The sequence below is a fragment of the Aeromonas sp. R3-1 genome (assembly GCF_040908345.1).
GTDB lineage: Bacteria > Pseudomonadota > Gammaproteobacteria > Enterobacterales > Aeromonadaceae > Aeromonas > Aeromonas veronii.
This window is the reverse complement of the sequence record NZ_JBFODN010000169.1, coordinates 1-47749: the sequence shown is the minus strand read 5'-3', so window position 1 is coordinate 47749 and position 47749 is coordinate 1. Positions and strand designations below refer to the sequence as shown.

Sequence of the window (47749 nt, the reverse complement as noted above, 5' to 3'; positions counted from 1 at the left end):
AATTCACTTTTTGTTAGTGTTTTAATCTGAGTTCATTGTGGTTTATCGGGATTTAATTCTCAAAAAGCGAGACTGAAACATATCACTGCCATTGCGGGGTTTAGCCAGCGAGATTGGGAATGGAATCTGGATCGCAGAATGAAACAAAACTGATATTGGTGGTTTTTGTGAAATATAAAACCAAAATTTGATCTACTGTCATTTTTTTATTTTGGCTAATCAGGTGTTTTCAGAATTACGTGAAAAATCGTACCATTTCTCGCCGACCGATTGTGATGTTTCACTATCATTTTGCCGCTTTGCCAGCGTATCACGCTGTTCAAGAGCGCCTTGACCAGCGGATCACACCGGCCATCACCCGGGGCAACTTCCCTGAAAAAGCAGGTGGCCATCGGGCCGCCTGCTTGTCTGGTGTGATGATATCGCTATCCGTTTAGTGGGCCAGAATGTTGCCCCAGGCGAGATCCGGATCTCCCATCACGATAAAGTCAGGGTTCTCCAGCGATTCGGTTTCGTTGTAACTGAGTGGCTGCAACGCCAGGCTGAGGATGCGGCCACCGGCTGCCTCGACGATGCACTGGGCGGCGGCGGTGTCCCACTCGCCGGTGGGGCCGAGCCGCACGTAGCAATCGGCCGCACCTTCCGCCACCAGACAGGATTTGAGGGAGCTGGAACCAAGCGGGATCAGCTCGTAGTTGATGGCCGGGTTGAGACGGCGGGTGAGGTTTTCCAGCTTCTGGCGGCGGCTGATGGCGACCACCAGCGAGTCGGGCTGGTCATGCTCATGATGCATGGCGCTGATGGGCAGTACCTCGCCATTCACCTCCTTGAAGGCGCCGTAGCCGCGCACCGCCCAGTAGAGCACGTTGGACTCGGGGGCGTAGATGACCCCGAGCACCGGCACATTGTCCCGCACCAGGGCGATCAGGGTGGCGAAGTCGCCGCTGCCCGCGATAAATTCGCCAGTGCCATCGAGAGGATCCACCAGCCAGTACTGCCGCCAGTTGGATCGCTGGCTGAAGGGGATGTCGGCCGCCTCTTCGGTCAGCACCGGCACATGGGGGGTGAGCGCCGACAGCGCCTGTTTGAGGTAGGCATCGGCAGCAAGATCGGCACTGGTGACCGGGGTCGCATCCTCCTTCAGCTGACGCTCGAACTGACCGCCATGATAGATGTCGTGAAGGATCCTTCCGGCTTCGCGGGCAATCTCCTTGACCCCCGGCACCCAGGCCAACAACTCCTGCATCTCGTTATCCTCTGTCTGTTAACTGCCCGTCTGCGGGCTACTCTGCCTGCTCCGCCAGCCACTTTTGGGCCAGGAGCAGGGCACTGATGCTGCGCGACTCGGTGAAGTCGGGCCGCGCCAGCAATTCGTCGATCCGGTTCAGTGGCCAGGGGATCACCTCGAGCGGTTCGGGTTCATCGCCGATCCGCTGCTCGGGGAAGAGATCCCGTGCCAGTAAAATGTCCATCCGACTGGAGAAGTAACCGGGGGCCAGCGACACCTGCTTGAGCAGGGTCAGGCTGTTGGCGCCAAAGCCCGCTTCCTCCATCAGCTCCCGGTTGCCCGCCTCGAAGGCATCTTCACCGGGGTCGATCAGCCCCTTGGGAAAGCCCAGCTCGTAGGAGTGGGTGCCCGCGGCATATTCGCGCACCAGCAGCAGGGTGTGGGCATCGAACAGTGGTACAACCATGACGGCGCCCCGGTTGCCACCGCGCATCCGCTCGTAGACCCGCTCTTCGCCGTTGGAGAATTTGAGGTGGAGGGACTCCACTCTGAACAGCCGACTCTCGGCCACGATCTCGGCCTTGAGGATCTCCGGCTTGCTCTTGGGGTGATCCAGTTGGTCGGCTGAGATGTGCTCGGGTTTGCTCTTGTGGGGGGCGCTCATCGGACGCTGGCTGCTCGTTAAAAAATCGTGCTTCAAGAGTAAACGACTCTCACACCGAACACCACGGGCCAGGGAGGGCAAAGGGGGAGGAAAAATCCGTTATACTGCCGCCCCGTTTTCCGAGATCCGCGATCAAGAGGCCCTATGCCACACTCCTGCTCCACCACCTTGCCCTGGCACCAGATAGATACCGTCTTGCTCGATATGGATGGCACCCTGATCGATCTGCATTTTGACAACCACCTCTGGCAGCAGCTGGTGCCGGAGCGTTACGCCGAGCGGCTCGGGCTGCCGCTGGATGAAGCCAAAGCGCAGATCGACGTCCACTATCACGCCGTCAACGGCACCCTCAACTGGTACTGCGTGGATTACTGGAGCGAGACCCTGGGGCTCGACATTCGTGCCCTCAAGCAGGAGCTACTGGCGAAGATCCAGTGGCGACCCCATGCCATCCCCTTTCTGGCCGAGTTGCGTGCCGCGGGCAAGCAGCTGGTGCTTTTCACCAACGCCCACCCTGCCAGTCTGTCGGTGAAGGATGCGCAACTCGGTCTTGCCGACCATCTGGATCTGATGGTGAGTACCCACGAGCTGGGCTGGTCGAAGGAGAGCCAGCACTGCTGGCAGGCGCTGGCCGAGCGGCTGGCGTTCGATCCGGCCCGCACCCTGTTTGTGGATGACAGCGAGCGGATCCTGCGGGCTGCCGCCGACTATGGCATCGGCTACCAGCTGGCGATCCAGAATCCGGATAGCTGCAAGCCGGAGCAGAGCATCACCGCTTTTCCGGCGATCCGCGATTATGCGGAGTTGCTGCCGCTGGCAATCTGAATTTGCTGAAACGAGAGAGTGCTGCATCATGCAGCCCTCTTTCTTTGATTTGAATTTTGGTTATCTGACGCCTGATGGCGAAAAATCACAGCTCCCGAAACGGGCGCCGTTTCTCTTCCTCGATGACGATCGCCTCCAGATTGGCGATCCGCTCCTGTAGCTCTCTTATGATCATATCCTGCTTGCCGAGGCGATCGGTGATGCGGGCATCCCCCATCTGGTAGCGAGCCCGTTTGCCGAGATATCCGAACAATACGCTGATAAATACGATCAGGACTATGCCTGTCCACATGGTCATGTCACGACTCCTTGTCGTCTATAGACGGCGAAAACGCTGATGAGGTCTGCTCTGTTTTCGCACAGCCGTCGGGCGGCCGCAATGGGGCCCATTGTCCCTTTGTGACGCAGACAGCTATTGCTGCCAGAGTGGCCGACCGACCCAGAGCGCCCACAGGGTGAGGTGTAGCAGCACGATAAACCAGAAGACCAGCCGGTAGCTGCGCTTCTGGGTCTTGTGGCGCAGCCACTGGCGGGCAACCAGCGCCCCCGGCCAACCACCGCACAGCTCCAGCAGATGCAAACGGGATTCGGGAATGCGCCACTCACCCCGTACCGCCTGCCGCTTGTCCCAGGCGTAGGCGGCCACCGTGAGCAGGCTCATGGTGAGCAACACGGCCAGCGGCCACCACTGCTGCTCGCCGAGGCCGAGCCAGAGGGCGGCGCCCAGTGGCAGCAGTGCCAGCGCCATCATTGGGCCAGCTCCCAGCAGCGCTCCTCATCCTGCTTGAGGGTGCGGATCACCCTGGCCGGATTGCCCACCGCCACCGAATCGGCCGGGATGTCGCGGGTGACCACGGCGCCCGCGCCAATGATGGAGCGCGGCCCTATGGTGACGCCGGGGCAGATGATGGCGCCACCGCCGATCCAGCAGTCATCGCCGATCCGTACCGGCTTGTTGTAGGCGGTCCAGTTGCGTCGTTCCAGATAGTTCATGGTGTGGGTGGCGGTGTAGATCTGCACGTTGGGGGCCAGCAGCACATGGCTGCCGATATGCACTTCACCCAGATCGAGAATGGTGACGTTGAAGTTGAAGAAGGTCTTCTCGCCGATGTAGATGTTGCGGCCAAACTCGCAGGTAAACGGCGTGCTGATCCAGCAGGAGTCGGGGCAGTGGCCGAACAGCTCGCGGCAAATCTGCTGGCGCAGAGGGCCATCGCCTGCAGGTGAACCATTAAGCTGGGCCAGCAGCGCCTGACCGCGGATCCGGTCGTTCGCTATCTCCTCGCTCTGGCCATCCAGCGCCCCGCCTGCCAGTACCTTGTCCCAGTCGCTCGCCATTGCTACCTCCTCATGCTGCAAGAGGGGGCAGTATACGTGACAAGCGCGAGAGGCGTCAGTCTGTCACTTCTGGCAGGTGATCCCCGTCATCCTGCTGGCCAGACGAGGGGCAGGATCAACAGGGCCGAGACGAAGTAGGGGAGCAGCACCCGCAGCCCTAGACTGCGACCGCCGATGCCGAGGGCCAGCAACCCCTTCACCAGCGAGTTGACCAGCCCGGCTAGCAGGATGCCGCGGGCCGCCACCTCCAGCGCCAGCTCCTTGTGGGAGAGCTGGGAGAGCGACAAGGTGATGGCATCCACGTCGGTGATCCCCGACACCAGCGCCAGCAGATAGACCCCGGAGTTGCCCACCTTGTCTTGCAGCAGCGTTGCCATAAAGCCGATCAACGCCAGCAGCAGGCCGAACTTGATGGCAGTGGCCAGATCGAGCGGGTTGCTGGTTTCCGGCTGTACCGGGCCGTCAGTCAGCTCCTCGCGCTGACGCCAGAACCAGAAGGCAAAGCCGTAGACTGTAGTGGCCAGCAGCAACAGGGGGGCGATGAGGCGCATCGCCAGTTCGCTGTGAATCAGCAGCACCAGTACCAGCAGCCGCAGCCACATGGTGGCCCCTGCCAGCAGGATGCCGGTAGCCAGCAGTCGCTCCAGCCCGCCCTGCTCCTTGTTGAGACGGGCGAACTGAAGGGTAAGGGCGGTGGAGGAGGCCAATCCCGCCAGTATGCTGGTGAGCACCAGCCCGGCGCGGGTGCCGAGCAGGCGTACCGCGAAGTGGCCACAAAACGAGATGCCGGCGATCACCACCACCATCAGCCAGATCTTGAAGGGGTTAAAGGCATCGAGGGGCCCCATCTCCTCGTTGGGCAGCACCGGCAGCAGCACCAGCGAGATGAGCAGAAAGCGCAGGGTGGCGTGAAACTCGGTCTCGCTGAGAAACAGCATCCCCTGCTGGATCTTGCCCTTGAGCCCCATCAGCAGGGCCGCCAGCACTGCGCAGGCCACCGCCTCGCTCGGGCTCAGCAGTACCGACATCAGCCCCAGCAGATAGGTGAGCAGCATGGCTACCGAGCTGGTGAGACCGAACTCCCCTTGCCAGCGCTGGGCCAGCCAGACCGAGAGGCCGCAACCGGTCACCACCGCCAGCAGACCGAGCAGCGGCAGCCAGGGGCCCAGGGTCGGCAGCAGCAAACCGCACACCCCGCCGAGCAGGCCGATGAGGCCGTAGGTACGCATTCCGGCGATGCGCTGGTTATCCCCCAGCTGGCGCACCTGCCAGCCCCGCTCCAGTCCGATAATCAGGCCGATGGCCAGCGAGACCAGGGCTCCGTTGACCGGTTCTGCATTGATCCACATGGCGGCTTCCTTTCGCATCGTTGCAGCCTGATCCCATGATGGCACAGCGAGCAAGGGGGCAGAGGGGCATGGCTCACAGAGTCTGCGTCCGGCTCCCGATGCGAGTGGCCGATATGAGTAATAGAGATGGATCGCGAGCACTGCGCAAGAGTCGTACAGGCTATCGGGGAGGAGTCATGGGCTGCTAGCCCGTCATCGACGTCCAGTTTGAATGGCAAGAGAAGACAAGAAAGGGAGCCAATGGCTCCCCGTTTTATTGATGGCGTCATGACCCGCTGAGGATCACTTCAGCTCAATCCAGGCTTCTTGCCAGTGGGATCCGATACCCGGCTCGAACTGGGTGGCGGTGGTGGCCCACTGCACGCAGTAGCCGCTATAGGGGAAGGGCTTGCACTGATAGACCTTGCCATTTTTCGGCTGCTGCACCTTGGTTCCGGCGGTGTAGGACTTGATGTTGTTCGGGAAGACGAAGTCATATTCGCCGCTGCTCTGATCCTTGAACATCAGATCCATGGTCTGCTGGATGGTCTCGCCGCCCGCTTTCGGGGTGGCCTTGATCACCAGCTGGTGGTGACCTGCCTTGAGCCCTTCCAGCGCCATGGTGAAGGTGTGGCTGCTGTCCTTGATGTCGGCACTGCTTTCACCCTTGGCCACGCCGCCGTGGTCATAGAGGGTGTTGGAGACGGTCAGATCGCCCTGTGCGGTGACGGTGAAATCGAGGGTTGCCTTGCCGTTGTCCAGCACATAGTCGCTGGCCAGACCGCTGACGCTGATACTGTCCACCACCGGCGGTTGCTGCTGTTGCAGGTCAATCTCGACTCGCTTCAACTCGCTGTTTCGCTTCAGATAAATGGGGTTCATGCCATAGACCGGATTGAACTGGCCATCGGCTCCTTGCTGACCGGCGCGGATCAGGCTCTGTTCGGCAGTGGTGATGGTCAGCACGGTTTGCAGATCGGGGCGCTCGCCATTGGCATCGAATACCCGGGTCATCGCCTTGTCGCCTGCCGTGAGGTCGATGGAGGGGTAGATGGTGCCTGCCTGGCTCCACTCCAGCGGCGGCTGGCTGCTATCTTTGAACTTGGCATCGATGATGTTGTAGAAGCTGTTGCTGGTGTCGCCCACTTCCCACACGCCGAGGATCACTTGATAACCGGTGCGCTCCGGCAGGATACAGTTATGGGTCACCTGCTTGGGCGGCTGCACCATGTTGCCGTCGATGACGCAGAAGGGATTAAGGTCAAACGAGGCGCGGGTGAGCGGCTGGTTGGGGTTCCAGTCCTGCTTGGTGAGGTAGTAGCGCCAGTTGCGGGTGACGTGGTTGGCGGTGAATGTCCAGCTGATGGCGAAGGGGCCGGGCTGTACTTCACGTTTGGTCCAGCGGTCGCTGGTCTGGATGTTCAGCTCGCTCCAGCGCGTGCTGCCCGCTGAGGCGATTTGACCATCCTGCGGGCCGCTCTGCGGGAAGCCGGAAGGGCCCTCCACGCTCTGGGGTTCCCACTACACGCCGCCACACTGGCTGTTGCCGCCGGTTTTGCACAGATAGTTGCGGCTCTCTGGCTGGCTGATGTAGCCATGAGCCAGGGCGCTGCCGCTGGCCAGCAGGGCCAGCATCGCCGCGATGTGATTGAGTTGGATTTTTGCTGCCATACATTCCTCTGTTCGACAGATGTGGGCAGTCAGTTGGCCTGGGGATTCCCCGATACACACTTGCGTGTGGCAACCCCGCTATCCTGGACAAAACGTCTGTAGACCGGAGGCTTTGCGTCCCGACCTTTCGGTCAGTTTGCCAAATGACTAGATGATTAGTGATGGGCCAAATGTTCAGCCATCAGCATTGTGCACTGCATCGATTAATTATTTGAAGTTAAATGTTTAAATGCACCGTTCAACGGCACATTGCTCATTCTAACTGACTGTTTTTAAATTGTTCTCTTATCTGTGAATGGCGTCGAATGCCGTTGAATATGCCGATAAGATGCATGCTGATTGCGTGTTGGCGGCGTAAAAAAACCTGCCAGCTTGGCTGGCAGGTCGGGTGACAAGGCGACACAGGTTGACGCCATCAATGACGGGCGTGCTGCTCGCCGGAGGGGGGAGATTGGGGCGCCATCATCGGCGCCGCGGCGGACTCCTTGCCCAGTTTGAACACCGCAAGTCGCTCATCCAGGCTGCGGGAGAGACCGGCCAGCAGCTCGCTCTCCTGCGCCAGTTGCGAGGCGGACTGGGACATCTCCAGCGCCGAGTCGTTGATGCCGCTGACATTGCGGTTCATATCCTCGGCCACCATGCTCTGCTGCTCGGCGGCGGTAGCGATCTGGGTCGCCATATCGCTCACATGCTGGATGTGGTTGACGATCAGGGTGAGATCCTGCCCCGCCTGCTGGGACTGGTTGACGCTGCTCTCTGCCAGTTTGCGGCTGGTATCCATGGCGTTGGCGGCGGTGACGGCCCGTTGCTGCAGCTGGGCAATGGTGCTCTGGATCTCCTCGGTGGATTGGCGAGTCCGGCTGGCCAGTTGGCGCACCTCGTCGGCCACCACGGCAAAACCGCGGCCCTGCTCACCGGCACGGGCTGCTTCGATGGCGGCGTTGAGGGCCAGCAGGTTGGTCTGCTCCGAAATGGCGCTGATGACGGCGGTCACTTCGCTGATCTGCATCACTCCCTCTTTGAGCTGGTTGACCTGCTGGGTGGCCTGCTCCACCTCGGTGGCCAGCGCCTTGATACCGTGCACGCTTGCATGAACGTCACGGTTGCCGAGGCCCGCTTCACCGGTCGCTTCCTGGGTATCCCGCGCGGTATTTTCGGCATGCCCGGCCACATCGGAGATGGTGGCGCTCATCTCGTTCATGGCGGTAGCGAGCTGGGCCAGCTGATCCCGCTGGCTGGTGACCGCCTGATTGGTCTGCTCGGCAGAGGCGGCGATGCGCAGGGCTGCATCCGCCACGTTGCGGGCCCCCTGGCTGGCCTCCAGCAGGGCGTGACGGATGGCATCGAGACTCTGGTTGGTGCAGCGGGCGACCACTCCCAGCTCATCCTTGCCCTGTACCGGGATGCTCACCACCAGATCCCCCTTGGCGACCCGCTGCATGGCGTGGTTGATCTGGCTGAGGGGGGAGACGATGGAGTGGGTAATACGCCAGCCCAGCAGCCCCATCAGCAGGATCACGATGGCGGTGGCGGTACCCATCTTCATGTACTGGGCCCAGATGGTCTGCTGAATATCTTGCAGCAGCATGCCGGAACCGAGGATCCAGCCCCAGGGCTGATAGCCGGAGACCATGGAGAGCTTGTCGGCTGTTTCACCCGACGGGCCGACCCACACATATTGCAGAGTGCCCTGTTTGCCCCCTTTGGCGATATCCACCATCTGATACCAGAACTGCCCGGCGGTGGCGGCGCCCCCTTCACCCATCTTCTGGCCGACCAGTTCGGGACGGATGGGGTGAACCACCATGGTGCGGTTCTCGTCAATGACGAACAGGTAGTTGTTGCCATCAAAGCGGGTGTTGGTCAGCAGCTTGCGCGCTTCCTGCTGGGCCTGCTCTGCTGGCAGGGTGCTGGCCAGAAACTGGATCTGGCTCATGGCCTGCTCCAGTACCGCATTGAGCCGCGCCTCTCGCTCGCTCATCAGATTGCGCTGGAGCGCGTTGGCCGAGATAAGCAGCAGCGAGACAAAACCGACAAATGCCAGTGCGAGCAGCAAAATCAATTTGCGGCTCACGGTAATATCACCGAGCTTGAACATGACTAAACCCTCATTTCCCTGTTGATTTTATGTGGCTCTGTACCGCGGCAGCCAGTTCGTAAGAGTTAACAACTCATTTACTTTCAGTCTCTTGCCGAGCTTTCTCAAATGAGCGTTTTAACATCAGTATAGTCAGCAGACAGCAACCCCCACTTTTTGGTAGCGTGTTGATGCGCATCCCAGCGCAATTTTTGCCAAAGAGTGTGAATGGTTTGGCATTTCTTCAAAAAAAGGAGTGGGCCCCGCTGCGGGTGACCCCATAACAAGAGGGAATTTATGAGTTCCATTGCCAGGAATTACTTCAACCAGCTCAACGCCGACTACCTGCAGGTGCACAGGCGCAAGGAGGATCTCTTCTGGTCCACCTATATGGGCACCAGCGATGATCAGGCCGGTTTCACCGCGGCCGAGCAGGCCTACAAGGCCTTTTGTGCCAATCCGGCCCGTCTGCCCGAATTGCGGGAGATGCTGGTGCAGGCCGACGAGGATGACCTCAAGCGCGGTCTGCAAGGCTGGATCGCCTTCTTCGAGTGCAATGTGATTGAAGATCCCGCCGCTGCAACCCTGATGGATGAGCTGGTAGCCGCCGAGGCGGCGCTGTTCGCCCGCCGCAAGGGGCTGAAACTGACCCTGCTGGATGAGCAGGGCCAGCAGGTCGCAGGCAGCCTGCCCGCCGCCAGTACCTCCCTTGCCGCCAGCCCGAGCGAGGCGGTGCGCCAGAGCGCGCTCGCCATGTTCCACACCCTGGAGCGGTGGGTGGTCGGCAACGGTTTTCTCGAGGTGGTGGCGATCCGCAACCGCTTTGCCCGCGCCATGGGCTATCGCGACTACTTCGACTACAAGGTGCGCAAGAACGAGCAGATGAGCCCGGAGCAGCTGTTCGCCATCCTCGACGACTTTATTGCCCGCACCGACGCCCGGTTGCAGCAGAGCCTGGCCGAGCTGAAGGCCGCCAAGGGTGAGGCGGCCCTGCTGCCTCACAACCTGCGTTACAGCGTGAGCGGCGACGTGACCCGTCAGCTCGACCCCTATGTGCCCTTCTCGCGGGCGCTACGAGATTGGGTCGAGAGCTTCCGCCGGCTCGGCATCCAGTATCGCGGGGCGATCCTGACCCTGGATTTGCTGACACGGGAGGGGAAGTATGAGAACGGCTTCTGCCACGGCCCGGTACCGAGCTTCTTCCAACAGGGGGAGTGGGTGGCGGCGGTGGTCAACTTCACCAGCCTGGCCGATCCGGCGCAGGTGGGCAGCGGCTGGAGTGGCCTCAATACCCTGTTCCACGAGGGGGGCCACGCCGCGCACTTTGCCAATGTCACCGGCAACGCCCCCTGCTTCTCACAGGAGTTTCCGCCCACCTCCATGGCCTATGCCGAGACCCAGTCGATGTTCTGCGACAGCCTGCTGGACGATGCCGATTGGCTCAAACGCTACGCCAGAAATGCGGTGGGAGAGGCTGTTCCCGACGCCCTCATCAAGGAGATGATCGCCGCCCGTCAACCGTTTCGTGCCTTCAACGAGCGCCAGATCGCGCTGGTGGCCTACTTCGAGCGGGAGCTCTACGCCATGGATGAGGCTGAACGTACTCCCGAGGCTGTGCTGGCTCTGGCCCGCAAGTGGGAGCGCAAGATCCTCGGTGTCGAGAGCCCGCGTCCGTTGCTGGCCATTCCGCACCTCCTTAATCAGGAGTCGGCCTGCGCCTATCACGGCTACCTGCTGGCGCTGATGGCGGTGGAGCAGACCCGCGCCTTTTTCCTCAAACGTGATGGCTACCTCACCGACAACCCGCGTATCGGGCCGGATCTGGCCGCCCACTACTGGGGGCCGGGCAACGGCATGACTCATGATGAGACCTTGCGCAGCCTGACTGGTGAAGGCTTCAGTGCCGTGCCGCTGGCCGAGGCATGCAACCTGAGCGCCGCCGAAGCGTGGCAACAGGCGCAAGCCTGCATGGCCGCCGCCCAGCAGCGCCCCGCGGCGGGTGAGGGAGGTCCGCTCGACGCCCATATCCGGGTGGTACACGGCGCCGAGCTTATCGCCGACAACAGCGAGTCGGAAACCCGCATGCTGACCGATTTCGAAGCGTGGATCCTGAGCCACAGCGCACGAGCCTCAGTTGCGTAAGCTGGAATGCTCCCGGTTCTTGAGCCGGGGGCACTCTTGGCGTGGCTCTGATGTATGCTCGCGGTGATGGCTGGTACAGCTGTAGATATGTTGACGACACAGACTGTCGCATGATGGTTTTGGTATGCAGATTTCAGATTAAATATGTATTCATATGAATAGGGTTGTGAAGAGTAGGCCATAAGCTCATGGAACCTTATCGCCTCACATATTTGTTTATTTTGTTAATAGTGTTTTTTGTACACACCTTTGTGCATAAAGATTGATCTATTCATCTGTTTGAGAACTATTCCCATTTTTCTGGGTTGACTAAATTGTCCACAGCTGCAGAATCGCCCTCCTTGCCACCCCCGATGTGAGTCGGGTTCGGAAAGTTTCAGATCTCTTCCCCTCGAGATGGCTGGGCCGCACATGAAAATGGCGTCAGCTCTCAACTCTTTGCTGCGCGTTCGCCAGCTTCATGTTATCAGTCGATAACGTTGACACTGCTGCAGTGCTGTCCGTGTAGGGCAATTCGTATTTCGTTACATTGCCTGAGCCTGCCGGCGCATGACAACAGGTTGGTTCGTTTTATTGGCTTAGTATCTATTTGTCAGTGAATGGAAAGAGGTTATTCCCCCATGATGAGCACGAGTGAACACCCTGGTCAGATTGCGCTGCTGGGAGGCTCGGTGGATCGTGCAGCCTTGCCACTTCTCGACCTGTCCCGCTGGGATCCATTGCAGCAGCCGGTATTACTGCTCAACCTGCCGGCAGATGAGCAGGACAGTGTGTTGCAGGCTGTGCGGTGTGACCCGATACGTTATTTGCAGCCGGTATTTTGTGTTGTTAAGAGCTCTCTCTCCCCCATGTTGTCCGACGGTCTTCTGACTCAGCTGGATGAACGGGCCTCTGACATGCTTGAACGGTTGGCGTTATTGACCCCTCGCGATCATCCGGATGAAATGGAGAAGCTGGCCTGGTACAGCTGGCCGAGGGCTCATTTCCGTTTGTTACCTCGCTGGCAGGCAGGTTGTCGCCAGGGCTACAGCTACCCGCTGCTGGATTGTCTGCTGGGGGCCGATGCAACTGCATCCTTGCCGCAACTGGTCTCCGAGCGGCTGTTGCAGATTGAACAACTGGTCGATCGACTACGCCTGTGCAGCAGTTGCAGCTCTGCTCATCTCAATTTTGTCGACGTATGTCCAGAATGTTCCCATATCGCCATCCAGGCCAAGCCTGCGGTGCACTGTTTCACCTGCGGTCATGTGGACGATCAGGATGTCTTCATGCAACAGGGTTTGCTGCGTTGTCCCAAGTGTGTGACAACCCTGCGTCATATAGGGGTCGACTACGACAGACCATTGGAAAAGTACCGCTGTCTCTCTTGCCATGCCCGTTTCATGGAGGCGGCAGTACAGGCGCGATGTCATGAGTGTGGGCGGGCTCACAAACCCGATGATCTGTTGGTGTCTCCCATCTATGAGTACCGCATCGGCAAATTGGCTCGCCATATTGCTCGCGAGGGTACTCAGCAGTTGCATCTGCCCCTGACTTGGGGGGCTCCGATGGCGATGGATCACTTCCCCTGGCTGCTGCAATGGAGCAACCGGCTGCTGCAGCGCCACGGCGGCAACCATACCCTTTTGGCTATCCAGATCGAGCAGCTCGCCGAGCTGCGCGCCGAATTGGGCCTGTTGAAGACTCAGCAGAGATTGGGGGCCTTGCTGGCTCGTCTGCAGGCACTGTTTCGGGATACCGATGTGGTTTGCCAGTATGCCGATGATCGACTGCTGTTGTTGCTGCCGCACACCAATGTGGAGGATTGGCAGATCTTGCAGGGGCGGATCTTGGCGCTCAACAATGTCGAGGGGCTGGATGCCTTGACGCTGAATGTGCAGGTAGAGCCGCTCCCTACCACGCTGGGTGAAGATACCGCCCTCTGGTTGAGCCGCTGGCTGGACGGGAGCCTTCAGGATGCCTGAGTGGATGAGTACGGTTCGGTACATCCTGACCGAGATCCTGGGCAGCCTGCAGTTTTCGCCCAGGATGATCCTGCTGCTGCTGCCCATGTTGCTGCTGATGGAGGTGCCCCTGATGGCGCTGACCCTGACTGGGATCCTCAAGTGGTTTGCCCGTCAGCTGCCAAAAAAGTCTGATTTACCCCTGTCACATCGTTGTCCCAAGGTCTCCTGCATCATCACCTGTTACGGTGAGGGGGAGGCGATCCGCTCGACCATTCTGACCCTCAAGGAACAGCTCTATCGCGGCCATCTGGAGATCATTGCGGTGATCGATGGTGCCAAGGCCAATGCCCATACCTATCAGGCGGCCCTAAACTGTATCGCCGAGTTTGAGGGATGTGAGAGACGTACCCTGGTGCTACTGCCCAAGTGGCAGCGTGGCGGGCGGGTATCGACCCTCAATGCTGGCTTGTCGGCGGCAACCGGCGAGATAGTCATGAATGCAGACGGGGACACTTCCTTCGACAACAACATGATCGATGAGATTGTCGCCTGCTTCGATGACCCGAACGTGCCCGCCGTTGGTGGGGCGTTGCGGGTGCGCAACCTGCGCGATGGTTTGCTGACCCGTATGCAGGGGATCGAGTACATGATCTCCATGCAGGGGGGTAAGACGGGTCTGAGCGAATGGAACCTGATCAACAATATTTCGGGGGCATTCGGGGCTTTTCGCCGCGATTTCCTGCGCCAGATTGGAGGGTGGGATACCCACACAGCAGAAGATCTGGATTTAACGGTGCGGATCAAGCACTACCTCAAACGCCATCCCAATCTGAAGATCGGCTTTGCCCCCAGAGCCATTGGTCACACGGACGCCCCTGCAGATTTGGTGACCCTGGCAAACCAGCGTCTGCGCTGGGATGGGGATTTGCTGTTTCTCTACCTGCGCAAACACAAGTTATCGCTGACTCCGCGCATCTTGGGATGGAAGACCTTTTTGTTCACTCTGATCTACGGTGTGGCACAAAACGTGGTGTTGCCGCTGTTGGTCATGGGGTACAGCTGGTGGCTGGTGTTAAGTTATCCTGGTCCGTTCGTTACGGCCTTGATGCTGTGCCTCTACCAGGTCTATCTGCTTCTTACTCTGGTCAACTTTATGGTGTTTCTGCTTGCCATTTCCGAGCGGCCTAAAGCGGATATGCGTATGTTGCCATGGTTGTTGTTGTATCCGCTCTATACCCTGCTGATGCGTCTATGGTGTGCCGTGGCACTGCTCAACGAAATTTTCCGTCGCGGTCATGAGGAGAGCAGTATGGCTCCCTGGTGGGTATTAAAACGAGGAAACAAATTCTGATGAAAGTCACATTCAATCCCCCCAAGAAACAGGACGCTACCTCTGATCAAGGGATTCGGGTGCTCTATGCCCCCGCCAAGCGCATCGCATTTCGAGCCCGCTGGTATCTGATCCTGCTGCTGGCATTCAGCCCCGTCATCATACTGCTCTGGTATCTGGGACGAGAGTGGTGGCTGACCCAGGCGCCTGCCATCATCACTACGGAACCTCAACTTGTGGTGGCCAATGGAGATGGCTTCATTCGCAACATTTATATGTCTCCCGGTCAAGCCGTCTCGCAAGGGGATGCCCTGATGCGATTCGAGTCGCCGACGCTACGGGCCAATATAGAGGGGCGTAAAGCACGTCTAAAAGCGATCGAGCTGGACAAGAGCGCTGCCGAACAGGCGATATTGAGTAACCTGGATGAGCAGATTCGTATCGCAGAGCGGGGGGCTAATGAGCAGGAGGGGATCTATCAGGAGTACGCGGGGTATAGGAAGGAGAAACTGGTTTCCAGTGCCGAGTATGCCAGTGCCTTGCTGAGCTGGACCCAGTCTCGTATCGATTTGCAGAAGGCAAGATCTGAAAAAATGCAGCAAGAGTTGCAGATCAAAGAAGATCACCTGACAGGGCCACTGGCCAGTGCGCGCCACCAGTTGGAGCAGGAGCTAACCGAGATGCAAGCTATCACTAGGCAGCAGCAGCCCCTTTCCCCAGCTACCGGCAAGGTCTCAGATGTGCTGGTGCAGGAGGGGGATTGGGTCTTCTCGGGGGCCCCCCTCGCGTTGATCGCTAAGCGGGAAGACCCGTTGGTCATTGCCTACGTATTGCCAAAATACCTCTCCTCGATGAAGCCGGGTCATAAGGCTATCGTCAAGTTGCCCAGTGGTGAGCGTTTGGCGGCCAGGGTTGCCAGACCTGTGGAGCTTGCAGACAAGCTGCCAGCCCAGCTTGCAGCACCGTTTGAAGGGGAGAAAGCAACCCTCAAGGTCGCACTCTCGCTGGATGAAAAATTACCCCCGAACCTGCAAGTGGAAGGGTTGCCGGTGACCGTATTGTTTGATTGATGTCTATGGCGTTGTGATCCTGAATCGCAACGCCTTCATTTGGATTTCGGCCATAAAAGGTGGCTGATGTATTGACGCCCGCAATTGCCCCCCCCTTTTTCATTCATCAATGACTTTATTTCCGCAATTTTCACAGATGGTGTGGCGTTCAAAGCGATCCATGTTTGCCAGAAAGGGGCCGGCGGCCCAGCCGGTAATGACGTCTTTGATAAACGCTTTGCGCTTTTGCTCCGGTGTCAGCTGCTGGCCAAAGGATTTGTCGACCAGCACCACGACATGGGTGGTCTCGCGCTGACAACTCGGGCAGTAGCGTTGTTCGGTGGATGAAAGCAAGGGGGATCTCCTTGTCCGGAAGAGTGGGCAGCAGGTTTTCCGCCGCAGATATGTAACGTCCCCATTTGATTCCTTTTTCTGGCAGATCGTCAATCACAGCGGAGGTGGATTGTGCGCCATCTCCTGTGAAGAGGGGCGAGCCCACAAGGGTGATCACGAGGGGCCGGTCGGCCCCCTCTTTTGTTTCCGTTTGTCACACATTGCCACACAAGCTTCCCCCTCTGGCAAAGTCTTGTGACCGGACGGGTGTGCAATGGTGCCATGAGCAGGGAGATGAGGCCCTGCCGCGATGGAACCAGGGAGCATGTTATGACGAACAAATGGATGTGGTGGCTGTTGCCACTGTTGGCGGTCGGGGTCTGGTGGCTCGGTTATGCGGGGGATGCCAACGGGGTGTGGCCCTGGCGCCATGAGATGTTGTTACTGACCGGCCTGCTGGGGATGACCTATATGGCGATTTCGCTGTTGCTGGCGTTGCGCCTGCCGCAGCTGGAGCTCTGGTGTGGCGGTCTGGATCGGATGTTGCGATTGCACCGTCAGATGGCCATCGGCGGTGCATTGGCGCTGATCGCCCACTGGCTGGTGGTGGAGGCGCCCAAGTGGGCGGTCTCGACAGGTTGGCTGAGTCGTCCCGTTCGGCGTGGGGCCAGCGGTGCCGGGGCTGGCACAGGCAATGACATCTCGCTCCATGCCCTTGGCAATACCCTGGGTGAGTGGAGTTTCTATCTGCTAATCGCGCTGGTGGTAGTGAGCTTGTTGGCGCTGGTGAGTTATGGCCGTTTTCGGCTGATCCACCGGCTGGCGCCAATCATCTATTTGGCGGGGTGGGGACACGGGCTCTGTCTGTTGCCTCAGATTGGGGCCATGACTCCGGTGGGGGTATCGATCTGGTTGATCGGTGGGCTGGGAGCTATCGGGGCCCTCTACTCCCTGCTGGGACTAGTGGGAGCGCGGGATCGCCATCCGGGCCGGGTCATTGCGGTGCGGGCGTTGGCGGATCACACCTGCGAGCTGACCATGCAGCTGGAGCGGCCGCTCGCCCATTACCGCCCGGGTCAGTTTGCCTTCTTTGAATTTGATGCCAAGGAGGGGCCGCACCCCTTTACCCTGGTGCGGGTGTCAGCGGATCGGCGCCAGCTGGTGATCGCGGTGCGGGCGCTCGGGGATCATACCCGTCAGCTGGTGGCAGAGGCGCGCGTCGGGGATGGGGTGGTGGTGACCGGGCCCTATGGCGCCTTTGTTGCGCCACAAGGGGGAGGTAGAGCCCTCTGGCTGGGGGCCGGGATCGGTATCACGCCGTTTGTGGCCTGGTTGGAGGGGCTGACTGCCCGTGGCGAGCGGGGCGAGGGGAGCGCCCTGATCCAGTGCGCGCCGGATCTGGCGGGGGCCGTTTACCATCGGCGGTTGGTGGAGCTCTGTCATCGCACCGGAGTGCGCTATCAGCTGCATCTGGACAAGGCGGCCGGGCGACTGGATCTGGCTCGCATCGCGCAGGATGCGCCCGAGCAGGTGTGGTTTTGCGGGCCGGAGGGGATGGCAGATGCCCTGACCCGGCTGTTGCCGGACGGGCATCTGCATCGCGAGCTGTTTCGCTTTCGTTGAGCGCAGTTATTTGGTGCTGGCTGGCAACTGCTTGAGGGCGGCTTGTACCGCCGCCTCCAGCTGCGGGTCGCGTCCAGCCACCATGTCAGCCGGAGTGAGGGGCACCTGCTGGTCCGGGATCAGCTCCTGATTTTCGTAGAAGGTGCCGTCCGGTTTGCGCAGCCCCAGGGTCGGAATGCCGTAGGAGAGTCCCGGGATCAGCCGGGAGTCGTGGCTGTAGACCATGGTGCCGGTGCCGGGCACCGGATCGCCGACGATGGGGCCGACCTTCAGGGCACGGTAGTACTCGGGGAAGGCGGAGCCTTCCGAGTAGCTGGCGGCGTTCACCAGCACCACCGAGGGCTTGGTCCACTGGCGAGTGGCGGCGTCGGTTTCCCCCTTGCCCTGACGGGGCCAACTGCTGGCCATTCCCTTGGTGCTGCCGCTGCCGGTCAGAAACTCCACCAGGGTATTGGCGAGATAGCCGCCGCTGTTGAAGCGGACATCGACGATCAGCGCCTCGCGATTGCGCTGTCTGCCGAGGGCATCCGCCACCACCGCATCGTAGACCTCGCTATTCATTGCCGGCAGATAGACGTAGCCGACCCGTCCTCCGCTCAGCCTGGCCACCAGCTCCCGCCGTTTCTCAATCCAGCGATCCTGTTGCAGCTGGTACTCCTGCTGTTTGTCGATGGCGGTGAGCACCACCTCGTCAGTTTGCTTGTTGCCCTCCTGCTGGAAGGTGAGGGCAAGCCGGGCGCCAGCCTGATGGTTGAGGGCCCGATCCAGCTCGGTCAGATTGGCAATCGGGACACCGTTGATGGCGAGCAGGCGGGCGCCCGGGGCGATATCGCTCTCCTGATCCAGCGGGCCGCCAGAGAGCAGGGCGGTGAGCATCACCCCTTGCTCGCCATCCTGCCAGTAGCCGCCGAGGCTGGCGGTCTCGTCCGCCATGCGCGGGAAGGGGGCAGGGCCGCTGCCCCAGGTGTGGGAGACATTGAGCTCGCCAGCCAGCTCCGCCAACAGGTTGCCAAAGTCCCGCGGGTTGCCGATGCCCGGCAGCAGGTGGCGGTAAGCGGCGACATAGCTCTCCCAATCTACCCCGTTCATATCGTCCAGATAGAACTCGTCCCGGGTGAGCCGGGCGATCTGATCGAAGGCGGCGGTCATGCGTTCTTGCCAGCGGCTGGTGGGCTGCAAGGCGAAGGGGGCGCTGGTGGCCTCGCCGGAGTCGAGGTGGATCCGGGTGATCTCCCCATCCCGCACCAGGGTAGCCAGGGTGCCCTGCTGGTTGAGGCTTGCCAGCGCTGGGCCGGGCTGCTCGCCAAACAGTTCGCTGGTTTTGCCCTTGCGCAGATCTTGGCTGTAGCCCTTGATCTCGCTCTCGCTGTTGACCCCCATCTCCTCCACCAGATAGATCAGCTGGTCGCCGATGATGCGGCTGGCGAGCAGGGAGCCGGTGGGTTGCAGCAGCAGCGCTTCGCGATGGTTGAGACGATCGCTCTCAAAGCCGTATCCCCCTTTCGGCGGCTCCAGCTCGGCAATGGCATCGGCTCTGGCGGCGCGGCTGCTGTAAATGCCGAGCAGGTTGGTGACGAGGGGCTCGCCATCGGGCCCCAGTGCGCCAAACCGGGTCGATTGCCAGTAGAGAATGGCGCCATCCTGACTCCAGCCAGGTTGCCCATCCTGATAGCCGTTGAGGCTGACATTGACCGGTTTGGCCTTGGGGTTGGCCGTGTCGATCACCGCGATCTCCTGCTCTGCCGCATCGGGGCGGAAGGTGAGCGCCAGATGGCGGGAGTCGGGGGCAAAGGCGAGATGCACCTCGTGGCGCGAGGGGTTGAAGCTGGCAGGCACCAGCTCCCGCTGCTTGTTACTCGTCAGATCGAGCAGATGAATGGCCTGACCATCGACCACGAAGGCGAGCTGTTTGCCGTCGGGGGAGAGCACCGGACGGCTGATCCCCTTGTCGGGAATCGCCAGCAGCAGACTCTCGGTCAAAGTGCCGGGATCGCTGAACAGCAGATCAGGGTCCCCCTTGCGTAGGCGATAGAGGGCGGCGTGCCCCTGCTGCTCCGACAGATAGATGAGGGCGCGCCCCTGCTCGGCAAAGAGAGGGCTGGATTGCTCGCTCGGGTCACGAGTCAGCTGGCGCACCCGCTCCCGCTCGGGGTCAACGGCAAACAGGTTGCCCTCGCTCACCAGGATCAGCTCGTCCGCCTCTTCGCTGACCAGCGCTTCGTCGGCCAGGGTCAGGGCCTCGCTCGCCTCATCCGGCGTGCTCGCCACTTGCGGGCTGAGGGTCAGCTTGCGTGGCTCGCTGCTACCGGCATCGAGGCGATAGAGCTCGCCCAGCCATGACCAGACCAGATCGCCATTGCGAGAGGCGCTGAGCCCCCGCACCGGATGGCCCTGATAGTGGGTCAGCTGTTGCTCCTTGCCGCTGGCGAGATCCCGGCGCCAGACGTTGAAATCACCGCTACGCTCGCTCAGGTAAAAGAGGGTATCTCCCTTGTCGCTCCAGACCGGATCGGTGGCCGCCACCCGATCTTCGGTCAGCTGCTTGTGCTGCTTGCCATCAAACAGCCAGAGGCGGGGCACCGCGAACGAGTGCTGATGCTTGCGAAAGGGTTGATCCGCCGCGGGCATCTGATAGGCGAGCCGCTCCCCGTGGGGGCGGGCCAGGGTCGCAGGCAGCGGCAGATCGGCCTGCAAGGTGCCGCCGGTGATCGGGGTCCAGTAGAGCTCGCCCCATTGGTAGCCTTCCGCGACAAAATGGTCGGCATCGGGTGCCCCCAGGCGCTGGCTGCTCAGCAGCAGTCGTTTGCCATCGGCGCTGAAGGCTTGCGGCAGATCGGTGCGCGAATCGCGAGTGAGGCGCACCATCTCGCCGCCGTTGGCGGGTACCACGAACACATCTTCGTTGCCGTAGAGATTGGCGGCAAAGGCGAGTTGTTTGCCATCCGGCGACCAGATTGGCCGCTGGCTCAGGTAGTCGCTGCCGGTGAGCGCCGTAGCGGGGCCACCCTCGGCACTGGCGACAAAAATGCGCCCCTGCCAGGTGAAAGCAAGCCGCTTGCCATCGGGGGAGAGGGCGGGCTCGCGCAGCCAGAGTGCATCGGCGGCGACACTGGCGGGCAGCCAGAGCAGGAGTGGCGAGAACAGCAGGGTGGCGAGGCGGCACGAAGAGCGCATGGCATGATCCTGTCGGGGAGTGGAGTGTTATCTTCGCCGATCATTGCCCCGGGTGCCAGCGCGATAATTTTTTGTATCTTGTTGTTTTAACTGTTAATTACCAATGCAAAATGACGGCGTTCAAGGAAGATGGCCTGGCTGCTGCAAGATATGTTTTGCCGGGCATATTGAGTATTGATGGCGATCCAATATCATGGCGCTCGCTCGCCGCTCGGCGGGCATCGTTCAGATGATCTGGTAACAAGAAAAGCCCGCACCAGAGGCTTGTCGAGGGATGGAATGAGAGCCGTATTACTGTGTTTGTTGGGGCTTTGGCCCGCATTGAGTTTTGCCTTGACCGAAAAAGCCGATTTGGTGGTGGTCAAGAAGTCGACCTATAGCCTGACCCTGATGAAGGATGGCAAAGAACTGAAGCGCTACTGGATTGCTCTGGGCCCGGCGCCCAAGGGGCACAAGCAGCAGGAAGGGGATCAGCGTACGCCGGAAGGGCGCTACACCCTCGACTACAAGAAGACCAATTCCGGCTACTACAAAGCCATCCATATCAACTATCCGAACCTGGATGACATCAAGCGCGCCAATGAGCTGGGTGTTCGCCCGGGTGGTATGATCATGATCCACGGCCAGCGCAACAGCATTGGCAACCGCAGGGTTCAGCCTTCCAACTGGACCAATGGCTGCATCGCCATGCTCAACCACGAGCTGGATGAAGTGTGGGACGCGATTGATCCGGGTACGCCCATCGTCATCGAGCCCTGATCCCCTTGTGCACGCCCGCGACTCCGCGGGCGTTTTATTTCCCGCCAGTGATGACGTGACAGCGCTTGCTGTCCCGTGCTAGTTTTTTCGGCTCGCTTTGGCTGTGACAAGGAAGATCACATGATGTCAGTAACGAGCGTGCCCGAGCGAACGGGGATGCTCTGGTGGCGTGCCACACTGGATATGCTCCCGCTCTCCATTTCGGTGATCCCCTGGGGGATCCTGTGTGGCGCTTTGGCGTTGCAGGCAGGGCTGAGTCCGCTTCAGGCTCAGCTGATGTCGTTGCTGGTCTACGCCGGAGCCGCCCAGCTCTCGGCCACGACCCTGTTCGGGGCGGGCACACCCCTGCTACCCATCATGGGCTCCACCATGGTGATCACTTCCCAGCATCTGCTATACGGCTTCACCTTCCGCCGTGACGTATTGCCGCTCTCCCTGCGCTGGCGGGCCAGCCTTGCTTTTTTCCTGACTGATGAGATGTTCGCTGTGGCGCTGAAAGACCGGGAGCGCAGCGGCCACTTTGATCCGGCCTACGCGCTCATCGCGGGATTCGTCTTCTATCTGTTCTGGAATCTGGCGACCCTGCTCGGCATCGCGGCCGGCCAGTACATCGATGGACTGGACAGCATGGGGCTGGATTTTGCCATCGCGGCTACCTTCATCGCCATGACCATTCCCGCCATGAAAAACCTGCCCATGGTGGCGGCCACTTTGGTGAGCGGCGGCACAGCGTTGCTTACCAAGCCGCTGCTGGCGGAGATCCACATCATCGTCTCGGCTCTGGCTGGCATGGTGGTGGGCTATGTGTTGCACCGGATGAGGAGGTAGCGTGAGCTGGCTGATGATTGGCCTGCTGGCCCTGATCACCTTTTTCAACCGCTTCGCCTTCTTTTCTCGGTTGACCCGATATCAGCCGGGTGCCGAGATGGGGGCGTTTCTCGGCTTCTCGGCCCAGTCGGTGCTGACTGCAATCTGGTTGCCCATCGTCTTTAGCTACGAGCCGGGGATAGGTCTTGACTGGGATCCTGACTACCTGACTGCCACCCTGTGGGTAATGCTCTTGACCCTGTTGCGGCTGCCGACTCTGGTTGTGGTGGTGGGTGGAATGGGGGGCTTCTTTCTGCTGCGCTGGCTGGGAGGCATAGCCGAGCTCTTGCCTTGGTGAAGCGCAAGCCGTGATCTTGTGTAATGGATGTCATTATTCGACATCCGTCATGTCATGAATGTCACTTCAAAAAAAGCCTGCAAATGGTGAGGATATGGGCTCTGTCCGTGAAGGAGTGTCCCATGTCTTTGATCGAAACCTGTCAGCGTATCGTGCGCGATCCCCATCTCTCCGCCGCCCAGAAGAGCCAGGTGCTGGCGCTGGCCGCCGAGAATGCGTTGCCCTACCCCGACCTGCCTGCCGCAGTCGCCGAGGCGATGGAGCAGGGATTTATCTGCGACATGTTCGAAGGGCACGCCCCCTACAAGCCACGTTATGTGCTGCCGGACTATGAAAAATTCCTGACTCAGGGCTCTGCCTGGCTGGAGCTGGCGGCGCCGCAGGATTTCGACGAGGCGCTCAACGCTCTGCGCATCCTCTATCACCATGTCCCCTCCGTCACCGGCATGCCGGTCTGGCTGGGGCGGCTCGACCATCTGCTGTTGCCGTTTGTCGGCGAACTGGATGACGAGACCCTCTATCGCAAGCTGAAGGGGTTATGGGTCTATCTGGACAGGGTGCTGCCGGACGCCTTCATGCACGTCAACATCGGGCCGGATGACAACCGTATCTGCCGCCTGATCCTGCGCATCGACAACGAGCTCAAGCAGGTGGCGCCGAACCTCACCTTCTTCCACGATCCGGAGCAGACCCCGGACAGCCTGCTGCTGCAGGCGGTGAAGAACATCGCCGAGTGCAGCAAGCCGCACATCGCCAACTACCCGATCCACCGCGATACCTTCGACGCTCGTGGTTTTGGTATCGTCAGCTGCTACAACGCCCTGCCGCAGGCGGGTGGCGCCAATACCCTGGTGCGCATCTCCCTCAAGCGGGTCGCCGAGCAGTGTCAGGGGATCGACGACTTCCTCGGCTGCCTGCTGCCCCACTACTGCCGTTTGGCTTCTCAGCTGATCGAAGCGCGGGCCGCCTTCCTCCACGATGAGTCTGGTTTCTTCGACAGCTTCCTGGTGAAAGAGGGGCTGCTGGATGAGGATCGCTTTGTCCCCATGTTCGGCATCTACGGCATGGCGGAAGCGGTCAATATCCTGATGGATAAAGAGAATCTGCCGGATCGCTACGGCCATGGCGAGGAGGCGAACCAGCTTGGCTATCGCATCTCGGCCCAGCTTTCCGCCTATGTGACCACGACCCCGCAGACCCATGCCTGGGGTGGTCGCGCTTTATTGCATTCGCAAGGTGGCCTCAGCATCGATGTGGCTGTTACCCCCGGGGTGCGCATTCCCTACGGGCATGAGCCGGATCCCGCCAGCCATGTGCTGGCGCTGGCACCGCACCACACTTATTACCATTCGGGGATCAGCGAGATCCTGACGCTGGATCCCACCATCCGCCAGAACCCGCAGGCGCTGTTGCAGCTCTGCAAAGGGGCGCTCGCTATCGGTATGCGCGAGTTCACCGCCAACGTGGCCGACAGCGATCTGGTGCGGGTGACCGGCTACATGATCCGCAAGAGTGACGTGGCCCGCTTCGCAGAGGAGGGGTCGCGCTTGCAGACCACCTGTCTCGGCGCCGAGGCGAGTGAAGTGACCGCCATTCGTCAGCGAGCTCCGCGAGTGGTCGCCCACGAATCGACTATCGGCGAGTATTGAGTTCGCACTGATGGCTGATGTTTTGCCAACACGCAGCGCCCTGGTAAGCAGGGTGCTGCCGTTTTCCTGTGTCGATGGGCCGGGCAACCGGCTGGTGCTGTTTCTGCAAGGGTGCAACTTTCGCTGCCCCGGCTGCCACAACCCGCACACCATAGGGCTGTGCGACGATTGCGGTGACTGCCTTGCGGTCTGCCCAAGCGGCGCCCTGACCTTGAGCGAAGGCAAGGTTCATTGGCAGGCAACGCTCTGCACCGATTGCGACGCCTGTCTGGATGTCTGCCCGCGCAGTGCCAATCCCAAGACCACAACCATGACGGTGGCCGACGTGTTGGCCCTGCTGCGCCGCTACGGCCCACTGCTGAGCGGGATTACCGTCTCCGGCGGTGAGGCGACTACCCAGCTCCCCTTTGTGGTTGCGCTGTTTGCCGCCATCAAGGGCGCGCCGGATCTGACCCATCTCACTTGCCTGCTCGACAGCAACGGTTCTCTGGCCGAAACCGGCTGGCAGCGGCTGCTGCCGGTGCTCGACGGCGCCATGCTCGATCTCAAGGGGTGGCGCGACTCGGTGCATCACACCCTGACCGGCTATGGCCGCGAGCGGGTGCTGGGGTCGCTGCAACTGCTGGCACGCCACGGCAAGCTGACCGAACTGCGGCTGCTCCATGTGCCGGGCAAGAGCGATTTTCTGGATGCAAGTGGTGAGCTGGACGCAGATCTTGCCGCCTTCTTGCAGCAGCTTGGGCCTGTGCCCATTCGCCTCAACGGCTTTCGTCACCACGGGGTGCGGGGGGAGGCGGCGCAATGGCCAGAGGCTCACCAAACCGAACTGGAACAGCTGGCCAACCGCTTGCGCGCAGCGGGATTGGGGCCGGTCTCACTGCCTGCCTTGATGGGCTGAGTGGCTGCGTCATCCGGTGACCGTCATGGCGTGAGGTGCGGCATGGAAAGGCCGCAACTGTGATTTCTGTCTATTGGAGGGGGCGAGAACGGCGGCTAGAATAATGGTCATCTTCTTACCCCTCAATGACAGATAATCATGAGTGAAAGCAAGGCGTTGTATCGGGTTCAGTTTATTTGCCACAGCGAGCGCTACGAAGTGTATGTGCGCGAAGTCAATCAGGGCCAGCTGTTCGGTTTTATCGAGATTGCCGATTTTGTCTGGGATAACCATACGGCGCTTATCGTCGATCCCAGTCACGAGAAGCTCAAGAGCGAATTTGCTGATGTGCGCCAGACTCTTATTCCCATGCATCAGGTGCTGCGCATCGATCAGGTGAAAAAGCAGGGGGCTGCCCGCATCACGGATCTGGGCAGCAACGTTGCCTCCTTCCCCAGCCCCATCTATACCAAACGCCCCTAGTCCCTGCTTGCCGTTGATGTTTCACCGCGGTGAAACATCAATCTCTTCTCCTTGTCGCCCGGCTCAGGGCTCAATCAATTCGCGACCCAGTTGCAGGATCCGCTGGCGGAACCAGTGGCGGGCCGATCCATCACCGGCCGGGCCATACCAGACCAGACTGTGACTCACCTTGCCGTAATCGAACGGTGCCGGACGCATCACCAGATCCGGCTGACTGGCCATGCAGGCCGCCCAGCCACCGATGGCGGTGAGGATCAGATCGGTCTGGGGCAGCAGGGCCGCCGCGCTGGCAAAATCGGGCAGGGTGGCGCCAATCTGGCGACGCACCTGCTGCTGGGCCAGGCTCTGCTCGAAGAAGGGGTTGGCCAGCTCCTGATCCCGGATGGCGATATGGCGCCAGCTCAGGTAGGCATCGAGATCCCAGTGCCTGGTTAGTGCGGGGTGGTCTTTGCGCAGCAGGCAGACCAGTTTTTCTTCCCGCAGGGTCTCCCACACCAGCCCGGGCTGGCGCGGCAACGGCTGGCTCTGGTCATGGGGCAGGATCACGAAGTCGAGTTTGCCCGCTGCCAGCGCCTCCAGCCCCTGCTCATCCTTGTTCCAGATCTCCGGCACCATGCCCGGCACCTCTTTCATCAGCTGACCCAGAATGGGGCCCACCGGCCAGGTCATCACGCTCTCGCGCAATCCCAGCCGCAAGCTGCCCTGCCACTGTTGGGGGTTGAAGGCATTCTGGCGAGTGAGGCCGTTCAGCTCCCCCAGTAGTCGATGCAGGGTGGGAGCCAGTCGCTCGGCCATGGGGGTGAGCAAAAGCTGGTTTCCCTGACGGTAGAGCAGTTGATCCCCCAGCAGATCCCGCAGCTGGTTGAGGGTCTTGCTGACGGTGGAAGGGGTGGTGCAGAGCCGCTCTGCGGTGCGGGTGACGCTCTGGTTGTCGAGCAACAGGTGCAGGGTGACCAGATGGCGACCTCCCAGCCTAGAGAGAGCGATCAGATCCATAGTGGCTCCTGAAATTGATGAAGATAAACAGGCTTGGAATCAGGGAGATTCAGCGTGACCTGCTGGCATTCTCTCACAGCAGGGGGAGGGGGAGCAGACTCCTCAAGAGGTGACTGCGAACGCAACAGACAAAAAAGCCCCGCCAAAGCGGGGCTGATGCGGATTAGCCCTTGAGCACCGCCGCCATGGCGTCAGCCACGTAGTCGACGTTGCGGCTGTTGAGGCCCGCCACGCACATGCGGCCGGAGCGCACCAGATAGACGGCGAACTCTTCGCGCAGTCTGTCAACCTGCTCCGGGGTGAAGCCGGTGTAGCTGAACATGCCGCGCTGGTTGATGAAGTAGCTGAAATCGCGGCCCGGCACCTTGGCGCTCAGCACCTCGAACAACTTCTGGCGCATCGCCTTGATGCGGGTGCGCATCTCGGTCACCTCATCGACCCACATAGCGTGCAGCTCGGGCTGGTTCATCACCGCTGCGGTGATCTGGCCGCCGTGGGTGGGAGGGCTGGAGTAGTTGCGACGCACGGTGGCCTTCATCTGGCCCAGTACCCGGCTCGCCTCTTCGGCATCTTTGCAGATGACCGACAGGCCGCCGCAGCGCTCGCCGTAGAAGGAGAGGTTCTTGGAAAACGAGTTGCTGACGAAGAAGCTGACGCCGGCGGCCACCATGGCGCGAATGGCGTAGGCATCCTCTTCCAGCCCGTCACCGAAGCCCTGATAGGCGATATCCATAAAGGGGATCAGGTTCTTCTCGACCACCAGTGCGATCACCCGATCCCACTGGGCGCGGGAGAGATCCACCCCGGTCGGGTTGTGGCAGCAGGGGTGCAGCAGCACGATGCTCTTCGCCGGCAGGCTGCTCAGGCAGTCGATCATGGCATCGAACTGCACGCCGCCAGTGGCCGCATCGTAGTAGGGGTAGTCATGCACCTTGATGCCGGCTCCCTCGAACATCGCCTTGTGGTTGTCCCAGGTGGGATTGCTGACCCATACCTCGGAGGTCGGGAAGTAGCGCTTGAGCAGATCGGCGCCGATCTTCAGCGCGCCGGAGCCGCCGATGGTCTGGATGGTGGCGATACGTCCCGCCTTGACCGCTTCATGGTCGGCACCAAACAGCAGGTGTTGCACTGCGGTGCGATAGTTGGCGGCGCCTTCCATCGGCTGGTAGGGGCGCGGCGCCGGGGCGGCGGCGCGCTGGGCTTCGGCCTGCTGCACCGATGGCAGCAGCGGAATGCGCCCCTGCTCGTCGTAATAGAGGCCAATCCCCAGGTTCACCTTCTGCTCGCGGGTGTCTTTGTGGAAGGTCTCGACTAGCGTCAGGATGGGGTCGCCAGCATAGGCATCGACGTGTTCAAACATGGGGGATCCTTGAAATTGACTGTCCAGTAAAACCGGCGGTCAGCCGGGCTGGACATCATGGCGCAAAGCTGGCGGTGGCTCAAGCCCGACGCTGGTCGAGCCTGAAGGGATGGCGCCGCGATCCTGCTTACTTCAAATAGGATCGCAGGACGCTGACTACCTGATCCAGATCCTCCAGCCGCTCGGAAGGGGTGGCATCGGGGGCACCGAGATGCTCGCGCATATGTCCTTCCAGCACCTCCAGCATCAGTCCGTTGACGGCGCCGCGGATGGCGGCGATCTGCTGCAAAATGGCGGTGCAGTCGCTCTCCTGCTCCAGCGCGCTCTCCAGCGCACCGGCTTGTCCCTTGATGCGGCGCACCCGTGCCAGCAGCTTCTTTTTGTCGTGAATGGTGTGGGACATGACGGATCCTCTCGATCAATAAAACTATACTGGGGTATAGTATATTGCATCATCGCTCTCAGGAGAAATCCATGTCATCCCTCGCTCAATCCCACTGCCATCAACCCGTCATCCATGAGGGCAATCCGCTGGCCGAACAGAAGACCCGCTGGGCCGTATTGTTGACCGTCATCATGATGGTGGCGGAGATTGGCGGCGGCTGGTTCTACAACTCCATGGCGCTGCTGGCCGATGGCTGGCACATGAGCTCCCACGCGCTGGCGCTCGGCCTCTCGGTGCTGGCCTACCGCGCCGCCCGCCACTTCGCCCGCGACCAGAGATTCAGCTTCGGCACCTGGAAGATCGAGGTGCTGGGTGGCTTCACCAGCGCCCTGTTACTGGTGGGAGTGGCCGGGTTGATGCTGTTCGAGTCGGTGTTCCGGCTGCTCGATCCCAGCCCGATCCACTATCAACAGGCGATCGCTATCGCGCTGGTGGGGCTGCTGGTAAACCTCGCCTGTGCCTGGCTGCTCAAGGATGATCACGGCCACCATCACCACGGCCATGGGCATGACCACCATCATGAGCATCACGACCACGATCATCATCATGACCATGACGATCACCACGGCCATCAGGATCTCAACCTGCGCGCCGCCTATATCCACGTGCTGGCGGATGCGGCCACTTCCGTGCTGGCGATTCTGGCGCTGGTGGGGGGTATGTTGTGGGGGGCCGACTGGCTGGATCCGCTGATGGGCATAGTGGGTGCCGGACTGGTCGCGGTATGGGCTTGGGGGCTGCTGCGCGACTCTGGTCGGGTGCTGCTGGATGCCGAGATGGATACCCCGCTGGTGGCGGAGATCCGCGAGGTCATCGCCGAACTGCCACAGACCGAGATCCGCGATCTCCACGTCTGGCGGGTAGGGCAGCAGCAGTATGCCTGCGTGCTCTCTTTGCTGATGGTCAATCCGCTACCGGCGCAGCAGATCCGCGAACGGTTGGCGATCCATGAAGAGCTGGTGCATGTGACCATCGAGATCGCCAGCGAATAAGTAATGATCGGGCTCATGTTGAGTACAAACATTAGTGAGAGATTTATGTTGGTAAAAATCACCACCTGGTTGGCTATTTTCACCAATAAACCCTTCTTGAATTTCCTCATTAAATTCCCATCTATATGTAAAACAACAATAATTTTTCTTGGCACGGCTCTTGTAATGCTATGGGAAGAGATAGCCATCCCATCAACAAGGAGCCAGACCATGAGCGTATTCAGCCGCCTGACCGACGTGATAAATGCCAACCTGCACAGCCTGCTCGACAAGAGTGAAGAGCCGGAGAAGATGCTGCGCCTGATGATCGAAGAGATGGAGCAGGTGCAGGTCGAGATGCGTACCCAGGCCGCCCGCGTGATTGCCGAACAGAAACAGCTGGAGCGTCACCAGCAGGCGTTGCAGGCGCAGATCCTGGAGTGGTCGGCCAAGGCCGAGCTCGCCATCCAGAAGGGGCGTGAGGATCTGGCCCGCGCCGCCCTCACCGAGAAGCTGGCGGAGGTCAAAAAATGTGAACAGCTGGAGCAGGACAAGGCTCGGGTGGCCGAGGTGCTGGCCCAGCTCACCGCCGACAGCGAGCGACTGGCTGCCAAGCTGACCGAGGCCCGCGAGAAGCAGAAACTGCTGACCCTGCGCGAGCAGACGGCCCATAGCCGCATTCGTGCTCGCGCCCAGCTGGACAACCAGCGGATGCATGAGCTGATGGCGCGCTTTGACGGTTTTCAGGGCCGGGTCGATCAGCTGGAAGCCCAGCTGGAGGCGGCCACCCTGGGGCAGAATCCCTCGCTGGAGGCCCAGTTCCGCGAGCTGGAGCTCAATGACGAGATCGAGCGTGAGCTGGCTCGCCTCAAAGGCCAGAAGGCGGAGGTGTAATCATGAGCCCCTGGCCCAAGGATCTGGTGCATCGCAAGCTGACCGGGGTCTGCGCCGGTATTGCCAGGCGGTTGGGGGTCTCCAGAGTCACGGTGCGGGTGGTGGCACTGCTCGCCCTGATCCTGATGCCGCCGCTGGCACTGGCCGCCTATCTGCTGGCGGTGCTGGTGATGCCGCCCCGTTATGAATTGAAGCGCTGGCTGGATTGACCGAAGGGTTGCCAAGCCGGCAGACAAGGTACTGATAAGGAGCAAGTTATGCTGGAATTTTTCATCTTGCTGGTGGTGCTGCTGGTCATGGCACTGACCGGTTTTACCCTGGTAGCCATGTTGCTGGTGAGCGGTCTGTTCGTGCTGCTTGGGGCGCTGGGCGGCATGCTTGCTCTGATCATCAAGCTGGCTCCCTGGTTGCTGCTGGTGCTGGCGGTTTGCTGGCTGATCAGCAACCGCAGCAAGCGTTCCAATACCTACCTCTGACCCGCCTGAGGTTGTGCAAGACGTTGTGTGATGCTCCCTGATTTCCCCTTTCCGGCCACTCATCGAGTGGCCTTTTTTTGCCTGCATCCCTTAAGGTCGGGTCGTTTCGGGTAACCACTGGGGGCTCCAGCTCTGCCAGAGTGCCGGGCTGTGGATCAGCTGCTCCTTGAAGGATTTCGGCTGCCGCTTGAGGCGATATTCGATGCGCAGGGCTGCCCCCTTCTCGCCGACTTCCTGTTGCCACGCCAGCGTCAGTGGCCCCTTGCCGCGCAGGGCGCGAGCGCCCTTGCCACTCTGGTGCTGGCGCAGGCGGCGCAGCGGATCCGTGCTGATCCCGGTATAGAGCAGGCCGGTGGCGGTACGCACCATATAGACAGACCAGCGGGAAGGGGCGGATGGTTGCGGCGCTGGAGTGGTGGTCGCGGGTTCTCTCATTCAAATTCTCTGTGCCAAACTCAGAGGCAACTCAAGGAGGTGCGATGAGAGTCTGGTTTTGGTTGTGGTTACTGTTGTCGGTCCCGGCTCTGGGGGAGACGATCCGTCTCTACGATTACCATCAGCATCCCCCCTTCAACACCGGAGTGGATGCAGGGCTGAGCCGCGAGCTGGTCAAGTATCTCAATGAAAAGCTGGGGGGTGAACCCAGAATCGAGCTCTGGCTGGTCAATCGCGCCCGACTGGCGCTGGAGATGGCAGATCCCGACTTTGACGGTCTGGTAGTCTGGGTCAATCCCGCCTGGGTGGGGGATCCCCATCGCGAGCGCTATCTCTGGACCTTTCCGGTGATGCGCGACACCAACGAGCTGGTCTCGAACATTTACAACCCGGTCACCTATCGCGGGCCTGACTCCCTAAAGGGGCTGGTGTTTGGTGGGGTGGAGGGCTACCGCTATCAGGGGATCGATGATGCGGCTGGCCGCGGGGAGCTGGTGCGTCAGGATGCCAAGAAGGTGAAGACCAACCTCGAGCTGCTGGTGCGCGGCCGCATTGATGTGACGCTGGTCAGTGGTTCATCGCTGGGCTTTTTCATCGACGCACAGCACTATCAGGGAAAGCTGTTTATCTCGCCCTTCCCCCAATCCAGCTATACCCGCCATATCCTGCTTCCCAAATCCCGTCCCGAGCTGCATGCCACCCTCAACGACATCGCCGAGCAGATGGACAGAGATCCCCGCTGGCACAAGGTGTTGGAGTCCTATCGCGGTACGCCCTGAGGGCGGCGCTTGAGCCGGTGCAGCGGTAACAGGCTCACCAGCAGACCAGCCCAGACAAAGGCGAAACCGACAGCCTTGATGGGGTCCGGCGCCTCACCAAACCAGTAGATGGCGAGCAGGAAGGCGAGGCTGGGCTCGATATATTGCAGCAGTCCCACCGTGCTCATCCGGGTTCTCGCCACCGCGTAGCAGAACAGCCCCACCGGCAGCAGAGTAGCGGGCGCACTGCCCATCAGCAGCAGCTTGTCGGCCAGATCCCCGTTCACGAATGCCCCTTCCCCGTGCCATGCCAGCGTGCCGATGATGATCAGCGCGACGGGCAGTTGCACCATGGCTTCCAGATAGAGGCTGGTGCCGGTGTCGTAGTGGATTTTCTTCTTGATAAGGCCATAGCAGGCGAAGTTGGCCCCCATGATGAGGGAGAACCAGGGGAGCTGGCCGTAGCAGAAGAGCATGTAGGCGAGACCCGCCAGTGCCAGAGCGACTGCCAGATGCTTTTGCGGGGTGAGCCGCTCTTTGAGGAAGATGACGGCGAATACGATATTGAACAGCGGGGTCATAAAGAAGGCGAGGCTGGTGGTCAGCACCTGCCCGGTAGTGAGGCACCAGGTGAACATGCACCAGCTGATGGACATCACGGGGCCCGCCAGCAGAATGAGGCCGAGCTGGCGCGGCTCGCTGCGCAGTTGTGCCCAGGGCACCTTGTGGCCAAGCAGCAAAAACAGGGCACCCAGCAGCACCACAGACCAGAGCACCCGGTGGGAGATCAGCTCCCACATGTTGACCTCGGGCATGAATTGATAATAGAGCGGCAGCATCCCCCACAGGATGAAGGAGAGGGTCGCGGTGCCGGTACCTAGCCAGTTTTTCATTATTATCCGTTTATTAAATTAAACACTCATGGCGATAGTAGGGCGCGCGCCCTGTTTCCACAAGAGGGAAAACAGGGAAATGCTGGTACTATCAACGTCATGCAGCGAATCGATAAGTTGTTTGAGCAAATCAGGGCCTGCCGTCTGTGCGAGGCTCATCTGCCGCTGGGGCCTCGTCCGGTGATCCGCGGGGCCGAGAGTGCCCGCCTGCTGATCATCGGTCAGGCGCCCGGCACCCGGGTGCATGCCAGTGGTATCCCGTGGGATGACCCCTCCGGTGACAGGCTGCGCCAGTGGCTCAGTGTCGATAAGGCCACCTTTTACGACGAATCCCGCATCGCCATCATGCCGATGGGGCTCTGCTATCCCGGCAGGGGAAAATCCGGCGATCTGCCACCGCGCCCCGAATGTGCGCCCACCTGGCACGACAAGGTATTGATGCTGTTGCCCAATATCGAACTGACCCTGCTGATCGGCCAGTATGCACAGGCCTACTACCTGCGGGGGGCGGCCAAGGGGTCGCTCACCGAAACGGTGCGCAACTTGGCCGATTATGGCCCCGGCTGGCTGCCGTTGCCGCATCCCTCCCCGCGCAACACCCTCTGGCTCAGGAAGAATCCCTGGTTCGAGCAGGAGATCGTCCCCCATCTGCAGCAAAGGGTCGCCCCGCTTCTGGGGAGACCCTGAGTATTAGAGCGCTGGCTCGGCCAGCGGTTTTGGCTTGCTGCGCGCCATGGCGATGAGCGGCAGGACGATGCAGATACAGCCCAGCAGCAGCGGCAGGCCCGGTTGCTCGTCAAACAGCCACACCCCGATGGCCACCGCCATCAGCAGACCGGTGTACTCCGCCGAGGCGATCTTGCTCGCCTCCGCCTTGCGATAGGCCACCACGCACAATCCCGCATAGACCATGATCAGCGCCGAAGAACCGAAGGCGGGCCACCACATCTGCCACTGCCAGTCGCCCCCTTCCCACAATGCCAGCACCAGGATAAAGGGCATGCTCAGCACGTTGGTGAAAAACAGGGTCTGGGCGATGGGCTGCTTGAGCGGGATCCGCTTGATCAACAGGTTGTTGAGCGCCATGGAGAGCGCCACCCCGAGCGCCGCCAGCGCGGCCCAGTTCACTTCGGTCGGGCGCAGCACGATCAGTACCCCGATAAAGCCGATCAGCGCGGTCAGTACCTTCTGGCGCGAGATCGCTTCCCCCGCCATCCACACCGCCAGCGGCACCATCATCAGGGGGGCGGCATAGAAGAGGGCATTGGCAGTGGCGAGCGGCAAGCGGGTGAGTGCCACCACCATCAGGCAGACGCCGACCGCCCAAATATGGGCCCGCAGCAGGTGCCACTTGATGGCCACCGGCGGGTTGCGGCGCCATGACCAGAGCAGCCAGGGCATCAGCAGAATGGCGGCCGAGAGCTGGCGGAAAAAGACAAACTGGAAGATGGGCTGATCTGGCTCCAGCACCTTTACCAGCGCATCGGAAAAGACCGCCACCATATTGCCCAGCACCAGATAAAGGATGCCGATCCCTACTGCATTCATACCACCTCCCACTTCAGATGAGCGGAGGGTAGCGTGCCGGTTGATATCCAGTAAAATGATAAAAAATGACCACTCATGAGATATTTAGATAATGAAGCTTCCTCCCCTGCGTGCGGTGCAATATTTCGAGGTGGTGGCCCGGCTGCTCAGCTTCTCCCGCGCCGCCCTTGAACTGAACGTCAGCCAGAGTGCGGTCAGCCACCAGATCCGCCTGCTGGAAGATTTTCTGGGTGAGCGCTTGCTGCTGCGTCAGGGGCGGTTGCTCTCGTTGACACCCCAGGGGGAGAGCTACTTCGAAGGGATTGCCGCCGGGCTCAGCCAGATTGCCCAGAGCAGCGAACAGTTGCGCGGGGGCGGCGAGATGCGAGTCCGGCTCGCAGTCTACAGCTCATTTGCGGTGAAGTGGCTGATCCCGCGGTTGGCCGGATTGCGCCAACTCTACCCCGAGTTGGATTTGAGTCTGGAGATGGTGGCGGAGGATCCCGAACTCTCCGATCGGGTGGCGGATTGCTTTATCACCGTCTCACCCCACGGACGGGGCTACTGTCACGATCTTATCTATCAGGAACGGCTCTTTCCGGTCTGTAGTCGCCGTCTGTTGCAGCAGATCAGCGGGGAGTGGCCCGAGGCCATCTGGCAGTTGCCGCTGCTCTCGGTGCAGTCCATTTACAAGGCGCGGGGGGAGGACTGGCAGCGCTGGGCCAAGGCTGGTGGCTTGGTGATCCCTGACGAGGCGCGAATGCACCATTTCAGCCATGTGCTGCTGGCGATGGAGGCGGCAGCCTGGGATCAGGGGGTGGCGTTCGTGAATGACTACATGCTGCGGCCCGATGATCCCCAGCTGGTGGCCTTGCCGGTACACCAGCTGGAGACGGGCGATGCCTTCTACTTTACCTGCAAGCGCTCGCGGGCCCATGAGCCCGCTATCAGCCGGTTGCGCCAGTGGCTGATGATGGAGACACGCCAGAGCATGCCGCTCTAGCCTGCACCGTTACGCTCTCTTGAACTGGCTCAGCACAAACAGGCTGGTGGCGCAGACGACGACCGAAGGCCCTGCCGGGGTGTCCTGATACCAGGAGAGGGTCAATCCACCCAGCACGGCGAGGCAGCCGATCAGCGCGGCAAAGCCTGCCATCTGCTCCGGCGTCTGGCTGAAGCGGCGGGCGGTGGCGGCGGGAATGATCAGCAGGGAGGTGATGATCAGCGCCCCGACAAACTTCATCGCTACGGCGATCACCAGCCCGATCAGCAGCATCAGCACGCAGCGCAGCACATCGACCCGGATCCCCTCTACCCGTGCCAGCTCTTCCGAGATGGTCATGGAGAGCAGGGGATCCCACAGTCGCCACAGGGTGAGCAGCACCAGCGCGCCACCGCCGTAGATCCAGAGCAGATCCATCGGTTGTACCGAGAGCAGGTCGCCAAACAGGTAGGCCATCAGATCCACCCGCACGTTATCCATAAAACTCAAGGTAACCAGACCGAGGGACAGGGCGCTGTGGGCCAGAATGCCGAGCAGGGTATCAGTTGCCACCTGCTGGTTGCGACTCATGATCACCAGCAGCATCGCCATGGCGAGGCAGCAGACCACCACCGCCAGGGTGAGATCGAGCTGCAGCAGGATGCCCAGCGCGATACCGAACAGGCAGGCGTGGGAGAGGGTGTCGCCAAAATAGGCCATTTTGCGCCATACCACGAAGCTGCCGAGGGGGCCGGCCAGCAGGGCGATGCCGAGGCCGGCTGCGAGGGCGTATAACAGAAAGCTGTCCACTTGAATGTCCTGTTGCTTGCGCTATTTGCTGTGAGCGTTGTTGCGAGAGGGCAGGCGGATGACGGGGGCCTGCGGTTCATGATGATGGTGTTCGCCATCGCAGTGGTGGTGGTGGGTATAGACCGCCAGCACCTCCTGCTCCGGTCGCCCGAACAGACGGGCAAATTCGGGGTGGCGGGCCACGCTTTCCGGCTCGCCATGACAGCAGACGTGGCGATTGAGGCAGATCACCTCGTGGGTGCTGGCCATCACCAGATGCAGGTCGTGGGAGACCATCAGCACGGCGCAGTTGAATTCGGCGGCGAGCTTGCCGATGAGGGCGTAGAGCTCGATCTGACCGTTGATATCCACACCCTGCACCGGTTCATCCAGCACCAGCAGCTCGGGCTTGACCAGCAGAGCGCGGGCCAGCAGTACCCGCTGCATCTCGCCGCCGGAGAGCTTCTGCATCCGGTTTTCCAGCAATCCCTCTGCGCCCACCCGAGTTAGCGCCTCCTCGATGGAGAGGCGGCTATTTTTGCCCAGTTGCAGGAAGCGACGCACCGTCAGCGGCAAGGTGGGATCCAGATAGAGGCGCTGGGGCACATAGCCGACTCTCAGGTCGCGGCTGCGGGTGATCTTGCCCGAGTCCGGGGTGAGCAGACCCAGCACCAGCTTGCTCAGGGTGCTCTTGCCCGCCCCGTTGGGGCCGACGAGCGTGGTGATTTTGCCTTTATTGAGGGTAAAGGAGACCTTGTCGAGCACAGAGCGTCCATCAAACGAGAGAGAGACCTCTTTCAGCTCTACCAGTTGGCTCATGACAACTCCGGGGTTTACAGCTAGTGAGAGTTATAATATAACAAAAAGCGGCTGTTATATTATCACATACTCACCCCCTGACGAGATTCACCAATGAGAATTATTGCGCTTTTCACTGCCCTGCTGGCGGTGAGTTTGCCTGTTCGTGCCATTGAGGTACTGACCACCATCAAGCCCCTTGGCTTCATCGCCGCGGCGATCACTGACGGGGTGAGCGAGCCCAAGGTATTGCTGCCGACCGGTGCCTCTCCCCACGATTTCTCCCTGCGTCCGTCCGATATTCGCAGCATCAACAGTGCCGATCTGGTGGTGTGGGTTGGCCCCGAGCTGGAAGGGTTTATGGCCAAGCCGCTGGCCAATCATCCCCATGCTTTGGCCCTGACTCAGGTTGAGGGAATGCCGCTGTTCAACTACGCGACTCAGGATAGTCATGATTCCCATGACCATGATGATCACGATCATGCCGCCCACGAGCACGGTGACCATGATGAAGGGCATGAGGGGCATCATCACGAAGGGGTCGATCCCCATATCTGGCTTGGCCCGACGCAGGCCAAAGTGATTGCCAAGGCGATCGCAAGTGAATTGGGCAAGCTGGATCCGGCCAATCAGGCTCGCTATGACGCCAACCTCGCGGCATTTGATACTGAGGTGGATGCCAAAGACAAGGTGATTGCCGGCCAGATGAAGGCAGTGAATGAGAAGGGGTACTTTGTCTTCCACGAGGCGTATGGCTACTGGGAGCGCCACTACGGCATGAGTTCAAAGGGTCACTTTACCGTGAGCCCTGAGCGTCGCCCGGGCGCCAAGACCCTGGTGGATATCCGCAAGGCACTGGAAGAGAAGCAGGCGAGCTGCATTTATGCCGAGCCGCAATTCTCACCGGCTGTGATCGAATCGGTGGCACGCAATACTGGCGCCAAGGTGCTGTTGCTGGATGAGGTGGGTGAACTGGTGCCACTCGGCCCGGATGGTTATCCCCAATTCATGCAGCAACTGGCAGACGCATTTGCCCAATGTCGCTGATCAGCGGCTGAGCCTCTCATCCGGAGGGGCTATACTGACCTCCAGCATCTGACATGGAGTGTCCGGTATGAAATGGTTGTTGATCCCGGCTTGCACGTTGGCGCTATGTTGCGCCAACGTGCAGGCTTCGCGTCTTTCTGAATATATTGCCAGTCCGGATCTGCGGGCCAAGCTGCAGGAAGTGTATGGTGGCCGGGCCATCCAGCGGGCCGAGGCATTTTCTCGCTTGCTCACCCCCAGAGCGGGTACAACCGACCAGCAGAAGATCGAGCTGGTGAACAACTACTTCAACAATCTCACCTACAGTGAAGACCCCAAGCTGTGGGGTGATGAGGATTACTGGGCCAATCCGCTGGAGTTCATCGGTGCCCGGGGTGGGGATTGCGAGGACTATAGCATCTCCAAATACTACACCCTGATGGAGCTGGGGGTGGATGAGAAGAAGCTGCGACTGGCCTACGTCAAGGCGGTGCGTTACAACCAGTTCCACATGGTGACGCTCTACTTCCCGACACCCAAGGCTGACCCACTGGTGCTCGACAACATCAACAGCCGGATCCTGCCGGGCAGCAAGCGTACCGATCTCATTCCCGTTTACAGTTTCGATGCCAAAAGCATCTGGATCATGAAGTCACGGCGGGAAGGGACGCTGGCGGGGAGTGCCGATCGGTTGGCGCAGTGGACATCGATGAAGACCCGTTTCTCCAGCGAGCAACTGCGCTCTCCTCGTCGTCAGTTATAGCTTGCCCGCCGCCTTCAACTCATCGAAGTATTTCGCCGCGCCCGGATGCTGTTCAATGCTCAGCACTGGGCCGGTTTTATTGCGTGCCCGGTGAAACATATTGGCGTAGCCATAAGTCTGCTCATTGAACTTGGTTTGCTGGGTCAGCATGGCCTTGGTCAGACGATAGACAGACTCTTCCGGCATGGTGGCATTGGTAACCAGGGTGGCGGCAATGGCAAAGGTGGGCGTCGCCTTCAGATTGCCGGGGTAGATGCGGGCAGGCACCTGACTGCGTTGGTAATATTTGACCCCCTTGAGTAGCTGATCCCGGGTGGCCCCATCGATGGGGAGGAAACTGACCGCGCAACGTTTGGCGGTGTCGAGCACAATCCGGTTAGGGTGTCCCATCACCAGTGCAAATGCGTCGATCTGCTTGCTGCAGAGCGCATCCGGCAGGTTGGCCATGCTCTTCAGATCGAGATCCTGCTCTTTTGCTCCCAAGATGTTGAACAGGGTCAGCGCCGTTTGGCGGGTTCCCGAGTTCTTCAACCCCATGTCGATGGGGGCGAGCTTGAGCTGTTCCAGTGAAGTGATATCGCCATCGGCACGGATCACTATGGTGAAGGGCTCGGCATGGGTGGCAAACAGGGCGCGCAGCTCAGGTTGCGGCTGCGTGGCAAAAGGGCCCAAGCCCTGGCTTGCCTGATATAGCCAGTCTGACTGCACCATGGCGTAGGCGGTCTCGCCACTCTTCAGCCGCTTCAGGTTTTCTATTGAACCCGATGAGCTCTGCAATGTGCACGCAAGTTGCTCATCGACCTCATGGGCCAGACGGCAAAACTCTTTGGTTATCTGGTGATAAATCCCCTGATCACCCCCGGTGGTGATAGTGACGGTTTCAGCCATCAGGCCGGATTGCCACAGCAGGGGCAACAGCATGGCGAGCTTCTTCATGATTGCGTCTCCTTGGCATAACCATCGATACCCCAGGTCCGCAGTTTGTCGATGTCGCGGCATTCTCCCGATTCTGCCAGCAGGGTATAGCCAGCGGCATGCATGGTTTGGGAGAGCAGATTCCAGTAGAGCGGCGCATCGGTCAGCTGACAGCTGATAAAAATGGGATTGAGCGGGTCAAGTTGATTAAAGGTATCCGCATTGAGGGGAATGGCGCTGAAGGCGAGCTCACACCCCTGTTCCTGCAACGCGGCCAAGGTAGACTGGCCGTGGGTGGGGAATGTGGCTACATCCCAGCGCCAATCCAGTGTTTTTCCTCGACCCTGGCTTAGCAGAGGGGCGATCTCGGACCATTGCGGGTGATTGAGCAGGGAGAGGGGCAGCAAGACCCCTTCTATATGAGAGTGCTGCCACTGTTGCAGGGCGCTCTGGATGGTTGCGAGATCGCTGTCGGCACCGAGGGGCTGACTGGGCAAGAAACGCTGATAGAGCGCGATCTCCCCTTGTGTGGAGACAAATTTTTGCAGTTGCCCGCCTTCCGGCAGTGGGCTCACTCCTTGCAGCGGCTGTGGGGTCGTCAGTGGCAGCTGTTTTCCCAGCTGGGTGATCTTGAGTCGTTGTTGCAGCAGATCCCGTTTGCGTTCGGAAACCAATTGGTTGATGGAAAGTGCCACTTCTTTGAGGTCTTGCAACCAGGGAGTGGGCAGGGTGCTGTTGAACTGGTGTGTGCGGATGCGGATCAGCTGCAGGTTGATCTGCTCCAGGGGCTGCAGCAGGCGTTTGCAGACCAGAGAGATGATCAGGGTAAATACGACGAGGCCCACCAGCAGCGCCAGACCGGTGCGACTGATGGCATTCCACAGATGCTGATAGGCGTAGCCGCTATGCCCCTCAAGGGTCAGAGTGCCCAGCATGCGCCAGCCATCGGTCAACTCTTGCTCAATCTTGACGGGGGGCATGCCGATAACCGAGGGAAGCCAGCCGGGGACATTTTGCTGGGTAGAGTGGAAGACCTTCTGAAACAGCAACTGGCCATCAGGATCGATCAGGGTGACCGAGCTGACGAAGCCGCCATCGAACATGGCATTGACTATGGTCTCGGCCAGCACATTGTCGTCATTAAGCAGGGTTCCTTGCAGCACCAGCCCGAGAGCGGTGATGGCGGTTTCCAGGTTGGCTGACATCTGGTCGAGGATGGATTGGCGGACCGTCGTGACTTCCAGTGCAAGCAGCAGCGCTGCACCGATCAGGAACAGGACGACAATTATTCTGATTAACAGTTTTGCTAACGACATACCCACTCCATGGAAAAGTTATCGCAACATTTCAGGTTTCTATTCAGTATCGAATCCGACCCGGTTCTTAAAAATAGGAAAAAATGGTTAAAAAAGACGATCATTTCTGCCCATCCGGGCGGGTTATGCATAAAATGTGAGGTTCATGCAGATTGTGATGAACTATTTGTAACTATTTGTGTCCAACAAACAGTTTTATACGGTTTTGTCACAACTGACATCGCAACTCACACTCTTTAGATCTAAATACAGGATAGCGGATGAAACGTCTCCGTCCCTTGGTAGTACAGGCTGCCAATTGGGAACCACCGGTTCCCCGCAAACACTTTTACGCCATGCTGATGCTGACGGCCATGACCCTGTCAGCAGTGGCATTATTGCCAGCTCCGGGTGACATCCTAGAGCGGCCGCTGCGTCTTGAGTTGCCCATTGATACCGCAGGTACGGCAACCAACGAAAACAACACCGACTTTAACGAAATCCCCGATCACGAACTGGTTGATCAGAGTGCGCCGGATGACGACATCCCGGTCGACACCACCCCCCAGTGGCAGGATTACCGGGTCCGCAACGGCGAAAATCTGACCGCCATTTTTAACAATCTCGGTCTCTCCACCACCACCCTCTACAAGGTGCTGGACGCGGACAACAAGAATTATCTGGCGCGCCTCAAGCCGGGCCAGAATATCGAGCTGCTGATCGATCAGGACAACATCCTGCAGCAACTTAAAATCCGCCTGAACATCAAGCAGACGCTGGTGATGACGCGCAGCGACGATGCCTATACCGCCTCCATGATCAATGAGAAGGTCGAGTGGCAACCGCAGCGTTACAACGGCGTGATCAACGGCAGCTTCTATGTCAGTGCCCGCAATGCGGGGATTCCGGCCAACCATATCCAGAAAATTGCCAACCTGTTCCAGTGGCGAATGAATTTCGCCAAGGATTTGCAGAAGGGCGACAAGTTCAAAGTGCTGGTACGCCAGGAGACGGTGGAAGGCAAGAGCACTGGCAACAGCCAGCTGCTGGGTGTGGAAGTGACCAGCCAGGGCAAGACGGTGTCGGCCTGGCTCTCCGATGACGGCAACTATTACGACGGTCAGGGCAACAGTCTGGAGCGCGGATTCCGCCGCTACCCGACCCACAGCCGCTATCGGATCAGCTCCAACTTCAACCCAGCGCGCAAACATCCGGTAACCGGTATGGTGCGTCCTCACGAGGGCACCGACTTCGCAGTGCCGGTGGGCACGCCAGTGCTGGCGACCGGTGATGGTATCGTCCAGAAGGCAACCAGCCACCCGCTGGCGGGTACCTATATCGTCATCAAGCATGGCCGTACTCTCTCTACCCGTTATCTGCACCTGAGCAAGCTGCTGGTCAAAACCGGTCAGCGAGTGAAGATGGGCGACAAGATCGGCCTCTCCGGCAACACAGGTCGCTCGACCGGTGCTCACCTGCACTACGAGCTGCGGATCAACAACCGCCCGGTCAATGCCATGACTGCCAAGCTGCCGATGGCTGAACCGCTCAGCGGCAAGGAGCGTCGTCAGTTCCTTGCCAAGGTGAAGAGCTACCGCAAGGAGTTGGCTGCGGGTTGATACCTGTCGTCACAGCCTGAAATGAAAGGCCCCGCCAGATTGACGGGGCCTTTTTACATGCGCCGTGAGGGTCAGTAACCCTTGTCGAAGTCGATCTTGCCATCCAGTGGCTGGCCATCGATAAAGCGGATGTAGTTGCGCACAAAGATCTGGGCCACATCATCCGGGAAGCTGTAGGCGCTGTTGTGGGGGGTGACGATGAGGTTGGGTTGGCCCCACAGTGGACTGTCGGCAGGCAGCGGCTCCTGCTCGAACACATCCAGCACCGCCATCGCCAGCTTGCCGGTACGCAGTGCGGTGAGCAGATCGCCCGAGTGCACGGCGCTGCCACGACCGACGTTGAACAGGATGGCGCCCGGTTTGCAGTGTTCGAAGCGGGCGGCATTGAACAGATGACGGGTATCGCGGGTGGCTGGCAGCACGCTGACGATGACATCGGCCTGCGCCAGCATCTTGTTGAGCGCAGGTAGCTGATAAACCTGATCAAACCCGGCTCGCTCCCGACCGCTGCGGCTGATGCCCAGCACCTTCATGCCAAAATGTTTGCCGGTGTGGGCAATATGCTGGCCAATGCTGCCGGTCCCCAGGATCAGCATGGTGCGCCCCTTGAGGCCCTGATAGGGGTGACTCTGCCACAGCCGCTGTTTCTGCTGCTCCCGATAAAGGGGAATTTGGCGCATCAGGCTGAGCAGATGACCAAAGACATACTCGCTCATCAGCGGGCCGAAGATGCCGCGCACATTGGTGAGCTGGTAGTCGCGGCGACTGTCAGGGTCGAGCAGCACATCGACTCCCGCATAGGTGGACTGGAACCAGCTCAGCTTGTTGGCTTTGGGCAGCAGCGGTTTGGCACGGGCCGGTTCGGCCATCAGAATATGGGCTTCGCCGATCAGCTTCTCGGCATCGCTCTGGTTATCGGCTCGCAGAATGCGCAGATGGGGGAGATTGGCGGCCTTGAGCAGCCGTTCGTAGTGAGCATTATCCTGGCTGAGCAAAAGAAGGGTACGTTGGCTCATACTCTTGTTCCTTATCAGAATTTGCGGCGCAACAAGATGCCGCTCTCGACCCATCTTACCTGACTTCATATCGCAACATAGCCGACCAGGGCGCTTTTTCGTTTTCGCCGCGCGCCTCGTGGGCTACAATCTGCCCCACATTTTGCAAAGGATCCGACTCCAGTGTTTGGTGACAAGTTTTATAAGCGACTGGCCGAGCTACAGCCTTGGCAACAGACCGTCTACACCCTGGCGCTGGCAGAGCGCATGTACCCCAACTATGCCCTGTTCTGTCAGGCCTCCGGTTTTGGCAATGCTGGCGCTTTCCGGCATGCGCTGGATCAGATGTGGGTCTACCTCACCGTCAAGGGATCCCGGGTCAATCTGGGTGCCATTCTCGAAGAGTTCGAGTCTCACATTCCGGATCCCCGCAAGTTTGAATCCTACGGTGCCTATCCGGCGCTTGATGCCTGTGTTGCGCTGGGCTGCGCCTATAACTCGGTGATCTGCCGGGTCGGCGAAGAGGCCAACGATGCCAGTCATGCGTCAGTCGGTACCGTGGCCGGTTTTATCGAGCTGCTGGAAGAGCGGGATCTGACCGAAGAGGAGCTCTACGAGCACGAGTACATGGAAGCTGAGCTGGAGTTCCAGGTTGAACTGCTCAAGCGGGTTGCTCATGAGCGCGACAGCGATCGTATTCTGGCCATCAGAGTATTCGCCTCTCAGGATGGTGTCTCCAATATCGGGATCAGCCTGGAAGAGTAATTCTCTGCGGCCCCTGATCGAAAAAGCTCCCGTTCGGGAGCTTTTTTTATGCCTGAAATTGTGCAACTGCTTATGCCTGCTCTTCGGTGAGGGGTCTGACGCTCAGCACCGGGGCGGCATCGATTTCGTCTGCATTCATCATGGAGGAGATGCGTTGCAGGGAAGAGAGCAGCAGCGTCTGCTCCCACGCTTCCAGTGCCTGAAAACGCTGGATGAAGCGCTCTTGCAGCGGGGTCGGGGCCTGAGCCAGCAGGGCGCGGCCTGCGTCAGTCAGTGTCGCGTGAACCTTGCGCTTGTCGGTATTGCTGCGAACGCGCTGCACCAGTTGGCGGCTCTCCAATCGGTCCATGATGGTGGTGGCGGTGGCCTGGCTCATGTTGGTGTGATCGGCCAGCTGGCGCATGGAGATCTGTCCCAGCTCGTCGATCCCTTTGAGCAGCAAGAGTTGCGGGGAGGTGAGCCCGGCTTCTTTGATCAAGCGCCTGGAGTGCATGTCGATGGCACGAATAATCTGGCGCAGGGCGACCAGCACTTCATCATGTTTTTCCATGGGGTGTGCGTCATTGGAGGGCTATGGAGAGGGGCAAAATTTTCCGCCTAATTCGTCACAAGGTCAATATGGTTTTTGCTGTAATGATTTCTGCTCTAACTAATTTTGTGTTAGGTTGACGGGCATTTCACGGATTCACCCTGACATTTGAGGAGCGAAATGATGAATGACGAGCTGGATATCAAGTCTCTGGTGGCCGAGTTACGTGTGGTCAGAGTGCGCTATGAACTGCCGGATACCTCGGCTTTCGTGCGCTATCAGCCTGCCTATGATGAAGACCCCAACAACCTCAAGGTACACCACTATGATGGTGAGTTACCCCTCTCTTGCAGTGAGACAGGTACTTTCAACCTAAAGGAGTTGGTGAATGAATTGCGCTACGCCTATGTGCTGGTGCACCTCTTTCCTGACGAAAGTGCCATGAACTTCTATCTGACCGGCCTCGATACCGGCCTGGCCCAGCTGGAGTTCATCGGTGGCTCTTACGACTTCAATCGCCTCTGGATCACCAGCGGTATCTCCAATCTGGGCGTCCCCATGGCCATCTTCCTTGGCAAGCGTCACGCCGTGAATGGCCAGCCCTCGGTCTCGCTGGTGGATCACCGCGAACAAGCAGCTGGCAAACTGGTCTATCGCGCCATAGGCGGTGCCGGTGATCATGTGGGCGAAGACTTTTTCAACAACGACTAAGGAGGCTGGATGCGAGCAAGCAAAGGGCTATTGAAAGGCCTCAACCCGACCATGGCCATGACGGCCCTCACCGTGATCACCCTGTTTTTGCTGTTTGGCGTATTTGTTCCCGATACCGCGGCCGCCTGGTTTGTCGGTGCCAAGGATCAGATTATTGCCGGGTTCAAGTGGTACTACATTCTGGTGGTCGCCCTGTTCCTGTTCTTCGCTGTCTACCTGATGTTCAGCCGTTTTGGCAGCATCCGGCTGGGTGACGACGACCAGGTACCGGAGTTCGGCTACTTCGCCTGGTTCTCCATGCTCTTTAGCGCGGGCATGGGCATCGGTCTGGTGTTCTGGAGCATCGCCGAGCCGATGAACCATCTGCAGGGCAATCCGTTCATTACCGAAGGGATGACCCCGGAAGCGGCCCAGATCGCCATGCGCCTCACCTTTTTCCATTGGGGCCTGCACCCCTGGGCCATCTATGTGATCGTTGGCCTATCGCTGGCCTTTTTCAGTTATCGTCGCAAGTTGCCGCTGGCGATCCGCTCCGTGCTTTACCCCATCCTCGGTGAGCGCATCTACGGCTTCTGGGGCCATGCGGCCGATGTGCTGGCGGTGTTCGGCACCGTGTTCGGGGTGGCAACCTCCCTTGGTCTGGGGGTCTCCCAGATGAATACCGGCCTCAACCAGATGTTTGGTATGGCGGTGTCGCAGTCCAACCAGCTCTGGCTGATTGGCGGTATCAGCCTGATCGCCACTCTGTCGGCGGTCTCCGGGGTCGGGCGAGGGGTGAAGATCCTCTCCGAGCTCAATATCTGGCTGAGCGTCTTCGTACTTGCGCTCTTTCTGGTGTTGGGGCCGACCACCTATATCCTCAACGCCTATGTGCAGAATATCGGTGATTACCTGCAGAACATCGTCAAACTGAGCTTCTGGACCAACACCGAAGCCAACGGCACCTCGGCCTGGCAGTCGAGCTGGACGGCGTTTTACTGGGGCTGGTGGATTGCCTGGGCGCCGTTTGTCGGCATGTTTATCGCCCGCATTTCCAAGGGGCGTACTATCCGCGAGTTTGTGCTCGGTGTGCTGCTGGTACCCTCGCTGCTCGGCATGTTCTGGCTCACCGTGTTTGGCGGTACGGCGATGAATCTGGAGCTGTTCGGTGGTGGTGGCGTGGTCGCTGCGGTCAATCAGGATGTGACGCTGGCGCTTTACAAGACGGTGGAACTGCTGCACTGGGATACCTTCGGCTGGATCGCCAAGGTCGTGTTGACCCTGCTCATCTGCACCTACTTCATCACCTCCAGTGACTCGGGCACGCTGGTCATCACCACCCTGCTCTCCATCGGTGATCAGGAGCCGCCGGTACTGCACCGCGCCGTATGGGGTCTGGGGCAGGGGCTGGTTGCCGCTATCCTGCTGGTCTCTGGCGGCCTGGCAGCCTTGCAGGCAGCCAGCATCATAGCCGCGCTGCCGTTCTCGGTGATCATGCTGGCGATGTGCTATTCGCTGATGCTGGGGCTCAAGCAGGAGAGCCAGCGCCAGTTTGAGTATCGCCAGAATCTCAAGCGTCACGATGGCTCATCCCATATGAGCCTGATGGAGCGAATTGGTCCCGCATAACGGCACCAGCAGGGGTTAGCGCCCCCTCACATATCAATCTGGATGCAAAACGGCCGCCCTGGCGATGCTCTCCTTGCGGAGCTCATCATCAGGGCGGCCGTCTGTTATGGGGCCGAGGTTACTCCTCGATAAAGGTCCACTCATCCTTGACCCGGCTGATGGCATCAGTACGCTTTTTGGCCAGCTGCTCCTTGATCTCTTCTCCCTTGTAACCGGCCGCCACTATCTCTTTCACCGGCACCGCCTGGGCGGCAGCCAGCGCTTCGGCCACATAGTCCGGCTCGGCGTAGACCCGCTCCTCGAAACCGGTACGGCCATGGAAGTCGGCGCGGCAGGCATCCAGCAGCTGGGCAAAGCGCTCGGGGCGACGCCAGGCATCAGCCTTGTCGAACACCTTGAGCAGGGTGGCGGGCTTGAGCTCAAAGGCGATATGGATGTGGGTGTGCAGATCGCTCACCAGCAGCGCCAGATCCCGGCACTCGTTGGGAACCCGGAACCGCTCGCACAGGGCGCGAATAAGCGGCAGCCCCTTCTGGCC

The 47749-nt window shown here is 60.0% G+C and carries 46 protein-coding genes, 2 pseudogenes and 1 riboswitch; of the genes and pseudogenes, 25 read left to right on the top strand and 23 right to left on the bottom strand.

Features of this window, described 5'->3' with window-relative positions; genetic code table 11:
- Positions 1 to 433: 433 nt before the first annotated feature.
- Both cysQ and nudE read right to left on the bottom strand, forming a co-directional pair.
- A complete protein-coding gene (gene cysQ, locus AB5Y85_RS10565; RefSeq protein WP_005357849.1) occupies positions 434 to 1246 on the bottom strand; it encodes a 3'(2'),5'-bisphosphate nucleotidase CysQ in 813 nt (270 codons plus the stop codon).
- Between the two features lie 37 nt (positions 1247 to 1283).
- Positions 1284 to 1892 carry an ADP compounds hydrolase NudE gene (gene nudE, locus AB5Y85_RS10560; RefSeq protein ID WP_368221386.1) on the bottom strand — a complete coding sequence of 203 codons (609 nt, stop codon included), beginning with the start codon at positions 1890 to 1892 and terminating at the stop codon, positions 1284 to 1286.
- Positions 1893 to 2036: 144 nt separating this feature from the next.
- Here nudE and yrfG point away from each other — a divergent pair, with 144 nt between their 5' ends.
- Positions 2037 to 2717 carry a GMP/IMP nucleotidase gene (gene yrfG / locus AB5Y85_RS10555; RefSeq protein ID WP_368221385.1) on the top strand — a complete coding sequence of 227 codons (681 nt, stop codon included), beginning with the start codon at positions 2037 to 2039 and terminating at the stop codon, positions 2715 to 2717.
- An 85-nt stretch (positions 2718 to 2802) separates the two neighbouring features.
- Here the strand turns inward: yrfG and AB5Y85_RS10550 are convergent, their stop codons facing one another.
- The 6 genes and pseudogenes from AB5Y85_RS10550 to AB5Y85_RS10525 all read right to left on the bottom strand — a co-directional run bounded on the left by AB5Y85_RS10550 (position 2803) and on the right by AB5Y85_RS10525 (position 9152).
- Positions 2803 to 3015 carry a hypothetical protein gene (locus AB5Y85_RS10550; RefSeq protein WP_005340264.1) on the bottom strand — a complete coding sequence of 71 codons (213 nt, stop codon included), beginning with the start codon at positions 3013 to 3015 and terminating at the stop codon, positions 2803 to 2805.
- A gap of 114 nt (positions 3016 to 3129) precedes the next feature.
- Positions 3130 to 3468, bottom strand: coding sequence for a DUF1294 domain-containing protein (locus AB5Y85_RS10545; protein WP_076494508.1), 339 nt, complete (start codon positions 3466 to 3468; stop codon positions 3130 to 3132).
- Complete coding sequence (locus tag AB5Y85_RS10540; RefSeq protein WP_368221382.1) at positions 3465 to 4055, bottom strand: sugar O-acetyltransferase; 591 nt, start codon at positions 4053 to 4055, stop codon at positions 3465 to 3467. The genes AB5Y85_RS10545 and AB5Y85_RS10540 overlap by 4 nt, the downstream gene beginning before the upstream one ends.
- A gap of 86 nt (positions 4056 to 4141) precedes the next feature.
- A complete protein-coding gene (locus AB5Y85_RS10535) occupies positions 4142 to 5404 on the bottom strand; it encodes a DUF4010 domain-containing protein (RefSeq protein WP_236316884.1) in 1263 nt (420 codons plus the stop codon).
- Positions 5405 to 5686: 282 nt separating this feature from the next.
- Positions 5687 to 7054, bottom strand: a pseudogene (gene gbpA / locus AB5Y85_RS10530) (N-acetylglucosamine-binding protein GbpA).
- Between the two features lie 65 nt (positions 7055 to 7119).
- Positions 7120 to 7205, bottom strand: a riboswitch (cyclic di-GMP riboswitch).
- A 264-nt stretch (positions 7206 to 7469) separates the two neighbouring features.
- Positions 7470 to 9152: a methyl-accepting chemotaxis protein gene (locus AB5Y85_RS10525; protein ID WP_005348806.1), complete on the bottom strand. Its 1683-nt coding sequence runs from the start codon at positions 9150 to 9152 to the stop codon at positions 7470 to 7472.
- A 276-nt stretch (positions 9153 to 9428) separates the two neighbouring features.
- On the opposite strand from AB5Y85_RS10525, the gene AB5Y85_RS10520 reads away from it, so the two are divergent.
- The 4 genes from AB5Y85_RS10520 to AB5Y85_RS10505 all read left to right on the top strand — a co-directional run bounded on the left by AB5Y85_RS10520 (position 9429) and on the right by AB5Y85_RS10505 (position 15619).
- Positions 9429 to 11273, top strand: a complete 1845-nt coding sequence (locus tag AB5Y85_RS10520; RefSeq protein WP_194495251.1) for a M3 family metallopeptidase — start codon at positions 9429 to 9431, stop codon at positions 11271 to 11273.
- Between the two features lie 620 nt (positions 11274 to 11893).
- On the top strand, positions 11894 to 13237 hold the full coding sequence (locus AB5Y85_RS10515) for a diguanylate cyclase (RefSeq protein WP_047439779.1): 1344 nt from the start codon (positions 11894 to 11896) through the stop codon (positions 13235 to 13237).
- Positions 13230 to 14570, top strand: a complete 1341-nt coding sequence (locus tag AB5Y85_RS10510) for a glycosyltransferase (RefSeq protein ID WP_005357891.1) — start codon at positions 13230 to 13232, stop codon at positions 14568 to 14570. The genes AB5Y85_RS10515 and AB5Y85_RS10510 overlap by 8 nt, the downstream gene beginning before the upstream one ends.
- Positions 14570 to 15619, top strand: a complete 1050-nt coding sequence (locus tag AB5Y85_RS10505; protein ID WP_047439774.1) for an HlyD family secretion protein — start codon at positions 14570 to 14572, stop codon at positions 15617 to 15619. Before AB5Y85_RS10510 ends, AB5Y85_RS10505 begins: the two co-directional genes overlap by 1 nt.
- A gap of 99 nt (positions 15620 to 15718) precedes the next feature.
- Here the strand turns inward: AB5Y85_RS10505 and AB5Y85_RS10500 are convergent, their stop codons facing one another.
- Positions 15719 to 15952: a hypothetical protein gene (locus tag AB5Y85_RS10500; RefSeq protein ID WP_368221380.1), complete on the bottom strand. Its 234-nt coding sequence runs from the start codon at positions 15950 to 15952 to the stop codon at positions 15719 to 15721.
- 309 nt (positions 15953 to 16261) lie between these two features.
- Here AB5Y85_RS10500 and AB5Y85_RS10495 point away from each other — a divergent pair, with 309 nt between their 5' ends.
- Complete coding sequence (locus tag AB5Y85_RS10495; RefSeq protein ID WP_368221379.1) at positions 16262 to 17554, top strand: ferric reductase-like transmembrane domain-containing protein; 1293 nt, start codon at positions 16262 to 16264, stop codon at positions 17552 to 17554.
- A gap of 6 nt (positions 17555 to 17560) precedes the next feature.
- On the opposite strand, the gene AB5Y85_RS10490 is transcribed toward AB5Y85_RS10495, so the two are convergent.
- A complete protein-coding gene (locus AB5Y85_RS10490) occupies positions 17561 to 20728 on the bottom strand; it encodes a S41 family peptidase (RefSeq protein ID WP_368221377.1) in 3168 nt (1055 codons plus the stop codon).
- Between the two features lie 279 nt (positions 20729 to 21007).
- On the opposite strand from AB5Y85_RS10490, the gene AB5Y85_RS10485 reads away from it, so the two are divergent.
- From AB5Y85_RS10485 to AB5Y85_RS10460, 6 genes are all read left to right on the top strand, one after another.
- Positions 21008 to 21487, top strand: a complete 480-nt coding sequence (locus tag AB5Y85_RS10485; protein ID WP_005340284.1) for a murein L,D-transpeptidase family protein — start codon at positions 21008 to 21010, stop codon at positions 21485 to 21487.
- Positions 21488 to 21607: 120 nt separating this feature from the next.
- On the top strand, positions 21608 to 22315 hold the full coding sequence (locus AB5Y85_RS10480) for an AzlC family ABC transporter permease (RefSeq protein ID WP_005348822.1): 708 nt from the start codon (positions 21608 to 21610) through the stop codon (positions 22313 to 22315).
- Position 22316: 1 nt separating this feature from the next.
- On the top strand, positions 22317 to 22652 hold the full coding sequence (locus AB5Y85_RS10475; RefSeq protein WP_005340292.1) for an AzlD domain-containing protein: 336 nt from the start codon (positions 22317 to 22319) through the stop codon (positions 22650 to 22652).
- 122 nt (positions 22653 to 22774) lie between these two features.
- Positions 22775 to 24301 (top strand): YjjI family glycine radical enzyme, encoded by a 1527-nt coding sequence (locus AB5Y85_RS10470; RefSeq protein WP_368221375.1) that lies wholly within the window; start codon positions 22775 to 22777, stop codon positions 24299 to 24301.
- Between the two features lie 10 nt (positions 24302 to 24311).
- Positions 24312 to 25199 carry a YjjW family glycine radical enzyme activase gene (locus AB5Y85_RS10465; RefSeq protein WP_194495264.1) on the top strand — a complete coding sequence of 296 codons (888 nt, stop codon included), beginning with the start codon at positions 24312 to 24314 and terminating at the stop codon, positions 25197 to 25199.
- 138 nt (positions 25200 to 25337) lie between these two features.
- Complete coding sequence (locus tag AB5Y85_RS10460) at positions 25338 to 25661, top strand: DUF1820 family protein (protein ID WP_005340296.1); 324 nt, start codon at positions 25338 to 25340, stop codon at positions 25659 to 25661.
- Between the two features lie 63 nt (positions 25662 to 25724).
- On the opposite strand, the gene AB5Y85_RS10455 is transcribed toward AB5Y85_RS10460, so the two are convergent.
- The 3 genes from AB5Y85_RS10455 to AB5Y85_RS10445 all read right to left on the bottom strand — a co-directional run bounded on the left by AB5Y85_RS10455 (position 25725) and on the right by AB5Y85_RS10445 (position 28420).
- A complete protein-coding gene (locus tag AB5Y85_RS10455; protein ID WP_236376551.1) occupies positions 25725 to 26657 on the bottom strand; it encodes a LysR family transcriptional regulator in 933 nt (310 codons plus the stop codon).
- A gap of 163 nt (positions 26658 to 26820) precedes the next feature.
- The gene (locus AB5Y85_RS10450) at positions 26821 to 28017 is read right to left on the bottom strand and encodes an amino acid aminotransferase (protein ID WP_342401099.1); all 1197 of its coding nucleotides are present in this window, start codon (positions 28015 to 28017) and stop codon (positions 26821 to 26823) included.
- Positions 28018 to 28144: 127 nt separating this feature from the next.
- Positions 28145 to 28420 carry a metal/formaldehyde-sensitive transcriptional repressor gene (locus AB5Y85_RS10445; protein WP_021230923.1) on the bottom strand — a complete coding sequence of 92 codons (276 nt, stop codon included), beginning with the start codon at positions 28418 to 28420 and terminating at the stop codon, positions 28145 to 28147.
- Between the two features lie 71 nt (positions 28421 to 28491).
- Between AB5Y85_RS10445 and dmeF the strand changes: the two genes are divergently transcribed.
- The 4 genes from dmeF to pspG all read left to right on the top strand — a co-directional run bounded on the left by dmeF (position 28492) and on the right by pspG (position 30803).
- Positions 28492 to 29454, top strand: a complete 963-nt coding sequence (gene dmeF / locus AB5Y85_RS10440) for a CDF family Co(II)/Ni(II) efflux transporter DmeF (RefSeq protein WP_368221373.1) — start codon at positions 28492 to 28494, stop codon at positions 29452 to 29454.
- A gap of 210 nt (positions 29455 to 29664) precedes the next feature.
- On the top strand, positions 29665 to 30327 hold the full coding sequence (gene pspA, locus AB5Y85_RS10435; RefSeq protein ID WP_368221372.1) for a phage shock protein PspA: 663 nt from the start codon (positions 29665 to 29667) through the stop codon (positions 30325 to 30327).
- Between the two features lie 2 nt (positions 30328 to 30329).
- A complete protein-coding gene (locus AB5Y85_RS10430; protein ID WP_005335873.1) occupies positions 30330 to 30536 on the top strand; it encodes a PspC domain-containing protein in 207 nt (68 codons plus the stop codon).
- A 48-nt stretch (positions 30537 to 30584) separates the two neighbouring features.
- Positions 30585 to 30803 (top strand): envelope stress response protein PspG, encoded by a 219-nt coding sequence (gene pspG, locus AB5Y85_RS10425; RefSeq protein ID WP_005335871.1) that lies wholly within the window; start codon positions 30585 to 30587, stop codon positions 30801 to 30803.
- A 90-nt stretch (positions 30804 to 30893) separates the two neighbouring features.
- Here pspG and AB5Y85_RS10420 read toward each other — a convergent pair whose 3' ends face one another.
- On the bottom strand, positions 30894 to 31238 hold the full coding sequence (locus AB5Y85_RS10420; RefSeq protein WP_236399225.1) for a GIY-YIG nuclease family protein: 345 nt from the start codon (positions 31236 to 31238) through the stop codon (positions 30894 to 30896).
- Between the two features lie 44 nt (positions 31239 to 31282).
- Between AB5Y85_RS10420 and AB5Y85_RS10415 the strand changes: the two genes are divergently transcribed.
- A complete protein-coding gene (locus AB5Y85_RS10415) occupies positions 31283 to 32017 on the top strand; it encodes an ABC transporter substrate-binding protein (protein ID WP_069526910.1) in 735 nt (244 codons plus the stop codon).
- Here the strand turns inward: AB5Y85_RS10415 and rarD are convergent.
- Complete coding sequence (gene rarD / locus AB5Y85_RS10410) at positions 31999 to 32889, bottom strand: EamA family transporter RarD (RefSeq protein ID WP_042052465.1); 891 nt, start codon at positions 32887 to 32889, stop codon at positions 31999 to 32001. The genes AB5Y85_RS10415 and rarD overlap by 19 nt on opposite strands.
- A gap of 99 nt (positions 32890 to 32988) precedes the next feature.
- On the opposite strand from rarD, the gene AB5Y85_RS10405 reads away from it, so the two are divergent.
- Entirely contained in the window at positions 32989 to 33576 is a 588-nt protein-coding gene (locus AB5Y85_RS10405; RefSeq protein WP_368221370.1) for a uracil-DNA glycosylase family protein, read from the top strand.
- A gap of 3 nt (positions 33577 to 33579) precedes the next feature.
- Here the strand turns inward: AB5Y85_RS10405 and AB5Y85_RS10400 are convergent, their stop codons facing one another.
- Entirely contained in the window at positions 33580 to 34437 is an 858-nt protein-coding gene (locus AB5Y85_RS10400) for a DMT family transporter (RefSeq protein ID WP_368221368.1), read from the bottom strand.
- A gap of 91 nt (positions 34438 to 34528) precedes the next feature.
- Between AB5Y85_RS10400 and AB5Y85_RS10395 the strand changes: the two genes are divergently transcribed.
- Positions 34529 to 35419 carry a LysR substrate-binding domain-containing protein gene (locus AB5Y85_RS10395; protein WP_042052463.1) on the top strand — a complete coding sequence of 297 codons (891 nt, stop codon included), beginning with the start codon at positions 34529 to 34531 and terminating at the stop codon, positions 35417 to 35419.
- 9 nt (positions 35420 to 35428) lie between these two features.
- Here the strand turns inward: AB5Y85_RS10395 and znuB are convergent, their stop codons facing one another.
- On the bottom strand, positions 35429 to 36208 hold the full coding sequence (gene znuB, locus AB5Y85_RS10390; RefSeq protein ID WP_368221367.1) for a zinc ABC transporter permease subunit ZnuB: 780 nt from the start codon (positions 36206 to 36208) through the stop codon (positions 35429 to 35431).
- 21 nt (positions 36209 to 36229) lie between these two features.
- Complete coding sequence (gene znuC / locus AB5Y85_RS10385; protein ID WP_158109133.1) at positions 36230 to 37006, bottom strand: zinc ABC transporter ATP-binding protein ZnuC; 777 nt, start codon at positions 37004 to 37006, stop codon at positions 36230 to 36232.
- A gap of 93 nt (positions 37007 to 37099) precedes the next feature.
- On the opposite strand from znuC, the gene znuA reads away from it, so the two are divergent.
- Positions 37100 to 38032: a zinc ABC transporter substrate-binding protein ZnuA gene (gene znuA, locus AB5Y85_RS10380; protein ID WP_368221365.1), complete on the top strand. Its 933-nt coding sequence runs from the start codon at positions 37100 to 37102 to the stop codon at positions 38030 to 38032.
- 67 nt (positions 38033 to 38099) lie between these two features.
- Positions 38100 to 38774 carry a transglutaminase-like cysteine peptidase gene (locus AB5Y85_RS10375; RefSeq protein ID WP_005335848.1) on the top strand — a complete coding sequence of 225 codons (675 nt, stop codon included), beginning with the start codon at positions 38100 to 38102 and terminating at the stop codon, positions 38772 to 38774.
- Here AB5Y85_RS10375 and AB5Y85_RS10370 read toward each other — a convergent pair.
- Positions 38769 to 39710: a TAXI family TRAP transporter solute-binding subunit gene (locus tag AB5Y85_RS10370; RefSeq protein WP_257686900.1), complete on the bottom strand. Its 942-nt coding sequence runs from the start codon at positions 39708 to 39710 to the stop codon at positions 38769 to 38771. The two genes, AB5Y85_RS10375 and AB5Y85_RS10370, sit on opposite strands and share 6 nt — an antisense overlap.
- Positions 39707 to 41005 (bottom strand): LapD/MoxY N-terminal periplasmic domain-containing protein, encoded by a 1299-nt coding sequence (locus tag AB5Y85_RS10365; RefSeq protein ID WP_257686901.1) that lies wholly within the window; start codon positions 41003 to 41005, stop codon positions 39707 to 39709. The genes AB5Y85_RS10370 and AB5Y85_RS10365 overlap by 4 nt, the downstream gene beginning before the upstream one ends.
- 260 nt (positions 41006 to 41265) lie before the next feature.
- Between AB5Y85_RS10365 and mepM the strand changes: the two genes are divergently transcribed.
- On the top strand, positions 41266 to 42603 hold the full coding sequence (gene mepM, locus AB5Y85_RS10360) for a murein DD-endopeptidase MepM (protein WP_257686902.1): 1338 nt from the start codon (positions 41266 to 41268) through the stop codon (positions 42601 to 42603).
- A 71-nt stretch (positions 42604 to 42674) separates the two neighbouring features.
- Here mepM and AB5Y85_RS10355 read toward each other — a convergent pair whose 3' ends face one another.
- Positions 42675 to 43619: a D-2-hydroxyacid dehydrogenase gene (locus AB5Y85_RS10355; RefSeq protein ID WP_005363043.1), complete on the bottom strand. Its 945-nt coding sequence runs from the start codon at positions 43617 to 43619 to the stop codon at positions 42675 to 42677.
- A gap of 162 nt (positions 43620 to 43781) precedes the next feature.
- On the opposite strand from AB5Y85_RS10355, the gene AB5Y85_RS10350 reads away from it, so the two are divergent.
- Complete coding sequence (locus AB5Y85_RS10350) at positions 43782 to 44363, top strand: YjaG family protein (protein WP_005335839.1); 582 nt, start codon at positions 43782 to 43784, stop codon at positions 44361 to 44363.
- A gap of 70 nt (positions 44364 to 44433) precedes the next feature.
- Here AB5Y85_RS10350 and AB5Y85_RS10345 read toward each other — a convergent pair whose 3' ends face one another.
- The gene (locus AB5Y85_RS10345; protein ID WP_013723454.1) at positions 44434 to 44913 is read right to left on the bottom strand and encodes a MarR family winged helix-turn-helix transcriptional regulator; all 480 of its coding nucleotides are present in this window, start codon (positions 44911 to 44913) and stop codon (positions 44434 to 44436) included.
- A gap of 162 nt (positions 44914 to 45075) precedes the next feature.
- Between AB5Y85_RS10345 and AB5Y85_RS10340 the strand changes: the two genes are divergently transcribed.
- Both AB5Y85_RS10340 and AB5Y85_RS10335 read left to right on the top strand, forming a co-directional pair.
- The gene (locus tag AB5Y85_RS10340) at positions 45076 to 45603 is read left to right on the top strand and encodes a hypothetical protein (RefSeq protein ID WP_005335836.1); all 528 of its coding nucleotides are present in this window, start codon (positions 45076 to 45078) and stop codon (positions 45601 to 45603) included.
- Between the two features lie 9 nt (positions 45604 to 45612).
- Positions 45613 to 47211, top strand: a complete 1599-nt coding sequence (locus tag AB5Y85_RS10335) for a BCCT family transporter (RefSeq protein ID WP_257686903.1) — start codon at positions 45613 to 45615, stop codon at positions 47209 to 47211.
- A 118-nt stretch (positions 47212 to 47329) separates the two neighbouring features.
- On the opposite strand, the pseudogene cca reads toward AB5Y85_RS10335, so the two are convergent.
- Positions 47330 to 47749 (bottom strand): annotated as a pseudogene (gene cca / locus AB5Y85_RS10330) (multifunctional CCA tRNA nucleotidyl transferase/2'3'-cyclic phosphodiesterase/2'nucleotidase/phosphatase); the annotation flags it as partial.

Coding starts and splice junctions, on each gene's coding strand:
- cysQ (WP_005357849.1), bottom strand. CDS start 1,246: ATGCAGGAGTTGTTGGCCTGGGTGCCGGGGGTCAAGGAGATTGCCCGC.
- nudE (WP_368221386.1), bottom strand. CDS start 1,892: ATGAGCGCCCCCCACAAGAGCAAACCCGAGCACATCTCAGCCGACCAA.
- yrfG (WP_368221385.1), top strand. CDS start 2,037: ATGCCACACTCCTGCTCCACCACCTTGCCCTGGCACCAGATAGATACC.
- AB5Y85_RS10550 (WP_005340264.1), bottom strand. CDS start 3,015: ATGACCATGTGGACAGGCATAGTCCTGATCGTATTTATCAGCGTATTG.
- AB5Y85_RS10545 (WP_076494508.1), bottom strand. CDS start 3,468: ATGATGGCGCTGGCACTGCTGCCACTGGGCGCCGCCCTCTGGCTCGGC.
- AB5Y85_RS10540 (WP_368221382.1), bottom strand. CDS start 4,055: ATGGCGAGCGACTGGGACAAGGTACTGGCAGGCGGGGCGCTGGATGGC.
- AB5Y85_RS10535 (WP_236316884.1), bottom strand. CDS start 5,404: ATGTGGATCAATGCAGAACCGGTCAACGGAGCCCTGGTCTCGCTGGCC.
- AB5Y85_RS10525 (WP_005348806.1), bottom strand. CDS start 9,152: ATGTTCAAGCTCGGTGATATTACCGTGAGCCGCAAATTGATTTTGCTG.
- AB5Y85_RS10520 (WP_194495251.1), top strand. CDS start 9,429: ATGAGTTCCATTGCCAGGAATTACTTCAACCAGCTCAACGCCGACTAC.
- AB5Y85_RS10515 (WP_047439779.1), top strand. CDS start 11,894: ATGATGAGCACGAGTGAACACCCTGGTCAGATTGCGCTGCTGGGAGGC.
- AB5Y85_RS10510 (WP_005357891.1), top strand. CDS start 13,230: ATGCCTGAGTGGATGAGTACGGTTCGGTACATCCTGACCGAGATCCTG.
- AB5Y85_RS10505 (WP_047439774.1), top strand. CDS start 14,570: ATGAAAGTCACATTCAATCCCCCCAAGAAACAGGACGCTACCTCTGAT.
- AB5Y85_RS10495 (WP_368221379.1), top strand. CDS start 16,262: ATGACGAACAAATGGATGTGGTGGCTGTTGCCACTGTTGGCGGTCGGG.
- AB5Y85_RS10490 (WP_368221377.1), bottom strand. CDS start 20,728: ATGCGCTCTTCGTGCCGCCTCGCCACCCTGCTGTTCTCGCCACTCCTG.
- AB5Y85_RS10485 (WP_005340284.1), top strand. CDS start 21,008: ATGAGAGCCGTATTACTGTGTTTGTTGGGGCTTTGGCCCGCATTGAGT.
- AB5Y85_RS10480 (WP_005348822.1), top strand. CDS start 21,608: ATGATGTCAGTAACGAGCGTGCCCGAGCGAACGGGGATGCTCTGGTGG.
- AB5Y85_RS10470 (WP_368221375.1), top strand. CDS start 22,775: ATGTCTTTGATCGAAACCTGTCAGCGTATCGTGCGCGATCCCCATCTC.
- AB5Y85_RS10465 (WP_194495264.1), top strand. CDS start 24,312: ATGGCTGATGTTTTGCCAACACGCAGCGCCCTGGTAAGCAGGGTGCTG.
- AB5Y85_RS10460 (WP_005340296.1), top strand. CDS start 25,338: ATGAGTGAAAGCAAGGCGTTGTATCGGGTTCAGTTTATTTGCCACAGC.
- AB5Y85_RS10455 (WP_236376551.1), bottom strand. CDS start 26,657: ATGGATCTGATCGCTCTCTCTAGGCTGGGAGGTCGCCATCTGGTCACC.
- AB5Y85_RS10450 (WP_342401099.1), bottom strand. CDS start 28,017: ATGTTTGAACACGTCGATGCCTATGCTGGCGACCCCATCCTGACGCTA.
- AB5Y85_RS10445 (WP_021230923.1), bottom strand. CDS start 28,420: ATGTCCCACACCATTCACGACAAAAAGAAGCTGCTGGCACGGGTGCGC.
- dmeF (WP_368221373.1), top strand. CDS start 28,492: ATGTCATCCCTCGCTCAATCCCACTGCCATCAACCCGTCATCCATGAG.
- pspA (WP_368221372.1), top strand. CDS start 29,665: ATGAGCGTATTCAGCCGCCTGACCGACGTGATAAATGCCAACCTGCAC.
- AB5Y85_RS10430 (WP_005335873.1), top strand. CDS start 30,330: ATGAGCCCCTGGCCCAAGGATCTGGTGCATCGCAAGCTGACCGGGGTC.
- pspG (WP_005335871.1), top strand. CDS start 30,585: ATGCTGGAATTTTTCATCTTGCTGGTGGTGCTGCTGGTCATGGCACTG.
- AB5Y85_RS10420 (WP_236399225.1), bottom strand. CDS start 31,238: ATGAGAGAACCCGCGACCACCACTCCAGCGCCGCAACCATCCGCCCCT.
- AB5Y85_RS10415 (WP_069526910.1), top strand. CDS start 31,283: ATGAGAGTCTGGTTTTGGTTGTGGTTACTGTTGTCGGTCCCGGCTCTG.
- rarD (WP_042052465.1), bottom strand. CDS start 32,889: ATGAAAAACTGGCTAGGTACCGGCACCGCGACCCTCTCCTTCATCCTG.
- AB5Y85_RS10405 (WP_368221370.1), top strand. CDS start 32,989: ATGCAGCGAATCGATAAGTTGTTTGAGCAAATCAGGGCCTGCCGTCTG.
- AB5Y85_RS10400 (WP_368221368.1), bottom strand. CDS start 34,437: ATGAATGCAGTAGGGATCGGCATCCTTTATCTGGTGCTGGGCAATATG.
- AB5Y85_RS10395 (WP_042052463.1), top strand. CDS start 34,529: ATGAAGCTTCCTCCCCTGCGTGCGGTGCAATATTTCGAGGTGGTGGCC.
- znuC (WP_158109133.1), bottom strand. CDS start 37,006: ATGAGCCAACTGGTAGAGCTGAAAGAGGTCTCTCTCTCGTTTGATGGA.
- znuA (WP_368221365.1), top strand. CDS start 37,100: ATGAGAATTATTGCGCTTTTCACTGCCCTGCTGGCGGTGAGTTTGCCT.
- AB5Y85_RS10375 (WP_005335848.1), top strand. CDS start 38,100: ATGAAATGGTTGTTGATCCCGGCTTGCACGTTGGCGCTATGTTGCGCC.
- AB5Y85_RS10370 (WP_257686900.1), bottom strand. CDS start 39,710: ATGAAGAAGCTCGCCATGCTGTTGCCCCTGCTGTGGCAATCCGGCCTG.
- AB5Y85_RS10365 (WP_257686901.1), bottom strand. CDS start 41,005: ATGTCGTTAGCAAAACTGTTAATCAGAATAATTGTCGTCCTGTTCCTG.
- mepM (WP_257686902.1), top strand. CDS start 41,266: ATGAAACGTCTCCGTCCCTTGGTAGTACAGGCTGCCAATTGGGAACCA.
- AB5Y85_RS10355 (WP_005363043.1), bottom strand. CDS start 43,619: ATGAGCCAACGTACCCTTCTTTTGCTCAGCCAGGATAATGCTCACTAC.
- AB5Y85_RS10345 (WP_013723454.1), bottom strand. CDS start 44,913: ATGGAAAAACATGATGAAGTGCTGGTCGCCCTGCGCCAGATTATTCGT.
- AB5Y85_RS10340 (WP_005335836.1), top strand. CDS start 45,076: ATGAATGACGAGCTGGATATCAAGTCTCTGGTGGCCGAGTTACGTGTG.
- AB5Y85_RS10335 (WP_257686903.1), top strand. CDS start 45,613: ATGCGAGCAAGCAAAGGGCTATTGAAAGGCCTCAACCCGACCATGGCC.